Source organism: Pseudoalteromonas sp. S16_S37, assembly GCF_014694405.1.
GTDB lineage: Bacteria > Pseudomonadota > Gammaproteobacteria > Enterobacterales > Alteromonadaceae > Pseudoalteromonas.
The window spans coordinates 1-57,671 of the sequence record NZ_JAAUWV010000013.1 but is presented as its reverse complement, the minus strand read 5'-3'; the positions used below and the strand labels follow the sequence as shown (position 1 = coordinate 57,671).

50 protein-coding genes and 1 rRNA gene (1 of these 51 running past the window's edge) are annotated in these 57,671 nt (G+C 43.7%); 14 read left to right on the top strand and 37 right to left on the bottom strand.

The window, feature by feature from the left end:
• Together HC733_RS08540 and hemN are read left to right on the top strand one after the other, a co-directional pair.
• Positions 1-1,768, top strand: partial view of a methyl-accepting chemotaxis protein gene (locus HC733_RS08540; RefSeq protein ID WP_190364637.1) — the 3' portion only. 263 nt of this gene lie to the left of the window's left edge; 1,768 of the gene's 2,031 nt are visible here — the last part of the coding sequence; its start codon lies off the left edge, out of view; its stop codon occupies positions 1,766-1,768.
• A 119-nt stretch (positions 1,769-1,887) separates the two neighbouring features.
• Positions 1,888-3,258: an oxygen-independent coproporphyrinogen III oxidase gene (gene hemN, locus HC733_RS08535; protein ID WP_190364636.1), complete on the top strand. Its 1,371-nt coding sequence runs from the start codon at positions 1,888-1,890 to the stop codon at positions 3,256-3,258.
• Between the two features lie 17 nt (positions 3,259-3,275).
• On the opposite strand, the gene HC733_RS08530 is transcribed toward hemN, so the two are convergent.
• Complete coding sequence (locus HC733_RS08530; protein ID WP_190364635.1) at positions 3,276-3,728, bottom strand: tellurite resistance TerB family protein; 453 nt, start codon at positions 3,726-3,728, stop codon at positions 3,276-3,278.
• A 63-nt stretch (positions 3,729-3,791) separates the two neighbouring features.
• Here HC733_RS08530 and HC733_RS08525 point away from each other — a divergent pair, with 63 nt between their 5' ends.
• A complete protein-coding gene (locus tag HC733_RS08525; protein WP_190364634.1) occupies positions 3,792-4,169 on the top strand; it encodes a hypothetical protein in 378 nt (125 codons plus the stop codon).
• Positions 4,170-4,204: 35 nt separating this feature from the next.
• Here HC733_RS08525 and HC733_RS08520 read toward each other — a convergent pair whose 3' ends face one another.
• The 8 genes from HC733_RS08520 to HC733_RS08485 all read right to left on the bottom strand — a co-directional run bounded on the left by HC733_RS08520 (position 4,205) and on the right by HC733_RS08485 (position 14,979).
• Positions 4,205-4,621 (bottom strand): globin family protein, encoded by a 417-nt coding sequence (locus HC733_RS08520; protein ID WP_190364633.1) that lies wholly within the window; start codon positions 4,619-4,621, stop codon positions 4,205-4,207.
• 137 nt (positions 4,622-4,758) lie between these two features.
• A complete protein-coding gene (locus tag HC733_RS08515; protein ID WP_190364632.1) occupies positions 4,759-5,352 on the bottom strand; it encodes a hypothetical protein in 594 nt (197 codons plus the stop codon).
• Positions 5,353-5,461: 109 nt separating this feature from the next.
• Entirely contained in the window at positions 5,462-6,061 is a 600-nt protein-coding gene (gene leuD, locus HC733_RS08510; RefSeq protein WP_190364631.1) for a 3-isopropylmalate dehydratase small subunit, read from the bottom strand.
• Positions 6,061-7,461 carry a 3-isopropylmalate dehydratase large subunit gene (leuC, locus tag HC733_RS08505; protein ID WP_190364630.1) on the bottom strand — a complete coding sequence of 467 codons (1,401 nt, stop codon included), beginning with the start codon at positions 7,459-7,461 and terminating at the stop codon, positions 6,061-6,063. Before leuC ends, leuD begins: the two co-directional genes overlap by 1 nt.
• A gap of 55 nt (positions 7,462-7,516) precedes the next feature.
• Positions 7,517-8,593, bottom strand: a complete 1,077-nt coding sequence (gene leuB / locus HC733_RS08500) for a 3-isopropylmalate dehydrogenase (protein WP_190364629.1) — start codon at positions 8,591-8,593, stop codon at positions 7,517-7,519.
• A complete protein-coding gene (gene leuA / locus HC733_RS08495; RefSeq protein WP_190364628.1) occupies positions 8,590-10,137 on the bottom strand; it encodes a 2-isopropylmalate synthase in 1,548 nt (515 codons plus the stop codon). The genes leuB and leuA overlap by 4 nt, the downstream gene beginning before the upstream one ends.
• A gap of 481 nt (positions 10,138-10,618) precedes the next feature.
• Positions 10,619-13,801 (bottom strand): efflux RND transporter permease subunit, encoded by a 3,183-nt coding sequence (locus tag HC733_RS08490; protein WP_190364627.1) that lies wholly within the window; start codon positions 13,799-13,801, stop codon positions 10,619-10,621.
• Positions 13,802-13,803: 2 nt separating this feature from the next.
• Positions 13,804-14,979: an efflux RND transporter periplasmic adaptor subunit gene (locus tag HC733_RS08485; RefSeq protein WP_190364626.1), complete on the bottom strand. Its 1,176-nt coding sequence runs from the start codon at positions 14,977-14,979 to the stop codon at positions 13,804-13,806.
• 122 nt (positions 14,980-15,101) lie between these two features.
• Between HC733_RS08485 and HC733_RS08480 the strand changes: the two genes are divergently transcribed.
• Positions 15,102-16,067 (top strand): LysR family transcriptional regulator, encoded by a 966-nt coding sequence (locus HC733_RS08480; RefSeq protein ID WP_190364625.1) that lies wholly within the window; start codon positions 15,102-15,104, stop codon positions 16,065-16,067.
• 57 nt (positions 16,068-16,124) lie between these two features.
• On the opposite strand, the gene HC733_RS08475 is transcribed toward HC733_RS08480, so the two are convergent.
• From HC733_RS08475 to HC733_RS08425, 11 genes are all read right to left on the bottom strand, one after another.
• Positions 16,125-16,796 (bottom strand): NADPH-dependent F420 reductase, encoded by a 672-nt coding sequence (locus HC733_RS08475; RefSeq protein ID WP_190364624.1) that lies wholly within the window; start codon positions 16,794-16,796, stop codon positions 16,125-16,127.
• Positions 16,793-17,524, bottom strand: coding sequence for a 4'-phosphopantetheinyl transferase family protein (locus HC733_RS08470; protein ID WP_190364623.1), 732 nt, complete (start codon positions 17,522-17,524; stop codon positions 16,793-16,795). Before HC733_RS08470 ends, HC733_RS08475 begins: the two co-directional genes overlap by 4 nt.
• 31 nt (positions 17,525-17,555) lie before the next feature.
• On the bottom strand, positions 17,556-17,873 hold the full coding sequence (locus HC733_RS08465; RefSeq protein WP_190364622.1) for a hypothetical protein: 318 nt from the start codon (positions 17,871-17,873) through the stop codon (positions 17,556-17,558).
• A 72-nt stretch (positions 17,874-17,945) separates the two neighbouring features.
• Complete coding sequence (locus tag HC733_RS08460; protein ID WP_190364621.1) at positions 17,946-18,710, bottom strand: SDR family oxidoreductase; 765 nt, start codon at positions 18,708-18,710, stop codon at positions 17,946-17,948.
• A 28-nt stretch (positions 18,711-18,738) separates the two neighbouring features.
• The gene (locus HC733_RS08455; RefSeq protein ID WP_190364620.1) at positions 18,739-19,509 is read right to left on the bottom strand and encodes an SDR family NAD(P)-dependent oxidoreductase; all 771 of its coding nucleotides are present in this window, start codon (positions 19,507-19,509) and stop codon (positions 18,739-18,741) included.
• A 2-nt stretch (positions 19,510-19,511) separates the two neighbouring features.
• Positions 19,512-20,606 carry an oxidoreductase gene (locus tag HC733_RS08450; protein ID WP_190364619.1) on the bottom strand — a complete coding sequence of 365 codons (1,095 nt, stop codon included), beginning with the start codon at positions 20,604-20,606 and terminating at the stop codon, positions 19,512-19,514.
• A gap of 9 nt (positions 20,607-20,615) precedes the next feature.
• On the bottom strand, positions 20,616-21,716 hold the full coding sequence (locus tag HC733_RS08445) for an AfsA-related hotdog domain-containing protein (RefSeq protein ID WP_190364618.1): 1,101 nt from the start codon (positions 21,714-21,716) through the stop codon (positions 20,616-20,618).
• An 11-nt stretch (positions 21,717-21,727) separates the two neighbouring features.
• Entirely contained in the window at positions 21,728-23,569 is a 1,842-nt protein-coding gene (gene asnB, locus HC733_RS08440) for an asparagine synthase (glutamine-hydrolyzing) (protein WP_190364617.1), read from the bottom strand.
• A 40-nt stretch (positions 23,570-23,609) separates the two neighbouring features.
• Positions 23,610-24,623, bottom strand: coding sequence for a 3-oxoacyl-ACP synthase III family protein (locus HC733_RS08435; RefSeq protein WP_190364616.1), 1,014 nt, complete (start codon positions 24,621-24,623; stop codon positions 23,610-23,612).
• A gap of 1 nt (position 24,624) precedes the next feature.
• The gene (locus tag HC733_RS08430; RefSeq protein WP_190364615.1) at positions 24,625-24,864 is read right to left on the bottom strand and encodes an acyl carrier protein; all 240 of its coding nucleotides are present in this window, start codon (positions 24,862-24,864) and stop codon (positions 24,625-24,627) included.
• Between the two features lie 103 nt (positions 24,865-24,967).
• The gene (locus tag HC733_RS08425) at positions 24,968-26,500 is read right to left on the bottom strand and encodes an MFS transporter (RefSeq protein WP_190364614.1); all 1,533 of its coding nucleotides are present in this window, start codon (positions 26,498-26,500) and stop codon (positions 24,968-24,970) included.
• Between the two features lie 276 nt (positions 26,501-26,776).
• Between HC733_RS08425 and HC733_RS08420 the strand changes: the two genes are divergently transcribed.
• Positions 26,777-27,643 (top strand): LysR family transcriptional regulator, encoded by an 867-nt coding sequence (locus HC733_RS08420; protein ID WP_190364613.1) that lies wholly within the window; start codon positions 26,777-26,779, stop codon positions 27,641-27,643.
• A gap of 54 nt (positions 27,644-27,697) precedes the next feature.
• Here HC733_RS08420 and HC733_RS08415 read toward each other — a convergent pair whose 3' ends face one another.
• From HC733_RS08415 to fabR, 7 genes are all read right to left on the bottom strand, one after another.
• A complete protein-coding gene (locus HC733_RS08415) occupies positions 27,698-28,750 on the bottom strand; it encodes a hypothetical protein (protein ID WP_190364612.1) in 1,053 nt (350 codons plus the stop codon).
• Between the two features lie 64 nt (positions 28,751-28,814).
• Positions 28,815-30,296, bottom strand: coding sequence for an internalin (locus HC733_RS08410; RefSeq protein WP_190364611.1), 1,482 nt, complete (start codon positions 30,294-30,296; stop codon positions 28,815-28,817).
• 10 nt (positions 30,297-30,306) lie between these two features.
• Positions 30,307-31,152 carry a GEVED domain-containing protein gene (locus tag HC733_RS08405; protein WP_190364610.1) on the bottom strand — a complete coding sequence of 282 codons (846 nt, stop codon included), beginning with the start codon at positions 31,150-31,152 and terminating at the stop codon, positions 30,307-30,309.
• Between the two features lie 10 nt (positions 31,153-31,162).
• Positions 31,163-32,398: a hypothetical protein gene (locus HC733_RS08400; RefSeq protein WP_190364609.1), complete on the bottom strand. Its 1,236-nt coding sequence runs from the start codon at positions 32,396-32,398 to the stop codon at positions 31,163-31,165.
• Positions 32,399-32,436: 38 nt separating this feature from the next.
• On the bottom strand, positions 32,437-34,419 hold the full coding sequence (locus tag HC733_RS08395; protein WP_190364608.1) for a Hint domain-containing protein: 1,983 nt from the start codon (positions 34,417-34,419) through the stop codon (positions 32,437-32,439).
• Positions 34,420-34,526: 107 nt separating this feature from the next.
• Positions 34,527-37,802, bottom strand: a complete 3,276-nt coding sequence (locus tag HC733_RS08390) for a M4 family metallopeptidase (RefSeq protein WP_190364607.1) — start codon at positions 37,800-37,802, stop codon at positions 34,527-34,529.
• 388 nt (positions 37,803-38,190) lie between these two features.
• Positions 38,191-38,793 (bottom strand): HTH-type transcriptional repressor FabR, encoded by a 603-nt coding sequence (gene fabR, locus HC733_RS08385; RefSeq protein ID WP_190364606.1) that lies wholly within the window; start codon positions 38,791-38,793, stop codon positions 38,191-38,193.
• Positions 38,794-38,901: 108 nt separating this feature from the next.
• Between fabR and HC733_RS08380 the strand changes: the two genes are divergently transcribed.
• Entirely contained in the window at positions 38,902-40,047 is a 1,146-nt protein-coding gene (locus HC733_RS08380) for an acyl-CoA desaturase (RefSeq protein WP_190364605.1), read from the top strand.
• Positions 40,048-40,083: 36 nt separating this feature from the next.
• Positions 40,084-41,529: a Si-specific NAD(P)(+) transhydrogenase gene (gene sthA, locus HC733_RS08375; protein ID WP_190364604.1), complete on the top strand. Its 1,446-nt coding sequence runs from the start codon at positions 40,084-40,086 to the stop codon at positions 41,527-41,529.
• 27 nt (positions 41,530-41,556) lie between these two features.
• On the opposite strand, the gene HC733_RS08370 is transcribed toward sthA, so the two are convergent.
• A complete protein-coding gene (locus tag HC733_RS08370) occupies positions 41,557-42,795 on the bottom strand; it encodes a hypothetical protein (RefSeq protein WP_238937501.1) in 1,239 nt (412 codons plus the stop codon).
• Positions 42,782-43,420, bottom strand: a complete 639-nt coding sequence (locus HC733_RS08365; protein ID WP_190364602.1) for a methylamine utilization protein — start codon at positions 43,418-43,420, stop codon at positions 42,782-42,784. The genes HC733_RS08370 and HC733_RS08365 overlap by 14 nt, the downstream gene beginning before the upstream one ends.
• 188 nt (positions 43,421-43,608) lie before the next feature.
• Between HC733_RS08365 and HC733_RS08360 the strand changes: the two genes are divergently transcribed.
• Together HC733_RS08360 and HC733_RS08355 are read left to right on the top strand one after the other, a co-directional pair.
• Positions 43,609-45,651 carry a glycoside hydrolase family 97 protein gene (locus HC733_RS08360; RefSeq protein WP_190364601.1) on the top strand — a complete coding sequence of 681 codons (2,043 nt, stop codon included), beginning with the start codon at positions 43,609-43,611 and terminating at the stop codon, positions 45,649-45,651.
• A gap of 234 nt (positions 45,652-45,885) precedes the next feature.
• Positions 45,886-46,557, top strand: a complete 672-nt coding sequence (locus HC733_RS08355) for a DUF1707 SHOCT-like domain-containing protein (protein WP_190364600.1) — start codon at positions 45,886-45,888, stop codon at positions 46,555-46,557.
• Positions 46,558-46,591: 34 nt separating this feature from the next.
• Here the strand turns inward: HC733_RS08355 and HC733_RS08350 are convergent, their stop codons facing one another.
• Both HC733_RS08350 and HC733_RS08345 read right to left on the bottom strand, forming a co-directional pair.
• On the bottom strand, positions 46,592-47,113 hold the full coding sequence (locus HC733_RS08350) for a GNAT family N-acetyltransferase (protein WP_190364599.1): 522 nt from the start codon (positions 47,111-47,113) through the stop codon (positions 46,592-46,594).
• A 26-nt stretch (positions 47,114-47,139) separates the two neighbouring features.
• Positions 47,140-48,312, bottom strand: coding sequence for an MFS transporter (locus HC733_RS08345; RefSeq protein WP_190364598.1), 1,173 nt, complete (start codon positions 48,310-48,312; stop codon positions 47,140-47,142).
• 102 nt (positions 48,313-48,414) lie between these two features.
• Between HC733_RS08345 and HC733_RS08340 the strand changes: the two genes are divergently transcribed.
• A complete protein-coding gene (locus tag HC733_RS08340; RefSeq protein ID WP_190364597.1) occupies positions 48,415-49,305 on the top strand; it encodes a LysR family transcriptional regulator in 891 nt (296 codons plus the stop codon).
• 82 nt (positions 49,306-49,387) lie between these two features.
• On the opposite strand, the gene HC733_RS08335 is transcribed toward HC733_RS08340, so the two are convergent.
• A complete protein-coding gene (locus tag HC733_RS08335) occupies positions 49,388-50,566 on the bottom strand; it encodes an MFS transporter (RefSeq protein WP_190364596.1) in 1,179 nt (392 codons plus the stop codon).
• Between the two features lie 76 nt (positions 50,567-50,642).
• On the opposite strand from HC733_RS08335, the gene HC733_RS08330 reads away from it, so the two are divergent.
• Both HC733_RS08330 and HC733_RS08325 read left to right on the top strand, forming a co-directional pair.
• Positions 50,643-51,449 (top strand): AraC family transcriptional regulator, encoded by an 807-nt coding sequence (locus tag HC733_RS08330; RefSeq protein ID WP_190364595.1) that lies wholly within the window; start codon positions 50,643-50,645, stop codon positions 51,447-51,449.
• Between the two features lie 103 nt (positions 51,450-51,552).
• Complete coding sequence (locus HC733_RS08325) at positions 51,553-52,293, top strand: transporter substrate-binding domain-containing protein (protein ID WP_190364594.1); 741 nt, start codon at positions 51,553-51,555, stop codon at positions 52,291-52,293.
• A 76-nt stretch (positions 52,294-52,369) separates the two neighbouring features.
• Here the strand turns inward: HC733_RS08325 and HC733_RS08320 are convergent, their stop codons facing one another.
• Positions 52,370-53,263: a bifunctional GNAT family N-acetyltransferase/hotdog fold thioesterase gene (locus tag HC733_RS08320; protein WP_190364593.1), complete on the bottom strand. Its 894-nt coding sequence runs from the start codon at positions 53,261-53,263 to the stop codon at positions 52,370-52,372.
• A gap of 158 nt (positions 53,264-53,421) precedes the next feature.
• Between HC733_RS08320 and HC733_RS08315 the strand changes: the two genes are divergently transcribed.
• Complete coding sequence (locus HC733_RS08315; RefSeq protein WP_190364592.1) at positions 53,422-54,111, top strand: spermidine synthase; 690 nt, start codon at positions 53,422-53,424, stop codon at positions 54,109-54,111.
• Here the strand turns inward: HC733_RS08315 and dtd are convergent.
• The 3 genes from dtd to HC733_RS08300 all read right to left on the bottom strand — a co-directional run bounded on the left by dtd (position 54,108) and on the right by HC733_RS08300 (position 56,471).
• Positions 54,108-54,545 carry a D-aminoacyl-tRNA deacylase gene (gene dtd, locus HC733_RS08310; RefSeq protein WP_190364591.1) on the bottom strand — a complete coding sequence of 146 codons (438 nt, stop codon included), beginning with the start codon at positions 54,543-54,545 and terminating at the stop codon, positions 54,108-54,110. The two genes, HC733_RS08315 and dtd, sit on opposite strands and share 4 nt — an antisense overlap.
• A 75-nt stretch (positions 54,546-54,620) precedes the next feature.
• A complete protein-coding gene (locus HC733_RS08305; RefSeq protein ID WP_190364590.1) occupies positions 54,621-55,562 on the bottom strand; it encodes an alpha/beta fold hydrolase in 942 nt (313 codons plus the stop codon).
• 12 nt (positions 55,563-55,574) lie between these two features.
• Positions 55,575-56,471 carry a virulence factor BrkB family protein gene (locus HC733_RS08300; protein ID WP_190364589.1) on the bottom strand — a complete coding sequence of 299 codons (897 nt, stop codon included), beginning with the start codon at positions 56,469-56,471 and terminating at the stop codon, positions 55,575-55,577.
• Positions 56,472-56,556: 85 nt separating this feature from the next.
• Between HC733_RS08300 and HC733_RS08295 the strand changes: the two genes are divergently transcribed.
• A complete protein-coding gene (locus HC733_RS08295) occupies positions 56,557-57,201 on the top strand; it encodes a DUF2959 domain-containing protein (protein ID WP_190364588.1) in 645 nt (214 codons plus the stop codon).
• A 350-nt stretch (positions 57,202-57,551) separates the two neighbouring features.
• Here HC733_RS08295 and rrf read toward each other — a convergent pair.
• Positions 57,552-57,666, bottom strand: a 5S ribosomal RNA gene (gene rrf, locus HC733_RS08290).
• Positions 57,667-57,671 lie beyond the last annotated feature (5 nt).

Below are 57,671 nucleotides of genomic sequence, written 5' to 3'. Positions count from 1 at the left end.
AGCCGACTTATCCACTCTAGATGGTTATGAGAACATCAACAAAGATTTCAATCGCATTAGTAGCACTGACGAAAACGTGTTGTCGGCATTTTTTGGTTCAGCTAAAACGGGTGAGTACTTTAAAGAAAATGAACGCACATCAAAGTTCGCCGATGGAAAACCTTACTACACTTACAAACGTGGTTGGTGGCAAGACGCCCTAAGCAAAAACGGGCTATATGTCGGTACACCCACCGTAGATATTAACACTGGCGCAGTCTCTGCTGTGGTACAACAACCGGTGCATAATAGTCGTGGGGAATTAGTCGGTATTGGTGGTGTTGATTTACAAATTAACCGCATCAGTGCAATGGTTGAAGATATTCGCTTTCATGGTCAAGGCTATGGCTTTTTGCTCGACAGTGATTTAAAAGTTGTTCACCTTTCAAAGCAAACCGGACATGACCTGTCGATCACAGATGAAGGACCCAATGGCAAAGAAGGCTTAGAAGCATTAGAAGGTCGCTTTGCAAATACCCAAGGGTTTAGCGCTCTCAATCAAAAAATTGAGAATAATCAATCAGGCACAGCCGAAGTTACTCTTAAAGGTAAAGATTACTACGTTGTTTTCAATAGCGTTAAGTTAGATACGCCGATTTTAGATTGGCATGTAGGTATTTTAATTCCAACAAGCCTAATTGAAGAGCCTGTACAACAGGCGGTGATGACCACTATCACCTCCGTTATCGTTATTCTTGCTATCGTTGTTGCTATGATTTGGTGGGCAACACATATGATTGCAAAACCCATCACCAAGCTAACCTATATCATGCGTGATATTGCATCGGGTGATGGCGACTTAACTCAGCGCATCGATATAAACAGCCAAGACGAAGTGGGCCAGCTAGCGCATCATATGAATACCTTTATTGATAAGTTGCGCGCGATGATGCTCGATACCGCAGCACAAGCTTCACAACTAGGTAACGCCTCTGCGCAATTAAGCGAAGTGTCATCCAATACCAACCATGAAATTCAGCAAGAGAAAGAGCAAGTCGACAGTGTTAGCGCAGCAGTGACTGAAATGGCCGCGACAGTGACCGAGATCTCACGTAATGCACAAGAAACCAACCAAGCAGCTGAAACCGTACAACGTATGACGCAAGATGGCGCGGCTCGTTCAAATCAAGCACAACAAGTAATGGTTGAGCTATCCGTGCATATCGGCGAAGCTGCTAAAGTTGTGTCAGGCCTTGAACAAGAAACCAGTAACATAGGCGCGGTTATTGATGTGATCAACGGTATTGCTGAGCAAACCAATTTACTGGCACTGAACGCCGCCATTGAGGCTGCACGTGCTGGTGAGCAAGGTAGAGGCTTTGCGGTGGTTGCAGACGAAGTACGCTCTTTGGCAAGTAGAACGCAAGAATCAACCGATGATATTCGTAATATGATCTCTCGCTTGCAACAAATTGCTCAGCAAGCATCCACCATGATGCAACAAGGGCAAGAACAAGCCCAAAGTACCGTAGAGCAAACCCAAGGCGTATTAGACTCGCTTAAAGAAATTGCAGAGTCTGTGGTGACTGTACAAGATCAAAGTCACCAAATCGCCACCTCAACCGAGGAGCAAACGGTGGTTGCGGAAGACATCAACAACAGTCTTAACACCATCAATGATTTGGTGAATAGTACAGCACATCACGCGCAAACGCTGGCGAGTGAAGCCCGCGACTTAAACGATCTAGCCAAAGCGCTTAACCGTACGGTAAATCAATTTAAACTCTAACAATCAAAGAGCCGCTGACATGCGGCTCACCTCTTTTTGCCCTAGATCAATACCTCACTTAGTGAACGCCGATACACTGTCGCCATCAAAATAGTCAGCTAACTGTGCGAGTGCGTATCGTGATTAATCTACCTACATGGGATGATTCCCTAATCAAAAAATATAACGTCTCTGGTCCGAGATATACTTCTTACCCTACCGCTTTATCTTTACAGTCAGGATACGACGACTCCGCGTTGCGTACAGCAGTGAACACCTCTGATAGTGACGTGCTGTCACTTTATGTGCATATCCCATTTTGCCATCAACTATGCTATTACTGTGGTTGTAATAAAATAGTCACTCGCCATCAGCACAAGGCGGATACCTACTTAGATAACCTAGAGCTAGAAATTCAATCTAAAGCGCCGTTATTTAAACACTACATAGTAGAGCAACTTCATTTAGGTGGTGGCACGCCAACGTTTTTAACCACCGAGCAAATGACGCGCCTTATCACCATGCTAGAGCGGCATTTTAAATTTAATAGCCAAGCACAGCGCAGCATAGAAATAGACCCAAGATCACTGGCTGACAACATGTTGGCGCAATTACACATACTCGGCTTTAATCGTGTGTCATTTGGTGTGCAAGATTTTAATGACCAAGTTCAAGAAGCAGTGAATAGACCACAGCATATGGATGATGTGGTTGCCCTACTTAAGCACGCACGCGAGTTGGGATTTAAGTCAATCAATGCAGATATGATCTATGGCCTGCCACATCAAACACCTGAGAGCTTTGCACAGAGTATTGCTAAGCTCATCGAGCTCAGTCCAGATAGAGTGTCAGTATTCAACTATGCACACTTACCCGACAAATTCGCGGCGCAGCGCAAACTAAAAGAAGCGGATATGCCAAGCCCAGAGCAAAAGCTCACAATGTTCAAAAATACGTTAGAGCAAATGACTCAAGCTGGGTATCAATTTATTGGTATGGACCACTTTGCTAAAAAACAAGATGAATTAGCCATAGCCCAGCAACACGGTCAGTTACACCGTAACTTCCAAGGTTACACCACTCATGGCGACTGCGATTTACTGGGCCTAGGTGTATCTTCTATTTCACAAATCGGCAATGCCATTTTACAAAACGAAAAAGAGCTAAAAACATATTACGACGCGGTCAATCAGCACAGCTTTGCGATTAGCAAAGGCATGCAACTCAATGCAGAAGATCAATTACGAGCACAGGTGATCAAACAGCTGATTTGCCATTTTGAATTGGATATCGCCGAATTTGAAGCACGCTACGAAATTAATTTCAAAAGCCACTTTGCCGAGGCGCTAAATGCCCTCACCCCTTTAGCTCAAGATGGGTTAGTTGTGATATCAGAGCATAAAATAGAAGTGACGAGTCGAGGCAACCTGTTCATTCGCATTATCTGTATGTGCTTTGATGAATATTTACAACAACAGCTTAAGACAGCACGTTTTTCACGTGTTATCTGATATCAGCTTTATGATGTTTACTTAGCAGCACATTCTTGTGCAGCTAGTTTTGCGCTAATAAAATCAGGGTGTGCAACATAAAGCAGCCCTGATATTTTGCGAATGATATGATCTTCATGACTGTCTAGGTGACCATCTGCAAACGCAACATGCCAAAGCAGTTCAATAATCTCAATGCGTTCAATGTCAGAGGTGTGTTGATTGATTTGTTTCACAAATGCAAAAAGGTCAATCGCGTGCTCTACTAGTTTTTGTGCTTTATCAATCAGCGCTGTGGTTTGCTCAGGACCAAGCTGACACCGTTGCGTTAGGATTTGGCTGATTTTGTTAAACTCACTGTCTAAGAGTTTGCCATCTGCTCGCATCACTTCAACCAGTAACGCCGCCAACGCGGTATTAAAATCTAGCACATCACGTCCAACCGTTTTGGGGATGTTGCTTTGCAATAGCTTTTTCAGGTGATTTAACAAGTAAACTTCTCCACTGTGTTACACTGATTAATAATGAAATACTTTTGGTGCCAAGGAGTTTATATGCACAATGTATATCAAGGTAGGACCGCCTTAGCAAAGTGCCTCAAGTGGTTCTTTGTTATGCTTCCTCTCGTGGCTGCAACCTTTGTGTCTGCCGAAGATATTAAGTCTGAGAAACGCTATGATTTTGATCACAAGGTGCACTACGAACAAACTAAGTATAATAATGGGCACTATTTATTAAAGATTAAATCCGATAGCTACGCGCATTTTTTGCAACAAAGTGTGTTCTTACTGCGCCACAGCGCTCAGTTGTGCAAAGCGAAAACGCCTCAGCTCACCATACTTAAAGGCATACAGCGCTTTGAAAAATTGCCAACAACGCCAAGGCCATATCAAAGCGATTTACAGGTTGAGCTAAAGTGTATTGGCCAATGAGCAATACACCGTAAGCGTTTTATTCAAAGCAGAAATTACTTTGCAAATGCGTGCGCCTTCATCACATCTGCCACAATATGAATTGTGTCTACCCATGCTTGGCGCAATTCAGCATTCCATTGCTCACCTAAACCCACTTTTAACGTATGTAGTAGCGCATTCCCCACGGGGGTAAAATCTTTCGCCTTTACACCATATCCTACATGGCGCTCTGCCAAACTTTGTAAAACGGGAACCAACTTATCAAGGTCATCTAATCCCGCCACAGCAAGCTTTAATGTTGCCATTAACTTTTGCCCTTGGCTCTTAATGCTATTTTTAAAAAGCGGCCGCAATGACGGGTCGTACTCAAATAACGTGGTGTAAAAAATTTCAGCTGCTTGCTCTGCAATCGGCTCAACTTTAGCAAAGCTTTGTTGTACTAGTTGTTTTTGTCGCGCTGTTATCGCCATAACGATTCCTTTTTCAAGCGCCGAGACAGTCGGCTATTTAATAACCTATTAAAAATAGCCAGCAAAACACCTTAATGCGAATTATAGTTCTGTTGGGCTTTGAATAAATTCCGACCTTAACTCAAAGCACCAACCAGCTAGTCTTTATAGCCCCAAGGTGCCGCAGGTGGTTTAATTGGCTGAGTAAGATCAAAGTTTACTCGAAACTCTCTGCCTTCCCGTACCATGCGATAGCTAAATGACTCATCATAAATAAACATCTGCCAAGTGTTTCCCATTGATTGTGGGATCCCTTGGCGTGCAAAAAGCTCTTTTGAATACTGATCGGCTGGAAAAGATTGTACATTGGCAAACCCAGCATCTAGGGTGTGGCCACCGTACATAGTTGAGGCATCATCGCTGCCATCTTCATGGCGATGATCATGTTTTAAACTTAAGCCACTACCCGTTTTGGTTATGATCCAAGTGCGTGAGGCATCGTCACCAACATGAAAAGGCACCTGAAGTTGGCGCTCATCACATCGGCGAATATGCATAATGAGTTTTTTTCCTGCAAATGAGCTAGGGCCTAGTGCATTATCAACAACAACTTCCCCTTCGAAAGCTTTACCACAATGCGCTGCGATATTATTAAAAAATGCATCATGTGTTGGAATAGAAACCAAAGGCGCAGGACGTGCCAATGCGAGCGAACTGGAAAGCGCCAAAACGCTCAATGCGGTAAATTTCATAGACAGTGTTCCTCAAAGCCAGATACAAAAAACCAAAGGGTAATCGACCCTTTGGCTTGTTGCAATTAATTCGGCTAAAGCGGATTTTCAGCCTAAGTCATCGGTGAGGCTACTGCCAAGGCCTTTGGGATTTCAACTGCTGCTCAAATGCACTGATCTTATTGTTTAACTGCTCTGTTTCACCGATAAAATCTAAACCACTTAACAGCCGCGCTTTGATATCAGCGCGTACATCAAAGTCAATGGCATCAAAATACTGGCTTCTTAATTGCTGCTTCGCTAAGTCCACTTCCACTTGAATATCAGTATGCTGCTGAGTCAATTGAAATAACTGTTCGAGCACCTCAGCTGGTAAAGCAATACACAGCATTTGGTTATTGCCACAGTTGTTGAAAAAGATATCAGCAAAGCTTTGTGCCAAAATGACACTAAAGCCATATTGCTTAAGTGCCCAAGGCGCATGCTCACGGGATGAGCCGCAGCCAAAGTTATCGCGTGTCAATAATATCGACGCACCTTGGTAGCACGCGTTATTGAGCACAAAATCAGGGTTTTGTGAACCATCTTCAAGATAGCGCCAATCATAAAATAATGCTTTATCAAACCCGTCACGGCTCGTTGATGTTAAAAACTGCTTGGGGATGATTTGGTCAGTATCCACGTTGTTTTTATCTAATGGTGCCAACAGCCCTTGATGATAACAACTCATTAGACTTCTCCTCGAATATCAGTAAAGTGACCGGCAATTGCTGCTGCCGCCGCCATTGCGGGGCTAACAAGGTGGGTGCGACCACCGCGACCCTGACGACCTTCAAAATTGCGATTTGACGTTGAAGCACAGCGCTTACCCGCACCCAAACGGTCATCATTCATTGCCAAACACATTGAACAGCCCGGCTCACGCCATTCAAAACCTGCGGCTTTAAAAATATCAGCCAGTCCTTCTTGTTCAGCTTGTTGCTTTACAAGACCAGAGCCCGGCACGATTAAAGCTTCAACGCCTTTGGCCACCTGCTTGCCTTTAACAATATCCGCGGCAGCACGTAAGTCCTCAATACGACTGTTGGTACATGAGCCTATAAATACGGTATCCACCTTAGCATCTGACAGCTTTTGCCCTGCCTGCAAGCCCATGTATTGCAACGCACTGCGAATAGCCTGTGCCTTAATTAGATTTGGCTCCTGGTCAGGGTCCGGCACCAGCTCATCAATGCCAATAACTTGCTCAGGGCTTGTGCCCCAGGTCACTTGCGGCTGGATATCTTGGGCATTTAGCTCAACCACATAATCAAACTGAGCGCCTTCGTCTGTGCACAATGTTCGCCAATAGGCAACGGCAGCATCAAAGTCATCTCCTTTTGGTGCAAAAGGTCGACCTTTTATGTATTCATAAGTCGTTTCATCAGGTGCGATAAGCCCCGCTTTAGCGCCCATTTCAATACTCATATTACACAAAGTCATACGCGCTTCCATCGACAACGCTTCAATAGCAGAGCCACAAAACTCAGCCACATATCCGGTACCGCCAGCGGTGCCCAATTTACCTATGACCGCCATGATTAAATCTTTTGCCGTAACCGTTGGACGCAATAAACCATTGACCTGAATTTTTAACGATTTAGCCTTTTTTTGCTGCAATGTTTGCGTGGCCAATACATGCTCAACTTCTGAGGTGCCAATACCATGCGCCAACGCGCCAAATGCGCCATGAGTCGAGGTATGGCTATCGCCACATACAATCGTTGTGCCTGGTAACGTGATCCCTTGCTCAGGGCCCATTACATGGACGATACCTTGGTTGATAGAGTTTAAGTCGTACAGCACAATCCCAAACTCTTCACAGTTTTTAGCAAGCGCCATTAACTGATTTTTGGATACCTCACTGGCCGCATCCAAAGAACGGCTTTTAGTTGAGACATTATGATCCATCGTTGCGAAGGTTTTCTCTGGGCATCTAACCGTGCGATTTTTTTCTCTCAAGCCAGAAAATGCCTGCGGTGAGGTGACTTCGTGTACTAAATGCCTATCAATGTATAGTAAATCGGTTTGTTCATTAATTTTGGCAACCACATGAGATTGCCATATTTTATCGTATAAGGTTTGTGCCACTTGCTACATCCTCAGCTAAAACAGCAGCCTGACGGAAGGCTGCTGTTAAAATAGGTTAAATTCTTGCAACTATCGCTTGTGCGACATCTTGTGTGGTATAGCCCGCTTGCGGGAAGATATCTGGCGTACCTACCCCTGCGGCTACCGCTTCTGCAACCGCTTTTTCGATACTTCGAGCGGCTTCATCTTGACCTAGCGAATAGCGTAGCATTAAAGCGGCACTTAAAATTTGTGCAATGGGATTAGCAATGCCTTTACCTGCGATATCAGGCGCTGATCCCCCAGCGGGTTCATATAAACCAAATCCAGACTGATTCAAACTGGCCGAAGGAAGTAGACCCATAGAGCCTGTGATCATGGCGCATTCATCCGATAAAATATCGCCAAACAAATTGTCACATAACAGCACATCAAACTGCTGAGGCTGCTTAACAAGCTGCATCGCCGCATTGTCTACGTAGATATAGTCAAGCTTAACCTCTGGGTAGTCTTTACTGACTTCAGTGACAACTTCTCGCCACAATACACTTGATGCCAACACATTTGCTTTGTCAACAGAAGTCACATGGTTATGACGTAATTTGGCCGCTTCAAAGGCAAAGCGTGCAATGCGCTCAATTTCATGACGTGAATAACGCTGAGTATCAAAAGCCGATTCTTCTTGCCCAGCTCCCTCACGCCCTTTTTCACCAAAATAAATACCGCCGGTGAGTTCACGAACACATAAAATATCAAAACCCTTTTCACTGATATCAGCACGAAGAGGAGACGCTGCACTTAAAGCAGGTAGCAACTGCGCTGGGCGCAAGTTACAGAACAAGCCAAAATGCTTGCGAAGGGGTAACAAAGAAGCTCGTTCTGGTTGTTGCTCTGGAGGCAGGTTCTCCCATTTTGGACCACCTACCGAGCCAAATAAAATCGCATCGGCAGCTTCACATGCCGCAAGCGTTGAGGCGGGAAGTGCTTGGCCATGCTGATCAATGGCAGCACCACCAATAGCATATTCTGCACGTGTTATTTTAAAATTAAATTTGTCACTGACAGCGTCTAACACATTCAGTGCCGCCGCCATCACTTCTGGGCCAATGCCATCTCCGGGAAGTACGGCTACTTGGTAACTTGCTTGGCTCATCCTGCTTTCCTTTGTTGTTTTAAACTTGAGACTTTTTGTGCTCTATCGATAAGATTGTAAACGCGGATCATGGCTCGCACCGATGCTTCAACAATATCAGCGGCAAGACCTGCACCGTGATATTGTCGTCCGTTATATTTGGCAATGATGTCAACTTGGCCTAAGGAGCTTGCACCTTGTCCGGTTGCATCTAAGTTGTATTCAATAACCTCAACCGCCATGCCTGTAATTCTTTCAATGGCTAAAAATGATGCTTCAACTGGACCATTACCTGTCGCTGCTTCTTGTTTTGATTGCTCCCCCACGGTCATACCAATGGTCGAGCTGGCCACCGATTGAGAGTTAGAGGTGGAGTTAACAAACTCCAACTTGTAATGGTCATCGTCATCGTTGATCTGATTAAAGTAGATCATCGCCTCTAGGTCGTAGTCGTAAACCGTTCCCTTTTGGTCAGCCAAAGCCAAAAAGCTTTCGTATAGCTTGTCCATATCATAATCAGACTTTTGATAGCCCAATTCCGTTAAACGGTGTTCGATAACATGACGACCAGAGCGTGAGGTCATATTCAATTGGTTGTTTGGCACACCAACACTCTCTGGTGACATGATCTCATAGGTGTTTTGTGCTTTAAGCACGCCATCTTGGTGAATACCAGAGCTGTGGGCAAAGGCATTTTCGCCCACAATCGCTTTGTTCGGTTGTACTGCCATGTTACAAATTTTTGCTACTTGACGAGAAGCGCGATAAATTTCTTCGCTGTGAATATCGGTATACACTTTTAAATGGTCTTGGCGCATTTTCATGATCATCGCCACTTCTTCTAACGAGCAATTTCCTGCGCGCTCACCAATACCATTTACGGTGCATTCAATTTGCCGTGCGCCTGCTTGTACTGCAGCAATAGAGTTAGCCACAGCCAAACCCAAATCATTATGACAATGCACACTAAGACGTGCTTTATCAATGTTAGGCACATTGTTCATCAAATGATGGATCATCGCCGCATATTCGTCTGGCGTGACATAGCCAACCGTATCAGGCAAATTAATGGTCGAAGCACCGGCGTTTATCGCCACCTCGACAATGCGACATAAATCAGCATGGGGCGTGCGCCCTGCATCTTCACAGGAAAACTCAACATCATCTGTGTAATTGCGCGCAAGCTTTATTGATTTAACCGCCATGGCCGTTGCATCATCTAAGCTCATGCGTAATTTATGCTCTAAATGCAATGGACTGGTCGCGATAAAAGTATGAATACGGCTGCGCTGTGCAGGTTTTAACGCTTCACCGCAGGCTTCAATATCTTTACTTACCGCTCGGGCCAACCCACATATGATAGGGTTGGTTACCTCTGTTGCAATTCGCTGCACCGCTCTGAAGTCTGCTGGACTAGACACGGGAAATCCAACTTCCATTACGTCGACATTCAAGCGGCTAATTGCGTGAGCTAACTGAACTTTGTCGTTTTCTGTCAGGCTGGCTTTCAACGCTTGCTCACCATCACGCAATGTCGTATCAAAAATCCACACTTTATCCTGCATAACTTATTCCTCATCCCCAAAAATAAAAAAACCCCGCAAGTGCGGGGTTAAAAGTAGCTGCTCTATTTACGCGCACTACACCCCACTGACAAAATTAATCAGTAAGAGATTAAGCAGTAGTGACAAAAGCGTGATGTTTTTCATAGAGCAAAGTTGTCCTGTTGATGGATTGGCTATGTTGTAACATGGGTCACAAAGCAAGATCAAGCATAAAAAAACCAAACAACAGTATGAAAACGCATTTCAATTAAATAAAAAAACCAATAATACGCAAAATAAGACAGGTAAATACCCAAATTGACGGATTTAATGAATGAAACTTTGTCTGCTTATAACATCGACGATTAGAATAACTTTTTAGCCATTGCGGCAGCTTTCTATGACTGCATTTCTAAATTGATGAGTAATACTGCGACAGTTGGATGATTCTGCCGTCATAAAAAAGAAGCCAGCAATGCTGGCTTCTGCTCTTTACTGAGGTTTATTTTGAGGAGAAAGTTTCTATCTGAGCCGGCATGTCACTATCATGTTCAGGCACAGAGCGTTTTTTACTTACAAGCATATAAAACACCGGTGTAAACAATAAGCCAAATATCGTCACACCCACCATACCCGAAAAGACCGCAACCCCCATTGTCTCGCGCATTTCAGCACCAGCTCCTGACGCCAATACCAAAGGAATAACACCTGCTGTAAAAGCAATGGATGTCATTAAAATAGGTCGTAAGCGCAATTGACAAGCGCGTAAGATAGCATCAAATCCAGATAGCCCATTTGCCTGCTCTTCTTTGGCAAACTCCACCATCAAAATGGCATTTTTTGATGCCAAAGCAACCAAGACTATCAACGCTATTTGCGTGAATATATTGTTGTCACCTGAGGTAAGCCATACGCCGAGTAAGGCAGACAAGATGGTCATCGGCACTATCAAAATAATGGCAAACGGTAGTTTAAAGCTTTCATATTGGGAGGCCAGAACCATAAACACCAGTAGTACCACCAGCGGGAATACGTATACCATGGTATTGCCAGCCAAAATCTGCTGGTAGGTAACATCGGTCCACTCAAATGCCATGCCGTCAGTTAGAGTGTCTGATAAAACGTCCTCCATCGCTTGTTGCGCTTGATCCGACGAATAGCCCATGGCAGTAGTACCATTTATTTCCGCGCTCAAATAGCCATTGTAATGCATAACACGATCTGGACCTGTCGTTGGGCTGACTTTAAGTACTGCACCAAGAGGAAGCATTTGTCCGTAAATGTTTTTCACTTTGTAAGTTAAAATTTGCTCTGGGTCTAAACGAAAAGATGCTTCAGCTTGCGCGGTGACCTGATAGGTGCGACCAAACAAATTAAAATCATTCACATAAAGAGAGCCAAGATATACCTGCAGTGCATCAAAAATCTCATCGAGTGGCACACCTTGAACCAAGGCTTGCTCACGATCTACCTCGATATTCATTTGTGGTACTTGAATGCGGAAGCTCGAATAAAGTCCCATTAGCTCGGGCCGTTGCTGTGCTTTGGCAATCACGTTTTGCAGGTTTTCAAACAGCTTTTCGTAACCTAAGTTGGCTCTGTCCTCAAGCTGTAACTTAAAACCACCTGTGGTGCCTAACCCAGAAATTGGCGGCGGTGGAAACACCGCAATAAACGCTTCATCAATGGCCGCAAATTTTTGGTTCAATTTTGCAGCCAATGCAAAAGCACTTAGCTCTGAAGTTTGGCGATTCTCAAATTTATCGAGGTTCACAAAAATAATGCCGCTATTGGGGCTGTTGGTAAATCCGTTGATAGATAACCCAGGAAAAGAAACAGTGTTAATGATCCCTGTGGTGTTCAGCGCCATATTTTCCATCTCTCGGATCACCGAGTCGGTGCGGTCTAAACTCGCAGCATCAGGTAACTGTGCAATGGCAATAAGGTATTGCTTATCTTGCTGAGGAATGAAGCCACCAGGAATCGCATCAAACAATTTACTGGTAGCAAACAATAATCCACCGTATAAAGCCAACACGATAACCGAGTAACGGATCAACCTTTTGACTAAACCCACATAACCCCTAGCGGCCGAATCAAAAAAACGATTAAACGGAGTAAATAGCACTTTAGAGAATATGCTGTTGATCACGACCGTCAGTTTATCTGGTTTAGCACCATGGGGCTTTAACAGTAGCGCAGCCAAAGCGGGTGATAGAGTCAGTGAATTAAACGCCGAGATCAAGGTTGAGATGGTGATTGTTAACGCAAACTGCTTGTAAAATTGCCCCGATAAACCAGATATAAACGCCGTGGGAATAAACACCGCACACAATACTAACGCGATGGCAATGATAGGCCCAGTTACCTCACGCATGGCTTGTTTAGTAGCTTCATAGGGAGATAAACCATTGGCAATGTTGCGCTCAACATTTTCAACAACAACTATCGCGTCATCCACCACGATGCCAATCGCTAATACTAAGCCAAATAGTGACAAGGTGTTAATAGACACACCCAACCATTGCATGGCGGCGAATGTGCCAACCAAAGACACTGGCACGGCAACTAATGGAATAATAGAAGCACGCCAAGTTTGTAAAAATAGGATAACCACCACGACCACCAGCATGATGGCTTCAAGTAAGGTCGTGATCACCGCATCAATCGAACCACGCACAAAAATAGTCGGGTCGTAGGCGATGTCATAAGTAACTCCTTGTGGAAAGTCTTTAGATAATCGAGCCATCACAGCGCGTACATCGTTCGACAATTCAATAGCATTTGAGCCTGGGCGTTGAAAAATAGGCATTGCCACCGCTTTTTGACCGCTCAATAGTGCGCGTAAAGCATATGAATCTTGGCCAAGCTCAACCCGTCCAATATCCTTTAATTTAGTCACGGCACCAGTGGGAGACACTTTAATAATGATATCGTTAAACTCATTCACTTCGCCGAGTCGCCCTTTAACATTCAGAAGTACTTGGAATTGTTTATCCAAAGGCACAGGTTGCGCACCCAAAGAGCCAGCCGCCACTTGTCGGTTTTGCTTTTTAATCGCACTGATCACATCATTCACTGTCAACTGACGCTCAGCTAATTGCTCAGGGTCTAACCAGACACGTAAAGAGTATTGACCTGCACCAAACAGTTGGATATCACCAACACTACTTAAACGCGCTATCTGATCTTTGACATAAATGTCGGCATAGTTGGATAAGTAACTAATATCGTGTGAACCTGTTGGAGAGATTAAATGCACCACTAGGGCTAGATTCGGCGACGCTTTTTTGGCCACAACCCCTAAACGTTGTACTTCTTGCGGTAAACGAGGTAGCGCACTATTAACGCGGTTTTGTACTTGCACTTGTGCCCTATCTAAATCGGTGCCTAGTGCAAAGGTTACCGTTAGGGTAAGCCGACCATCACTGGTTCCCTGTGAGAACATGTACAACATATTCTCAACCCCATTAATTTCTTGCTCTAAGGGCGTTGCAACCGTTTCAGCTATCACTTGCGGGTTTGCACCAGGGTAGTTCGCAGTGATCACCACCGTTGGTGGCACAACTTCAGGATACTCACTAACAGGTAACTGAAACAAAGAAATAGCGCCCGCGATAAAAATGATCAGCGATAACATGCCCGCAAATATGGGACGACGTATAAAAAAATGCGAAAAGTTCATACTTAGCGCTCCTTGCTATCGGTTTGCTCTTCGCGCATCGCTAACTCAATATTGGAATATGATTGAGGTAATTCAATGTTGATTTCACGCGGCTCTACGCTCATACCAGGACCGACCTTGGCGGGTCCATTCATGACCACCCATTCACCCAACTCCACACCACCCGTTATGGCGCGCAGCTCTCCATAGCGTTTACCCAGCTCAACTTTGCGATATTGCAAGGTATTGTCTTTATCCATTACCAATACAAAGCGATTTTTTAGGTCGGTACCTACCGCCCGATCAGGGACCACGGTTTTTTTATCATTGCGTCCCGTGCTTAAGCTTATTCGTGCAAATGCGCCAGGTAACAGTCTTTTATCATCATTGTTGAATGTGGCCCGCACTCTCAGCGTACCGCTGCGCTCATCAATCGCATTATCAACAAAATCAATCACCCCTTGTTGACTTTGCTGTTGGGTGCCTAGCAATTGTAACTTGACTGGCAACTGAGCAACTTTTGGTATTGCGGCAAAGTGGCTATTCCACGTGCGCTCATCAATGTCAAAGTAAGCATATAGCCTATCAGTTGAGACAATGCTGGTTAACACAGTCTCATTGGCTTTAACAGTATTTCCCTCAGTAAACAAAGCATTAGAGATCTTGCCAGTAATTGGGGAGCGAATTTCTGTAAACTCCACTTTTAGTTCAGCCAATTCAAGCGAGGCTCGTAGCGCAGCTAATTCAGCTTCTCGCTGTGCCGTCACTGACGTCCTGGCTTCAGCTTCTTCTGCTGATATGGCTTTTTGCTTACGCAGTCGCTGAGCTCTAGCCGACTCACTGTGTGCTTGCTGCAAAGCGGCTTGTGCTTTTAAGATCTGCGCTTTCAGTTCACTCACTTGCGCAAGAAAAGTACGCTTATCTAATTTAAATAAAATATCGCCACGCTGTACCAGATCGCCTTCTTTGAATTCAACCGAACTAATCAGTCCCGTTACCCGGGGCCGCAATTCAACCTGCTGTGGAGACTCCAATCGAGTCGTGTAGGTAAACCAATCAACAACCGACAAGGTAGGAACTGATACAATATCAACAGCCGTTTTTGGCACCGATTGCACAACTTCTTCTTGCGCTTGCATACATCCCATTAAACCGAGTGACAGTCCTAACAGGTAATAAAATTTATACTTTTTTAACATAACTAACTCCTTATTCCATTAAGCACTATAGTATTGATTGATATGTATAAAAATGCTCTAATCAACACCTTACTGGTGTTGCTGGTGCACCAAACAAAAAATACAATTAACAAGGCCTTTAAATGGAGTTAACAAATCGCCTGATGCTACTTTTAGAAGTGGTAGAGCTGGGATCTTTTGCCAATGTCGCTGAACATCGAAATGTTGACCGTTCAGTGATCTCTCGACAAATCGCCAAATTAGAAAGTGAATTAGAAGTGAGATTGTTGCATCGTACAACACGCTCGCTGTCACTGACCGCGGCAGGCAATGAAATTGTTGAAAAAGCGCGGGCACTGCGCGAACAATTACATGACACTATTCGGGTGGCGCAAAATTATCATTGCGAGCCTAAAGGCAAATTAAAAATCACCAGTCCACATATTTTTGGTCGGCGCTTTTTACAAAACGTGATCCTCAACTTTCAAGCAAAATACCCAGACATTGAATTTGAATTGAGATTAGAAGATCGCATTGTTGATATGGTCGGCGAAGGATTTGACCTTGGATTTCGTGTTGGTGAACCTAAAGACTCTACCTTGATTGCCAAAAAAATAGCTCGCAACCGCATGTTAATTGTCGCAGCTCCTGATTTTATTCGCCGCCATGGTGAGCCAAAAAGTATTGCCGATCTTGAACGCCTGCCTGCCGTAGTTTATGCCTCAACCGGTCTTATCACGGATAAGATCAAGTATTATGACGATAATCAGCAAGTTGCAACTATTCAACTACGTGCAGCGTATAAAGTGAATGAAGGAGATGTATTGGTTGATACAGCCAAAGCCGGCAACATGGTGGCGGTTGTCGCGGCACATATGATCCAAGACGAAGTGTTAAAAGGCCATTTAGTTCCACTACTCACAGACCTCCATCTCGCTGATTTCGGTGCGTTTTATGCGATGTACACGCATCGTAATAGCCCGGCAAAAATTAAGCTTTTTATCAATGAATTGCAAAATAGCTTAGGTGAAGACAGCCCACTGTGGGAGCAAAATATTCCTCATTTTGCCAACATGTATGGTTATGAGAATAATAGAAGACGCTTTTAGAACAGTTGCGCTACTCCTTTGTAGCGCAACTGATTGAATACGAAAACAAGTCAGATTTTATACATAACGAGTGTGAAGCCAATGGCCATCCGCTACCACGGTATCTTGTGTGGTAGATGCTAGTATTCGCTCTAATTTATCCTTTGGTGCAGCAACACAGTAGGCTGGCCTAAAACGTTCAAAGCGCCAACTTTCTGATAGCTTCCCGCCATCGGCAACATCAAAACCAAAGTCATCAATCAACTTTGCAACCAGCTCCTTAGCTTGAGCATCGTTTGATGCAATGGGGATCGCGCGACGATCTGCCGCCCCCTGTGGCCGCGCATCCCTTTGTAAATCTTGCACTGTGATAGAGTTGAAGGCTTTTACAACCTTTGAGCCCGTTAAGTAACTTGCTAGTAATTCACTTGTCGTTGTATCACTGCTGTTGAGCTCGGTAATATAACCATCTCGGTGTGGAAAATAATTCAGTAAATCGAGTACAACTTTGCCCTCTAGTTGCTCTTTTGGCAGTCGATTATATGCGTAGAGCGGTACTGCAATCACCACCACATCTCCAAACTCAGCGGCTTGCTGCGAAGTGCCTACCTGACAACCAAATCTAGTAGCGACTGCTGCTAAACTCTCAGGTCCTCGTGAATTACTAAGCATGACTTGATGTCCACTACGTAGTGCATGATATGCCAGTGTTTGTGCCATAGCGCCGGCACCAATAAATCCTATCTTCATTCTAGTCTCCATTGATAGTTAGAGTTCCTCACATTTTTTTGCTGATTAATGGGTAACTTCAAAGTGCTAACTGGCAAGGCTAAATAACCGACATAACCGCTGATATCAGGGATCCGAAATAGCTGAAAATAACGCTTAGAAACACAGTTTGATAATAAATCCTGTGCCCATATCTGTCCGTCACTGCCTTGTTCGATACGAATACTTTGTAGCGCTCGATTTAACCCACACCCAATGCACTTAAGCACCGCCTCTTTGGCGACCCAATAGTGCAAAAAGGCACTATTGATATCCACTTGAGACTGCGCCATTTGCTGTTCATGCTCAGAAAATGCAAATTTTTTCAACGCATTAGGTACAACTCGTTGTGCCGATTCAATATCAACACCAATATCACTATGCTGTGAAAAAGCCACACATATGGTGTTTTTTGCATGTGATACGTTAAACCATAATTGGCGAGCTAACGCCGGAAGGTACGGCTTTCCTGATTTGGATAAGCAGATTGGCGTATGCTGCCAATCTGTGCCTAGCATTAAACCAAGCGTATGCCGCACAAATGCACGACTGATGATAAATTGACGTAATTTAGCCTGACTAAGCCGCCGCTTAGCTTGCTGCACTTCAGTTGGTAGAAGTCGCTTTGCTTCTTGTATTAAATCGCCATGAATTGTTTTAACAAACAATGCTAAAGGCTCTTCCATAACACGCAAAACATACTTCTTCATGAGCACGTCCATTTATCATTTCACTAATCAGTTAAGCAACTTCACGACTGACTTGTAGCGCAGCTTCTAACTTATCAACGATGAAGTTATGCATCTTGGAAAATGTTGTAAATGGCGAGTTGTGTGTACTAAGGTCTCGCTCATTGGCCAGTCTAAGTTTCACACCAAAACGATTTGAGATCTGTTTTTCCATATCAGCAATGATGGTAATTAAGCTGAGTGAATCTAATTGACCATCTTCTGCATATAAAATCGTGTCTCCACCTGCTGACATATCTACAGGCTGATCTAAATATAAGTCTTGTTCTTGTATTGCTTCGATTAATAGTGCTTGAATTTCTTTTCTCATTACCTTGTCCTTAATTAAAGTTAAAAGTTTTTGTTGATTAAGCTGAGACTATGCATCACTCAATCTTATTAATTAATAAGCACTCACTAAGTGCTTATTACTTGCCTTTGTCAGCGCTCTGATCTCTACGAACTCGCCGCTGATAAGTTGCTGACAATGCTCAAGGTGTACTATTCGATATACATCCTCAGCACGCTCTGCAGCCGACACCACATAGCCAGGCATTTGAAAACGTTGTTGCAAACGTAAGTGGTCTGGAAACAGCTCTACATTGGGGTGATTCACAATATTGTGCGACAAGCGCGTATCCACGTTACACATGCCAAGCACGGCGAAGAACACATCAGGATATTCCTGAGCATACACACCACATAACGCTTCCAAGGCAGCCTTGGACATACTGTAGGCCAGCATGCCCGCACGATATCGTCGCCCAGCGATTGAACCTGATACCACCACATGCTGTGGTCTGTGTGGCATTGCCAGTAAGGCATCTAATAGCAGCTTGTTTGCTAGCGCATTGACATTGATGACCTTAGTCACTTCATCGTGTGCGACTTTGCTTGCCAACTCTGGGGCGTTACCCGTTATTCCCGCGTTGAGATAAACCGTGTCGAGCGCAGCATCAGTCAAAACCTCTTGATGCGAGTCGATCACCTGTTCTAATTGCGCAAGACAACTCAGATCCGCTTTGATAAATATGAACCCATCATGTTGAGCCAATCGTTCAGGACAATGCCGAGCTAAGCCGATCACCGTATCGCCTTGTTGTAGGTGTAATGTTGCCAACGCAAGTCCAATTCCTTCACTGGCTCCACTAATAAGCACACTCGCCATATCCTAATCTCCTGTTAATACTTGCTATTTAGAATTTACCCGCAATAAAACCACCATCCACAGACAGTAAAGTCCCGGTGGTGTAAGATGCCTCATCGCTGAGTAAGAAGTTAATCGAAGCAGTCACCTCTTCAGGCTCTGCAAAACGACGTAATGCGGTATTGCGATATTTTTCGGCTGTGGCTTCAGGATTTGCACGTAAACGCTCTTGCGTATTCATTCCACCCATAGTTGGTCCTGGACATACAGCGTTAACACGCACCAGCTGTTTACCCTCTTCTGGTACGCCACATTCAATTGCGGCAATTTGTGTCAGCATATTGAGTGCCGCTTTACTCACTGAGTAAGCACTTTGACGTGGTTGACCTAAGATCCCGCCGCATGAAGATACGTTCACAATTGAGCCGCCATCGCCTTTTTGCATCAATTGAATTTGACGAGACATAAAGTGCAAAGGACCTACCAAGTTAATGTCCAAAACACGCTTCCACTCTGCTAAGTCCAATTCACTTACAGACGCACGTTTTGTCGTGATCCCGGCATTATTGACCGCTAAATCTAAGCGACCATGCTCGCGCTCAATCAGTTCAAATAATGCGTTTACTGCGTGCTCATCAGTCACATCTAGCTGTACGTAGCGCGCTTGTGAACCTAACTGCTCTTGTGCTGCTAACCCATCTTCTTGATTACGCCCAGTGAAATAGACAAACGCGCCTTGATCGACAAGTTTCTTCGTTACATTGAAACCGATACCACGCGTACCACCAGATACGACTGCTACTTTGCCTTGATATTGCATAATTAATTTTCCTTATATTTGTTTTGAATATGTTGAGGGCGTAAATAACTCGGATTTACGCAGCAAAAAACTCTGTCCGCCAAGGGCTCTTTTTTGTCTCGCAGACAATACGAATCCCATTGGCAGTGATTTATTTCATGCACTTGCCCCGCAAGTGCTTTGTTTACAAATTGATGATCAGCGATGATTGGCCTACCAAAGCCAATAAAATCAGCATCGCCACTGGCAATGATCTCTTCAGCCACCTCTAAGCTGCCGATGTTGGCTGAAAAACCAATTGGTAGGTTTGTAAATTGCTTTAAATAGCGCCCAGCGTGACGACAAGATGCCAGTGTGTAGTTCGCATCATCGAGAAATTTGGCAAAGGTTTGTGCTACGCCATTGGCTAACGTTATCGCATCCGCCCCCGCGTGCTCGATGGCCACAGCGACCTCATCGAGCTGATCAACTTTCAAACCCTCCGGGCCAAAACCGTCATCCACTTGCAAGCGAACAAAGATCACTACTTCGTCTTGCACCACCGCTTTAACGCGCTTGAGCACTTCGAGCAGCAAACGCGCACGATTCATTGCATTGCCACCCCAGCGGTCCGTTCTTTGATTTAACTTCGGTGATAAAAAGCTACTTAATAGATAACCATTTGCCGCATGTATTTGCAGCGCCGGTGCACCAATCTCTAAGGCTAATGTCGCCGCTTGCACAAAATGCTCGATATACGACTCAATTTGCGCCTCACTTAAGGATGTTGCATCTCCCGAACCATAATGTTGCAACTGGGCACTGAGCAAAAAGTTACGTTGCTTCGCCGCAGTAAAAATTGGCTTTAGATCAAGCGCATGCTGTTGTGAGACAAGCTTTTGACTTCTATCGGTATACTGCGAAGACGCATCAACAGAGGCATTACCTAAAAATCCAAAACCACAGCCACCATCCATAATTGACTCATAGACCTCAAAAAACTCTTGCATAGGTCGGCCTTCGTGATCACACAAGTCAAAACCAACCGATGAAAAGTACATGCGGTTTGCAACTTTACCTTGCTTACCAAGCTGTAATGGCTTGAGTAAATGAGGGTATTTAGAATGATATAGGGTCATGTTTCCTCTCTATGCTGCTTGCTGTGGGTTACTGACAAAACCACGCTTAATGATTTCTTTAAGCGTTTCTCGCTGCTCATGATCCACCTCAAGGAACGACCAAAATGCACTACCATCGTCATGACGCTGCAACTGTACTTGCGTTTGGAAATGCAGTTTGTTGCCATAAATCACATTCAGATACACTGCATCATTGTTATCAGCCTCAAACGGGCTTGTTGTACACGCTGTGATGCCGATTGTTTGCAGCTCTACGAGCACTTGTTTGCCAGCGGTACTGCTGAGCAATGTGGTAATAGGTGCAACAGGGAGTGGCGAGAAACGTTCATCTTCGTTTAGTAATTTGGCATTGCGAGCAAGTACAAAGCGCTTCAAAGAAATAACAGGGGCCAGAGAGTTAATACGCGCAATCAACATACCTTGTTGATAAAACGATGCGCTATACAACACTTCCTTGGGCTTTTGGATATCTCCTGCGGTTAAATCATCAACCACAATCTCCATGGGATACATCAGCTCAGCATAATGATAAAACTTGGCATTCAACTCGCTCAGGCTGACTGTAACCTTGCCCAATTGCTGCTGTGAAAAGCCATATAGCTGATAATAAATTGTCTGTCTTGCCGCCTCTAATAACATAATGCCAGGCACATGTTCATGCGGTTTTCGATAAAAGAAATAGTGCTCTGCTTGGTTCACAAACTTAAAACTGTGAGAGTGGCGAGTCACTTGGTGATGCAAAAGGAACGCCGCAATGGCTTCATCGCTCACATCTAATCGCTCTGCGCTGTCTTGTGGCAAACCCGCTTTGATTGCTTCGATCACTTGATGTGGCACACCGCGCATCAACTCGTTTGCAGCTTGTGTGATCACATCCTTATAAGGCACACCAGCGCGTTCTGACGAGTCTGCTGGTACACGTAAGGTATATTCGTTATCCGCAGACACATCATAAAGGCTATTGAGCATCACGATTGCAGGGTCCGTCGCTGGATGTGTTTGTGCCGAGACAAATCGTGCTGGTAGCAGCTTTCGCGGGCTACTTAGTAATACGTCATCATCTTTATGTTTGTGCAACAGCTTGGGTGTAATAGTCGGTATTATTGACATTGTAAATTTCCTTATACGTTCGTGGTTACGTTGTACTTTTTCAGCCAGCGGTTCATCCATAGCGCCATTTCGATACCGCCTCGGTTATAAGGTTGGCTAATTTCACTCACTCCACGCTCAACCAACATTTTGGCTTTCTTTGTATCGATAAAATCTCTAGCAGGCGCGCTGTTGTCATCCATCACTCCAGCCAGTTCATCTCGTAGCCCTTGTTCATAGGAACTATCTTGTGTTGCTGGGTAAGGCGTTTTAATACGATGCACTATGCTCTCAGGCAGCAAAGGTGCCGTTGCTGCGCGCAATAAGCTTTTTTCTCGACCATCAAACATTTTCATTGACCAAGGTGCATTAAAGACGTAGTCAACTAAGCGGTGGTCACAAAATGGCACTCGCACTTCTAAACCAACCGCCATACTCATACGGTCATTTCTATCTAATAAGGTGGGTAAAAAGCGCGTAAGCGCTAAATAAGACACTTCGCGTAAACGTCTTTCATCGTCCGCTTCTCCTGCTAATACAGGAACTTCTGCTAGCGCTTCCTGATAACGTTGTGCTCGATACTCATCTCTTTCTAAAGTATTAACAAAGTCTTTGTTAAGGAGTTGAACACCGCCAAAGTAGCGTGACGACCCTGCGGTTAGCCAAGGGAACGTATTTGCTGCCAATGCCGCCGGATTTCTAAACCATTGGTAGCCACCAAACACTTCATCTGCGGCCTCACCTGATAGTGCAACCGTTGAGTGTTTTTTGATCCCCTGGAACAACAAATAGAGCGATGGCCACATGTCACCCCAATAAGCGGGAGGCGCATCAACACCATGAAGTACATGATTGCGTACCGAGTGATCTAACATTTGATTGCTGTTAAGTAGCAGTTCGCTGTGTGCCGTATTCACATGCTCAGCCAACGCTCTGGCAAATGGTGCATCGGGAGCACCCCGCACTCCATCGGCAGAAAAGTTATCCATGTTATGAGTGAAGTCGACCGAAAAAGACGGTAAGGTGCCTTTTTTCACATGCTCAGCAGCCAATGCAGTAATAGCCGATGAATCCAAACCACCTGAGAGCAACGAACAAATCGGCACATCTGAGATCATTTGTCTTTTCACCGTGTCAGATAGGATCTCTCGCACCGTTGCTATGGTGACATCCAGTGAGTCATGATGTTCACGCGCTTCCAGCTGCCAATACACTTGCTTTTTTAAACCATGGCGGTTGAAGGTAAGAATATGCCCCGGACGCACTTCAAACATACCATCGTAGGGTGTTAACTCTGGCGTTTTCACCATATCGAGGATTTCACAAAAACCCGTTTTCGATACCTGCGCTTTGACATAAGGGTTTTCAAACAATGCTTTAGGTTCAGAGCCAAACACAATGCCGGTTTCCGTACGGTAATAGTACAGAGGCTTAACACCTAAGCGGTCACGAATAAGCAGTAACTGCTGTTCATGGGTATCCCAAATAGCAATCGCAAACATGCCATTTAAGTGCTCAGCAACGCGCTCTTTCCAATGCAAATAGCCTTTTAACAGCACTTCGGTATCACTGTTAGTTTCAAACGTGTAACCGTAGCCAACTAACTGTGAGCGCAACTCTTTGAAGTTGAAGATTTGACCATTAAAAGCAACAACCGAGTTATGCCCTGCTCTGTCTTTGGCTTCCATTGGCTGGATACCATGCTCAATGTCAATAATAGATAAGCGTCTGTGACCTAGCGCTGCGTATTGATCGTACCAAGTGCCTCGAGCATCTGGACCGCGATGAGATAGCGAGTCCGTCATTCTATCAACAATTTGCGTACGCTCAGCAAAGTGCTTGTTAAAGTCAACCCATCCTGTAATACCACACATTTTTATTTTTCCTTATAAACTCAAAAATCCGCTGTCAACACTATGCCGCTGTGCTAATTTCTACCGGCTCTATCAGTGCCGTATTTGCTAAAGTCACGTGCATTGCATTCCACGCTAACCCCACTCCAAAGCCACATAACACAATGTTGCTTAGCTCACTCGTTGGAATATGGCGTGTCAGTAATAGGGGAATAGATGTTGAATTAGTATTGCCAATACCATTGACATCAATTGGCACTTTGCTTGGCTCAACATCCAATAAATTAATTAAGTAATTCAAAATAAATTCATTGGGTTGATGCAAAGCAAACAAGTCAACTTGGTCTTTATTGACCCCAACTTGATTTAACAAGGCACTGACCACTTCAGGTACGCGTTTCAGCGCGAAGCTCATGACCGCTGCACCATCCATTTTTAACGTGGCAACAGATGCGGTGCTTTGAGGTGCTTTTTCATAATTCATTTTCACACCCAGCATGTCTTTACCTGAGCCATCAGTACCGTTTATGAAACTTACGGTTTCTTCGCCCTGACTAATGAGTGTTGCTGATGCGGCATCGCCAAATAACATCCGCACTTGATAATCAGCATCGTCTACCAAACGTGTATTGACATCACCGGTACACAGCAGCACTTTTTTATAGGCTCCTGAAGAAACTAAAGATGCCGCTTGGATCATGCCGTTCACATAGCCTGCACAGCCATCGTTGATGGTGGCAACGTAACAATTGCTTTTCAGTCCTAGCTCACTATGCACGGCAAACGCCGTACCTGGGCTCCAGCTATCTGGGGTTTGCGTCACAACAATAAGCGCATCAATTTCTTCTAAAGTGACATCCACATTGCGCAGTAATTGTTGTGCGGCAGCACTGATCAAAGCTTGTGTTGATAAGCCATCTGCGGTGCGAATAGCGCTTATCCCAGTACCTCTGGCCACACGCGCCGCCTCTTTTTGACCATATAAGGCTGCAAACTCTTCACTGCCAATTGTGGTAGCAGGTAGAGCTGCGGAAATCGCTTCAATGCGAATACCAGAAATTGTTTTCATTGCCATCTCAGCTTTCCTTCAAATTCTGTAGCAATGACACAAAATCGTTCACCGTTGCTAAATTCGATAAATCGCCAAGCGACACTTGCTTTTCAGTGTATTGCGTTACTAAAGCCACCGCAGAAAGCATGGCAAACGAATCCCAATGGTCACTGCCAGTAAGCGCTGTGTCTGTGTGTACTTCATCACTGTTGATATCTAATATCTCTGCTATCTCATTTTTTAGGTTTTCAAAGCTTAATTTCATAATCCAATTCCTTGTTTTTTAAGCGTGAGAAGCCATCTGCTGTGCTACGCACAGCAGCGCTTCATTGTCTAATTAATAAAATTTATTCGATTGAAAGAGGCGGTTACTCTGCAACCACGCTCATAGATTCACCATCATCTGCTGATTGATTTTTACGTTCACATGCAAGTGCTGCTGCGATACATAAAATCAGTGCGGATATTGCGCCGTAGAGTACGACCCAACTGAAGCCAGAGGTCAGGATCTCACTGGCCATTTGCTGCGAAATCCCCACCGATTCTGCGGCTGAAAGATTTCCTGAAGCAATCGCGTCGGCCAGCGGCATCACTTGCGTGCTATCCAATCCAAGCGTGTCCTGTAATCCCTCGGCAATACCTTTAACAAGTACATAGCCCATAATTGCGATGTTGACGGCCAAAGAGATCATGCGCGCACTAAACTCCATGCCTGATGCCATTCCAGCTCGCTCAGGTGGTAAAGAACCCGTAGCAGTATTAGTTACTGGTGTATTGGTTAAACCAAGGCCAATTCCTGCCAGTACACAGCCAGGTAGTAAGGTCATCCAAGATGTGCTCGCCATACCAATGGCTAACCAAATAGATGCAAAACCCAGTGCGATGGTAAATAAGCCCAGAGGGATCACAAATCCTGGCCCTTTTTTCATTAGCATGCGCTCTGCATAGGGGGGTACTACAATGGTAGGCACGGTCAGAGCAAGTACCGTTAAGCCTGACATCACCCCGCTGTAACCCAACACCGATTGCAAATAGATAGGGAAGTAAATAACAAATGGCCAAAAACTAAAGTTCATACCACTGGCACCAAACAGTGCGCCAGAAAAGTTACGAACTTTAAATGCTTGGAAGTCAAACATAGGACGCTGCACTTTATTTTCGATAATGACAAACAATACAAAGCTAATAATGCTACCTAGCAAGATAGCTAAGCCTGTGTTGCTTGAAATGCTGGTTTCGTGACTTTGGATAATTAAATACACTAAGCCAAATACTGACAGCGACAGGGTGATCATGCCCGCAAAGTCCATCTTTACCGCATGCGGATCGGATGACTCTGTCACCCCTTTCTTAGCAAGTATTAACGTGATAACCGAGATAAGTACATGGATCAAAAACACCCATTCCCAACTCGCGAATTCAAGTATTAAGCCACCAACAATCGGGCCAAAACCTAGACCTAGGCCAAATACTATTCCCCACGTTGCAAATGCCACCCCGCGTTCAGGCCCATTTTGAAATTGATGAGACAACACCGCGACCTGACAAGACAGCATGGCTGCGGCACTTAGCCCTTGTAAGAACCGTGCGGCAATGAGTACTGGCGCACTCGATGCCATGCCACAGATAAACGATGCTACGGCAAACACTAAAATGCCAGCAACAAAAATACGTTTTCGTCCAAAGCGGTCAGCTAAGGCGCCCATCGCCACTAACACTGAACACATTGCCAATGTGTAAGCATTCATAATCCATTGCAACTGCTGAAAGTCTGCTGGTAACAAGTCTTTCAATGTTGGTAATATAGACGGAACACTGGTTATCTCAAGCCCTAGCATTACCGCAGATAAACAGACGGCAGCCAGTGCTATTTTGTTTTTAAAAGATATGGCAGCAAACATTTTGCACTCCATTTCAATCCCCTCACCAGATGAGGGATTTGTTCTAAGTTACAAGTGCAACCAATTTGCGCTGCACTCACAGTGGAGACAAAAAAGTAACACCCGCTTGACATTGGTTAAATACATGATTAACTATTTCTGCCATAACAAAATCGAATAAATAGATATAAGACAATAAGATGCAAAGGATAGGGATGTTTACAAAACCATTAAAGGTAAACAAAAAGCTAACTTAAATTGCGTTAATTTAAACATAGTAGTAAAGGAGTTATGTACATGCTTAGCTTGGATTTGGATTCGATCCGCGCTTTTTTGGCTATCAGTGAATACAAGAGCTTTACCAAAGCCGCCGATGCTTTAGGTACCACTCAAGCAACACTTAGCGTAAAACTGAAACGATTAGAAGAGAAGTTGGACGTTAGGTTACTAGAAAGAACCCCAAGGAAAGTGAGACTATCGAGTGCGGGCGAAGCCTTCTTACCCGAAGCAAGACAGCTTATTGCCGCCAATGATAGGGCCATCGCTAGTTTAGTTTCACCGCAGCGACAATTTAAACTGGGCGTAGGTTGCCACGTATTTGGCCCTGAAATTCAAATGGTACTATCTCGTTTAAGAGACGCAGAACCGACTTTGCAAATTGAGTTATCTGTGGATAGCTCAAGTGTGCTAGTTGAGCATTGTAATTCAGGCGCATTAAACGCAATTATTGTGCGCAGTGATGATGGTCGCTATGAGGGTGATGTGTTATGTCCAGAGCACTTTGGCTGGTATGCAGCAGAGCAATTTGCATACGATGCGCAAGGACCTTTACCTATCGCAAACTTAAAAGACCACTGCGGATTACGAAACGTTGCTGCACAAACCTTAGATAAAGCGCAAATTAAATGGCATGAAGCGTTCGTAGGAAACAATATCACTGCCGTAATAACTGCGATTTCTGCGGGTCTTGCAGTCGGGATTTTTCCACACCGAGCAGCACCTGCGGATCTGATTGAAGTATCGGAGAAACTCAACTTGCCTGAGATCCCTTCTTCATCAGTATTGATCTACTGTGCATATGCGGATAAGCAAACCAGAAATACCATTAAACTTATTGTTGATACCTTTTCCGAATACCATGATTTGTTTAGCGCAACAGCATAGAATTAATTGAGAGGTCCGCCGTTATCTTAGATTGACCTCTCGTTTTGTTGAAAACTAATTACATAGGCTAAGCCAAGGTTGCGCTAAACAAGTTTGGCGTAATTCCTCCATTTGTATAAGCGCTGTTTGCGCGGCATCAAATTCAGCCTGTGCGCTTACTTGCTCATCTGTTGTTGCAACCGCTAAAAACGCCTCAGCCCGTTTTGTACGTCTTATTGCTTCGCCATAGCGCCGCTCTATGACTTGCCATGTTGGGTCGTACTGCCCAGCATCAATCACATTCACATTTTGCGAGATATCAAAGTGCCCAGACTCTTCATACGATTTGGTGATAATACTACGTGGCAACTTTGGCAAAGCCGTTAAGTCATCGCCCAACTGCCCGCCGAATGTATAATCAGCTAAGGCCTGTAAGGTGTTTAAACAAGGAGAGATGTTATTGCCTCGGCAATGTTTAGGGTTCGAGTCCATAAGTTGTTGTAACCTAGGTGGCAAAGTGCCACTTGAGTTAGCGTCGATGGTCAATACTGCATTTTGCGCAAACTTTTCAATCTCTTTAACTTTGGTCTTGGTTTTTTTGAAAAACAGCAATCTAATTTTTATTTTTGTTACGAACTTTTTGTAATCGGCTTCAGAGCGAAAGTGCAAGCGCGTGTTGATAAAAATATCTCGCCCGTAATCAACTTGGTAAACAAATTGATCGCCGCAGTTTGCAGCATTTTTAAGCACTTGGCGGTTTTCTATCGTACTGTGACCTTGCGACAACTTTAAATGCAGTTGCGATGTTAGGCTCAAATTATCGGTTGCATTGGTGTGAGTAATGGAGGTTGATACACTGCCCGCCACGATAAACAAGTTCACCCCGCCATGCACTTCACCAAAAGTGCGTCGTCTGATCTGGGTTTCGTTCAAATGCTGCAAATAATCCAGTTGCCCTGCGCTTTCTTTATGGTATTCAATGGTCCCTGTTAAACACTTCTCTGATGCTTGGTGTAGCTCTGTATCAAACGCTTTACCCAAGTCTTGCTCGCTAAATTGCTCACTATAATATCGCTTCGCCGAGACATTAAACGCCAACAAAAGCATCAACCCTGCTATTAATTTCATGATAGCTCCTTTAGCAGAAGACCAAGATGCACTAGGGGATGCACCTTGGCCAGCTCTGGGGTGTTTACAGCGTATTAAACGCGTTACCGTAAGTACCTAAAGCACCTTCACACAAACGCCAGTTCAAAATACCAATGGCAGGAGCATTGAGGTTAATGAAGGTTGGCGCCCAACGCATATTGCGATATTTCACACTATCTTCTTCACTCACAACACCTGCACGCACGGCTTCTTGGCGCGCCAGTTCACACTGTTTCCAATCTAGACGATCAGATTGCGGTAACTGAAGTTGCGTCACATCATAACTTGCTGGGCATACTTTGCCGCGACGCGCACAATCGTCTTTCATTTTTTGTACTTCGTCTTCACATGCTGTGCCAAATGGGTTGTCGCGACAAAACTGTGCGGCATTGAATAAAAACCACGCATTGTCATAAGCGAGGTTTTGAATCGTCTCCACAGCACTACGCTGAGCTTCAGGTAAATATGCATAGTAGCTAGTCAATAAATTAGAAGCACGTTGCTCATCAAGTACAGCTTGCTTAAAGTCATCTTCTAATTCACTGATCAACCACTTAGTGGCATTGCGAATAGTTTGATAATCGGCCACCAAAGGACGCAACGCTAAAGAGGCACTGTCATAACGTGTGGTGTAATAACGCACGACGTTATAATCGCTCAGTGAATTTAACTGCGAGCCAAAACCCGTTTTAGCGTATTGCACCGCTTCGTAAAACATATCAAAACACGGTTTTGGATTATCCAATGAGCAGGTAATTATATTATTTGGAATAATGCTAAGTAACTGCTTAGGATCGCCGCCATTTTGGATAGCTCTCACCGTAATTTTTACTGAAGACTTAGTATCATCTTGTAGGTATTTTAGTTGTCCACCTACGTTGAATACCCCACCATATAAGTCCACATCAAGATAGCCACCAATTTCCGACTTATCTTTATTGCTGCCGTAATCTATCTTCAGGTTCACCATAATATTGGCACCATATTCGATTGCCGACACAAACTCATCTCCAGCAAGCTGTTGCAATTTAGCCTGATGCTTATTCGCTATTTCCTCACCGGCTTGTGACAGGGTATAACCAATATTGCTGTCTTGCGGTAGGAACAAACGCTTTTTAGGCGTACTGCGAGCGCTAAAAGTGTATGAACTTGAATAAGTGCTAGAGGCCATTTCTTTAGCCAGTGACGCCCCTGCTGATACACGTACCACAGGGAAGTTAACATCTAAGTCAACGCTACCATTGAGTGTGCTGAGCAAATCATCGTAGCTCATATCAATGCCCGTTTTAAACGTCACTTCACTGTTACCGTATGTTTCATCAATCCGCCCAGCAACAGGCTGTACATTCAAAAAGCGCTTGGTTTGGCTGTCATAAGCCGTACCTATGGCAATATGGTCATTGATTAAGCCTGAAATAGACGAACCTGAATTGATAGTTTCTTTTGCAATTGCATCGCTATGCTTTGCCATTACAGAGCTTGTGCACAGCCCCATTAGTAACATTGTTGAATAAATTGGTTTCATTGTTTTGTCCTTAACGAATTGTCACCAGGTAGTCTTCCACCTCACCATACTGAACGCGCTTACATGCGTTATCAGAACCGCCGCCAGCATCGCTGGCTATACGCATCAAGGTGACGCCATCGGGTACCTCAGTCGGTACTTCAAAAGTAAATTGAAAAGGCGCATCCGACGCTGATTTATGAACCATTTCTGATTCACTCATCACCCCATCCTGATCCCAATCTATCCACACTCGCATTGCTACATGCGATGGATACTGTGGCTCTTTATTTCCGGGTGTTACGGACATTTTTACCGCTCTACCAGCAGGTAAACTGATCACTTTACCGGTAATTGCACTATAACTGTGGCTTTGAGATTCATGACTAAACTCCTCGACGGTCACTTTTTCAATCCATTCCCACTCGTTGTCGTAGCTTTGGTTCTCACAATATTGGTTTTTCAATAATGTGGTTTGCAAAGCCACTGGCACATATTCAGGAGGCATGGTGCTACAGGCATCATTCACACTGTTACCCGCGCGCCATTGATACGGATTACTAAAATCGCTATTTGCAAAGGTGAGGTAATTTACTCGACCTTGCGCAACTTTATCCGCTGATAGCCAAAGCGCTCTGAGCTGCTTAAGCTTTTCTTCCTTGCTCACAATTTGCGTGGTGTCATGAGATTGTTCCCAAATCTCAACGAGTAATCCGTCGTAACACTTTTCCAGCCATGCAAAGCGCCCTTGCGCTTGCGCAACCGTTAAAAATTCTCCGACTTCATTGTAATTTGCTTGTTGTTCAAGCTCTGTCGCCGCTTGTACTTGTGTTGCTGCACACATCACAGATGTGGCGATAAATAATGGTTTCATCATGGTCGTTTCCTTACTTCAAAACATCGCTGTAGCTACTGTAGTCGGTGTAATAAACCAAATTCGCAGCTTCATATTCAGTGCAATAATTCCCTTCTGGATTTTGCTCACAGTAATCAACCATATCGGCAAATAAATTGGCGTTATTGCGACTGGCTGATTCGATGTTACTCAGCTGAGTTAATTGCTCGTTGCTAAACTGCGACGCATAGTAACGCTGCAGGTTTTTAGCACGGCGATAGGTCAAGCGCTCGGCGATCCAACGGGCTGTTAGTTCTTTTACTACTAACTTGGTTAAGTAATTTGCCCCTTCATAACCTTGTGCGGGTACTAGCGCTTGCAAAGCAGGGCCTGAGTCTTGATATTCGGCAATGTAGGCTTCGGTCACATTGTAGTCATCAAGTGAATCAAACTGATTAATGTAGTCATTTTTCAAATAATTAATCGCAGATTCAAAGAGCGCAAAGCAAGGCTCTGGGTTGAGTAAAGTACAGCGCATAATGCCGTTAGGTATAATGTTTAATAAGCGATTCGGCTCGCCACCACTTTGATAGCCACTGATGGTGATTTTTACCGATTGACGCTTGGTGTCATCAAGCTTTTGCAGCTGTCCATCCACTTTGACTTTACCAATCCAGTCAACACTTAAGTAACCACCAATTGAGCGCTTGTCTTCTTCATTGCGATAATCAATTTTCATATTGATCACCACGTTTGAGCCATAGGCAAAGCCATGCACAAAACCATCACCTAAGTTCTTTTCACGATTGCCTGGCTGTGCTTGGGCTAAGTCGAGTGCCGCCTGAGTAGGCTCATAACCCACCATACCACTTGGCATCAACATCCGAGATTTAGGTTTCATCGACGAATAAACGGTATAGGTTCCAGTGTATTTATCGGCGCTGATATCTTTGGCATAGTTTGCCCCAGCATCAACCCGCACAGCTGGAAACTTAAATCCTGCATCTACCTTACCGTCAATCAGCTTAAGCGCTTGCTCATAGCCTAAATCAACACCAACACGAAAATCGATTTTGCTGTTGCCCAAATGCTCTGCCTGAACACCTTTAACTGATTGTAGACCAAGATAGTTTTCACCTTTACTGTGATAAGCCGTGCCCAGTGGTACCGCATCAATGCTGCTAGGCTTAATTAAGTTTTGCTTAGCATCATCAGATTCACTCATCGCCAAAGCTGAGGTTGAGCATAGCGCTGCCAATACCACATTTAGTTTTATAAATTTATTCATAATTCACTCCGTGAGATGGCCTTTGCAGGCCATTCCTATTACTTAATGCTATTGAGAAAATCTTTGTGCCAAGGCTCAGGTAAGCGATTCAAAACATCCTGCTGCGTTTCAACTTTATCCTTAAACTCATTGTTACTTTGCATCGCCAGATCCCCAACTTGAACACCATTGGCGAACATGCTGAAGGTTTCACCTTCTAAGTAATTCGGATCGTCTTTACTGCGTGATAAACGTAAGTTGTAAACCTTGTCTTTAAATTTCACTTGCTTGATTTTGCTTACAAACTCAATTCCATCTTGGGTAAGAATACGATCGCCTAACTGCACTTCGTTAGCCCAAATAGACTCGCCCGATTGCATGATCACAGGGTGAGATTCCGTTAACAGTAACTTTTTCCCTGATTTGGTTTTAATTTCAATCATTGGAATTGCTTCAACACCAACTGAAATATCTTTGATCTCAAGCGCTAAACGATTGGCTGGATTGTATTGGCTAGCGCCCATGACTAGGTCGCCCACGGCAAGCTTTTCAATCGGCATTTGTGAGCCATCAGGCAAGGTGATCAAACTACCTTGTGCTAAGCAGCTATACACAATTTGCATTTGTGGGTAGTCGATATCTTCCCATGACCCTAAACCTGCAGAACCAATCACCACGGTTTCAGCGCGCGGTGTTTGGCCTGGGCGCGGTTCGTTATCAACAGCAATGTTCATTATCCAGTTTGCATCTTGATAACGGCCATACAAGGTTGCGTCACCAAACACACCTTGGTTACGGGTGATATTCCAAGATAATTTAGTCTTGGTACGGCGGCCAAATGGGATGTACTCCACTTGGATGTTATCCGCGAAGAAGTTTTGAATATCGTTGTACTGATCACCGGAAATCGACGTGGCGCCGCCGCCCTCTTTGGTTTGAATAAAGATATTAGAGCCAAAGTCGATCACATCAGGCTTTTGTACCTGAGGGCTACTTTTAAGGGTTGTGCTGCCATCACCGTTATCAACCACATCAATGACGCTCCAATCAGGTCGATAGATGCGCGTTACTTTACCCATCATGATGTATTCACCCACAAATGGGATCTTCAATTTTAACTGATCATTAGGCGTACCTGCTGGGTAAATATTCTCGTAGTCACAATCACCATAATTACGGTTTAAACAAACAATTATTTTATTGTCTAGCTGCCCAGCTTCTTTTGAACGTAAGTCTTTAGGATGAGATAAAGTCGACCCAAAGTCGGTGGTTAATGTACCCGCATTTTGCACTGATACCATTGGCGCGCCGCTTTGTACTTCAGGGGTTATCAAGCCCAACTCTCCTAAGATAGTATCTTTTGAATATTCGACTTTGGAGTTTCTATCTTCTACAACTTCGTTACCATTTGCGTCGGTATATACCACAGTCACCCATGCATCTGCGTATATTTGCTCAGCACTTTGTAATTTAGCCACAGCGTCACTTAAACGTGCTGATGAGTAAATTGACTTACGCTTTTTTTCTTCCTCACCATCGCCAAAAAACTCTGCGTAGCGCGGTAGCGTGATCGATTCACCTTTTTCGTTTACTAACGTGATATCGATAAACGTATAGTTGGTTGGTTTTTTTTCACTGTTCAGTGCAGATACCACGAGGTACTGTTCATTGGTACCAGGCAAAGTAGCAACTTCAATACCCATGTGTTTGAAAAACGAGCACAAACTTGAGTTATGCGCATTACAATCATTGGCCGTACTCACGCTTGATATGGCTAAGCTCGGTGCCGCTAGGCTACGTGCATACTGTTTATCAATCACGTTAAACAAATGGGGTCTATTTTGCTTATTAAGCCCATATTTGTTTAAACGCTGCTTTAACGCTTGTATGTTTTGCTTGCTTGTTAAGTCGGACTTTACAAACCCTTGCTTAATTTCAAGTACAGGTGAACTAGCATTAATCTTCACAATATCACTTTGTGCTTGGGCTATTGACGTAGCCGCACCTAATGCCAGCGCGACAGATAAACTGAGTAATTTCATCTTGATTCCCTTTGTTATATTTTACCTTTATTGGTGTTTTTTGAGCACAAGCTCAGGAACCTTGTATCAATTGATACAAGGGCCCTTACTGCTAAAAGAAGTGTTATTTACCAGCCAGTGACTGAGAACTTGATGTCGGAAACTTCACCGTAATGGAAGTTATTGCAGCCGTCTTGCCCTTTACTTGCTTGAGGTTGCTCTTCTAAACGAGCACGGATCACATAGTCTTTGTCTTCCCACCAGCGAACATAAGGTAAGAACAGCGATTGACTGGCTTTAATACGGCAACGACCATTGCTGCACTCTTTGAGGTAGTTACTATTCATGTCGCTAAAGTTTTCTTCACCTAGCTCAAACTTTTTGTCCTCATCTTTATCCAACCAGATGGTGAAACGCAGTTCATTTGCTCGATTGTTCAAAAGACGTTCAGCTGTCGATTCACTGATCTCATTGCTGACAATATCTACGGTAAGCTCTTGTGAGCGAGTAAAGCTAAAGTTAGATTTATGTAGTACGTAGCCCATGCTATTGGTGCCTTGTGCCCCCGTAACCGATAAGCGGTCATTAATTGATGTCCACATCATGATTTGATCGATATAAAACGTATTGGCATTATTTTGATCGCTTATCGCAACCACACACTGCTGAGGCTCAGACAATGAGATGTTTTTACTGAACGTGTCTGTTTCACCGCTGCCATCTTGGTAACTTACCGATAAGGTCACCGTGTAATTGCCTACTACTTTAGGATAATCAATAACGCCAGGGGTTTGTGCTGAGCTAGTGCGGCCATCAAAGCCAAACTGCCATTGATACTTAGGCTGGCGCAACACATTGGCCTGTGAAGTATTGATAAATTCAACGCGATTATCTGCTAGAACTTGATACTCAAAGCCCGCTTTGATTGGTAGTTCAGGTACATCTATGTCTGCTTTTAAATCAATTACCTGAGCTAGTTTGGTATGCCCACACGTGTCGTAGAAGTTATATTCACTGCCGATGGCCATACGCAACATAGTAACGCCTGCTGAGAGTGTCTCAGGCAAAGTAAAATTCACCGTACCATTGCCAACTAGTTGGTTGTTCAAAACCATTTCATCGGCTGAGAATAAACCATTGCGATTACTGTCAACCAACAAAGTGACACGCTTATCGCTCAGTGATGATGGTAACGTTAAGGTCTGTTCGTTATGCCTATTAAATGACACTGCATTGATTAACAAACTTTGATAGCGCTCGCTGCTGAGCGCAAGTGCTGTATCATTAACACTGACATCTGTGGTGTGCACTTGACCTTGATTAAAATATGGCTCGCAGGAAGCACCAACAGCGCGACTATAAAAATGACGGTAGCCCACTTTTTGCTGGCCATTTTTAAGTGTCACCGTGAGCTTAAAGCGCACTAGATCATCCACATTCACTTGGCGTGCGCGTTCAAGGTAATCGTAAATACTGCTTGAGTCCCCTTCTTGCCAGCTTTCCTCGGTACCATCGCCCCAAGCAATATCAAGCCTCGCGATATCGTTTACTGGTACACTAGCAACGCGATAATTCACCGTGTTGTAATTAATGCTGCTGGTAAAATCCAATGTTGATATGTCTGAATTGCGCGCCACAATCCCCACAGAATGTAAGGTTTCATCAATATCAGCTTTTAACTTAGATTCAGTGCCTAAATACGTGAAATTGCCGGCTTGAGAGAGTAAACATTGCCCAGCATCTTCAATGCTGGCGCCTGGGAAAAAACATTCAATGTTGGCGCGTAAAAACAATTTAAATGCGTCGTTGATAGACCAATGGTGAGTCTTTACAAGTTCGTAAAATGCCTTTCTTAACACCCCACCAATGTGATAGGTCGATAATCCTGTTTGATAATCTTTAAAATGATCAATACTGCGACCATCCCATGAAGGCATCTCAAAAAATCGAGCACCTTTGTCTTCGTACATAACATCCCAACCGTACCACCATTTACGGTTTTTCTGATGATTTTGAGCGCTATCACTGATTTGATTTAAATAAGCCGCTGACTGACTATAAGCACCCGATACGTTTGCTTGTAAGTAATCCAATACCGCCACGCTGGCGATATCAGAGAATGCTTCGTTTATTGCACCATCTTGATCGGCCGCACCTAGCTGGCTGTTCCAAAATGTCACAGCATGACTTGCCTCATGTGCTACAACATCCAAAGTAGTGTGAAAATAATGGGTACCACCGTAATTCCCTGTACCGTAATTGACGTGAGTGTCGTCCCAGTTAGCTTGGGTATTACCATAGGTGTTATTACCCACATTCTGTTTAAGCTGCTTTAAGCAAAACCCATTAGGGTCACAATCAGTAGCCTGCTGTGGGTACATTTGCTTAAGCAAAGTATGGTAATACTGCATCACCACTCCAGCATTAAAGTGTGCTTCATTCACCGCTAGATAGCTGTAATAGTCATAGAACTGGTCGTCGATACGCTGCTTATCAAAATGCTCGTTCGTACTGTCGCACTGATAACTTGCTGCGAGAGACTTATCGTTCATGTAATCTATGGTTTTAACATAGGGATTTTCTAGTGTGCAGGTATCATTAAGCTTGCTGACGATAAATGGATAACCCGAGAACGCTTGAAATATTGCCCCATCCTGAACTTGGAACAACAACTCCTGACCTTTTGGAGCGTTTGCATCAAATTGATAATTCAAACAGTTATTCATACTTTGCGGTTGGGGTGAGTAGCAAATTGCACCGAGCTTTTCATTGCCACCAATGCCACCACCTGCGACCAAATCGCTGGTAAATGCATCTAAGTCTTGCTTACGACTGAGAATTTGTAATGTTCTGGCATCGAACACATAGCGATAAACCTGCGTATCAACATACCCTTTGAGCACGATAACAGGGTTCAATTGTCCATTGCGCACTTCATAAGCGCGCGTCAGCTGAGTATCCTGTGCAGTAACATTTTGCTGTTTTGCGATATCTGCTAACACCTGCTCGTCTGATTGTAAGAAACGCTTAGGGGTTACATAGCGTATACTGCCTTTTGCTAGAACTGTTTTGCCTAATCCTTGCTTAACTTCGCCATCATCATTATTTATCAATACAAAGCGCGCCCCTAACACTGGCCATTGACCTAAATAGGTTTGATAGTGGCGATATTCTTTTTGCTTGCCAGTTTGTTTGATTAATCGATAGCTCAATACAGCTTCAACCCCATCAGTCACGCTTTGTACATTGGACTGCTGTACGAAGCCAAGCCCTTGCTGAGCAATCGATTGCTCTAACACTTGCCAAACATGTGCTTGGTTAAGCAAAGTGTGGTTCTGAACAGCCTGAGCAGCAGAGGTTATGCCGAATAACCCAGTGGCAACGAAAACCGAAAACTTGTTCATTTCAATTCCTTGTTGAATTTAGTTACAACACCTTGTTGATCTAAAGGTGGTTAATTACGATATAGAGTAATGCATCAAAATTAACAATTAAATAACAAAAAAGAATGAATGAAATTCACATAACACCTAACTCTTTGATGCAAAAAAAGAACATAAAGTAAACTTTTTTGTAACAAAGCAGGTTAGCTCAGAGGAATAATATATTCCTTTGTAGGATTTTTATGGAATCAGGTACAAATATAGTAAAAATGGTTGATTCTTAGAGAGCGAAACCTAGAAATAAATCGCAACCAGAAGCCATTTAACCGCTAAATGGCAACACTTGAGTAGCTCATTCAATGAAGAAAACAGAATATTAAAGGTAAAGTGAGGTTAAAAAGCTTTAAGACTAAGAGCCGTAATGATTAGCACCGCGAGCAATATAACGTAGCTGCCAAATTAACCTTTCGGTGAGCTCTGCCCGTTGCTGCGCATCTTGATCGAGCGCTTCAGCACCAGCATTAAAAACCAACGTGACCATGGCCTCTGCCTGCATATATGCATGCTGCTTGTCACACGGTGTTTCGCTTTCAAGATAATGCGCGAGCTCAAGAATAAAATGTTTAATTTCTCTGGCAACAGCGGCTCTAAACGCTTTCGAAGTGCCCGAGCGTTCTCTCAGTAGCAGTCTAAACTGATTGCTAGAGGTATCAATGAACTCCATAAAAGTTTCAACGGAGGTAATGATCACACTGCCACCACTGGCAATACGCCTACGAGCTTGGCGCATAAGCTGACGCAGCGTAAGACCAGCTTCATCTACCATGGTCAATCCAAGCTCGTTCATGTCTTTAAAATGACGATAAAATGAGGTTGGGGCAATACCCGCTTCACGCGCGACTTCACGTAGACTTAGGTTAGAGAAGCTGTGTTCTGCACTGAGCTGGTTGAATGCCGCTTCAATCAGTGCTTGCCTTGTTTTTTGTTTTTGTTGTGCGCGAACACCCGACATTCTCTGCTCCAATAGCAATTTTTTTAAAACGATCTCAAGTCTAATACTTGACGGCAACAGAATGAAATATTATTTTAGCGTACAAGTGTACGCTGAAATTAACTAATCATGAAAAAACCACCGATTATATGGACCAATGTAATATTTTTTAGTCTGTCATTCTTGGCAGCTATCACGCTTGTACCATGGTACGGCTTTACCTATGGATACACCACAACTCATTGGCTGGTGTTTGTCTGCTGTATGTTTTACGCGGGCTTATCAATTACCGCAGGTTACCACCGACTTTGGGCACACAAAGCTTATGATGCGCACCCAGCTGTACAATGGGTATTTGCTATTGGTGGCGCTTTTGCGCTGCAAAACAGTGCCCTACACTGGAGTAGCGACCATCGAGTCCACCACGGACAAGTTGACGACCCAGTAAAAGACCCTTACGCCGCAACAAACGGTTTTTGGTACAGTCACATCGGTTGGATGCTGCGCGACTATCAAGGTGATAGCTATGGTAATTACGCCAATGCGCGAGACTTGCAACGTAACAAAATAGTGATGTTTCAGCACCGTCATTATTTAAAGCTCGTTTTACTCACGAATATTGGTATTCCGCTCGTGCTAGGCCTAATGCTTTCTAACACGTGGTTTGAAGTGGTAGGCATGCTGCTTTTGGCTGGGGTGCTAAGGTTGGTACTAAGTCAACATTTCACCTTTTTTATCAACTCATTAGCGCATATTTGGGGTTCTCGTCCCTATACCGAAAAGAATACTGCGCGTGATAACGGCTTTTTAGCACTATTCACTTATGGCGAAGGCTATCATAATTTTCACCATATTTTTGCCAGTGACTATCGCAACGGTATTCGTTGGTACCACTATGATCCAACCAAATGGATTATTCGCGCAATGGCGGCTGTCGGGCTTGCATCTAAGCTCAAGCGCACGCCTATTGAGCGAATAGAAAAAGCCAAAGCAGAAACTTTGCTGTTGAAAACAAAAGTACGTCTTGCAAAATTGCCTTTAGCGCAAGATAAGCTTACATTGTTACATCAAGAGTATGAATTGCTTCTGAAAAAACTTCAGACCTTTTGTAGCGTACAAAAGCAATTAATCGAAGCAAAAAAAGACTCCATGCTAGAGCACTGTGAAAAGTCCGCATTGATGAAACAATATCAAGAATTAGAGGCGGCTTGGCAAACTCAAAAGCAAGCATGGTTAGCATTAAATGCGAGGCTGCTAAAACCGTCTTTTAGCTAAACTATGGCGGCCTCTTAGATAGAATGAGGAGAGGCCGTGGCTAAGCCAAAAAATAAACCAGCACCTGTAGCCAATGCAGGTTCTGAGGTATATCAATACGACGCAATCATCATTGGTACTGGCCCTGGGGGTGAAGGGGCCGCAATGAACTTATCGAAAAGCCACAAAAAAGTTGCCGTCATTGAAAGGCAGCAAGCCGTTGGTGGCGGATGTGTACACTGGGGCACCATTCCCTCTAAGGCATTGCGTCACTCTGTCAGTCGCTTAATCGAGTACAAAGCCAATCCTTTATACCGTTTTACTGAAAAGCCACAACGTCACACCTTTCAAGATATTTTGAATCATGCCAGTACGGTTATTTCAAAGCAGTCTAACCTGCGTAGTAGCTTTTATGAACGTAACCGCATCCATTTGTATCAAGGTAACGCCAGTTTTGTAGATCAACACACGATAAAGGTTGAACATGTCGATGGCTCACAAGAGTTGATCACCGCACAGACCATTGTGATTGCAACAGGCTCACGGCCTTATCGTCCGCCTGAAGTCGATTTTACTCACCCACGAATTTACGACAGCGACACCATTTTGAGCTTGAAGCACAACCCGCAACGCGTGTTGATCTACGGCGCAGGTGTGATTGGCTGTGAATATGCTTCTATCTTTAAAGGCTTAGGCGCAAAAGTAGATTTAGTGAACACCCGTGACCGCCTACTGGCGTTTATGGACGCAGAAATCTCTGATGCGCTCAGTTATCACTTTTGGAATAGCGGTATTGTAATTCGCCACAATGAAGATTTTGCGCGCGTTGAAACCCGAGATGATTGTGTAATTTTACATTTAAAATCAGGTAAACGCGTAAAAGCAGACTGTATTTTATTTGCTAACGGACGTACAGGTAACACTGATGACCTTAATTTAGCGGCGATTGGCTTGAAAGCCGATGGTCGTGGGCAATTAAAAGTAAATGAAAATTATCAGACCGATGTGGAGAATGTTTACGCGGTGGGAGATGTTATTGGTTACCCAAGCTTGGCAAGTGCCGCATTTGATCAAGGCCGAATTGCTGCCGATGCGATTGCCCATGGTGAGTGTGCAGATAAATTAATCATTGATATTCCCGCAGGGATTTACACCATCCCAGAAATGAGCTCGGTCGGTAAAACTGAGCAGCAGCTAACTGCGGCTAAAATCCCTTACGAAGTGGGTCGTGCGCAATTTAAGCATCTAGCTCGCGCCCAGATCACAGGCACAGAAGTTGGCAGCCTTAAATTATTGTTTCATGCAGAAACAAAAGAGCTTCTTGGCGTACATTGTTTTGGCGAACGCGCCTCTGAAATTGTGCATATCGGTCAAGCGATTATGGAGCAAAAAGGACCAGGCAATAACGTTGAGTACTTCGTCAATACGACCTTTAACTACCCGACCATGGCTGAGGCATACCGAGTTGCGGCATTAAATGGGTTAAACCGGTTGTGTGACTAATAAAAAGGCGCCAAATTGGCGCTTTTTTTAAAATTGATATTGCGCGTTTAGGCGCCAAACTTGCTCATCTTGCCCTTTCGCTCTGCCGACAGCTAATCGTGCATCGGCCTCATAATCGATAAGTTGCAGCTCTGCACCTAATTGCCACTGCTCAGACAGTGACTTTTGGACATTTACCGTCACACCCTTTGTAAAACTGGCGTTTTCATCAAATTGCCAATGGTCTTTATCTATTACTTTGGATTGCTCAGCTCTTACGCTCAATCGGTAATCATCAAAGGTGTGGCTCAACATCACAAACCAGCTATAAAAATCATTATCTACGCCGCGCGTTGGCCCCATTGCAGTATTACCTACCATCGCTTGTGCAATCAGTTGAGATTGGGCATTAAACTTTGTTCGCCACGCTAAGCTCCAAAACTTGGTATCCCAAGCGTATTGTTTAGTGACATAGTTTATTGCACTGGGATCACCATTATTATCGTACCAATAAAAGCGCAGAGCATGTTGCTTCAAGTAGCTCCAATGCGCACCTAAATAATAACCAAACCGTCCATCAACTTCAGTGAAGGGTTCTACATACTGTCCTTGGCGACTCAGTTGTGGTGTAGAGAGTGATTTTAATGGCGCAATTCCTATGCGTTCATTAAAAACCGATTGTCGGTCATGTGGTACAAACCCCCGCCACGCAATTAATGTTCCTGCAGGGTCGTTGCCTTTGAACACTGCGCCTATGGCGCTTAAATCATGTTTGGAGCGAAAGCGGCGCGCTGCGCGTTTAAGCTCAAACTCAGCACCAAAGGTGCGAACCTCCTCCCCTAACCACGCGTTTAATCCCGAGAAGTGATAAGTATAGGGAGATGACCAACCAAGTGCGGGGTTTTCTAATGACATACGCGGATAAAACCCACCAACGCGTGCGCTAAACTGATAACCTTGTGCTAAAGGTTGGTATTGCGCATATGCTTCTGTTAGGCCAATTTTATCATTTGGGTCTGGGACATATTGAGCAACCACATGCGCCGACCATGCCGAACTGATATCTACTCGTGAGCTTAATGCCAATCGGCTCACGTTGAGCCGCTGATTATTATCGGAAAATCTCGCAATACCCCACCCATACTGATGCCAAGCAGCAGTATTACTGCTGTTAGTTAAAGAGACACTCATATTCCCTTTAACCTGCGCAGACATATCTTGTGCCGCCACGCACTGGCTAATTATTAGCGACCACACTAATAGGCCTAACGGCTTACTCGTAATCATCCGTCTCATCTGTAATGAACTCCAATTTGTCGAGTAGAGGTTGTTTAATTTGATACTGCACCTGTTGTGATACACCCGTGATAGTCAACGGCTGGCTTTCAGGCATGTTCAAATTTTCAAATCGCTCATGCCAGACATTCAATTGTGTATTACCCAACTGCGCGCTATCGATTGTAAGGGAGACTTTACCTTGTGCATCGCTTATCCCATAAACACCTGAATTAACAACCAAAATATACCCTAGCATCCAGTCATGTATATTACAGCCAAGCTCTACTACACCCGCTTGCGAAAACTGAACAGGCGCAAGAGGTTTATCTCTATAGAGCTTTAATTCAAATGCCTTGGCCTGAGAAAATGAATACACGTGGTGCAAAATGGAATCAAAATTAGGGAACTCAACTTGGCTGTTACTCGGCACTATCAAGGTGTGCGGGGTAAACGCCCTGTCTTTTTGCCCCATGCTATAAATTGTTTGCTGTTGCGATTGGTTTGCTTGCCAAGATTTACCGCTCAGCCAAACAGCCGTTCCTGCCACCGGTTTGCCTTGCTCATCGGTGATTGTTATTTCAAGCGCATTACTTGCAGTGCTTAACAAGCCAAGTAATAAGAGTATTTTATTCATCCAGCGTTCCGTACAAATAATTAGATAATCAGTATAGAGCACGCATGCTCACAATGAAGACTCCCTTAATAGACCCAAGATACGCCTTTGTACATTCAAAATGAATACGTATGCAGATATTTCAGTGTTTGAGGCCATGGGCAGTATGCTAGTAAAACACCATTTATGACAACAAATTAGGGAACATCATGCGCTTAATCAGCACTCTAACACTGTGTAGCAGCTTTTTTTGTTCAGCTATTCAAGCTGCTAGCTACTCAGTAAGCTCTCCCGATGGCACCATCAAGTTTACGGTTGATGATAACCACGCTCAGCCCCAGTATCAGGTTAAGTTTAACAATAAACCTTTGTTAAACGGCTCTAAATTGGGCTTTGAGTTTCAACGTGCAGCGCCGATGAAAGATAACATCGAGATCGCAAAATCCACCACCAGCAGCCATCACAGCAATTGGCAACAGCCTTGGGGTGAAGCGCGTATCATTGAAGATAAGCACAATGAGTTAGAAGTTCAGCTGCGAGATAAAAACAGTAAAGACGTCGCTTATACGCTGCGTGTGAGAGTGTTTAATGACGGCCTTGGCTTTCGCTATGAAGTAAATAAAAACAATGCGTTATACATTACCAAAGAGCTGACAGAATTTAACTTTGCTGATAGCCAAAATAGCACTGCATGGTGGATCCCCGCGCGAGGTTGGAATCGTTATGAATACACTTACAATACCACCAGCTTGCACGACGCTGCGCATGTGCATACACCTTTCACACTAAAAAATGCCGATGGTGTGCATATTAGCGTGCACGAAGCTGCGCTTGTTGATTATGCCGCAATGACTTTAAATCAGCGTCGCCCAGGGACTTTTGTTGCAGATTTAACACCTTGGTCTGACGGCATCAAAGTTAAAACTAACGGGCAATTTAAAACCCCATGGCGCACCTTACAAATTGGCGATAAAGCCACTGACTTACTTAACTCCCACCTAATATTAAACCTCAACGAACCCAATAAATTAGCAGATACATCATGGGTAGAGCCTGGCAAATATTTAGGTATTTGGTGGGGTATGCATATTGGCAAAAACACATGGGGTAGCGGTGAAAAGCATGGTGCCACCACAGAGCACACAAAAGACTATTTAAGTTTTGCCGCAGAGCACGGCTTTGATGGCGTATTGGTTGAAGGCTGGAATATCGGTTGGGATGGCGATTGGTTTTACAATGGAGATGTATTTAGCTTCACACAAGCCTATCCAGATTTTGATATCAAAGCGATTAGTGAACACGGAACAAAGGTTGGTGCCCGTCTGATCGGTCATCACGAAACATCAGGTAATGTCAGTAACTATCGCAAGCAAATGGATGATGCTTTTAAGTTATATCAGCAAGCGGGTGTGCGTCAGGTTAAAACAGGCTATGTTGCTGATGGCGGTAATATCAAGCGGATAGACGAGCGTGGATTACCACGCTTTGAATGGCATGATGGCCAATTTATGGTTAACGAATATCTGGATAACGTTAAACTGGCAGCCAAATATCAGATCAGCATCAATACCCACGAACCAATCAAAGACACGGGATTACGCCGTACCTACCCTAACTGGTTAAGTCGTGAAGGTGCCAGAGGCCAAGAGTTTAATGCCTGGGGCACACCACCCAATCCACCAGAGCACACACCGATGTTAGCGTTTACGCGTATGCTGGCGGGGCCAATGGACTTTACACCTGGCATTTTCGACATGAGTTTCAATGGATTAGGCGATAAAACTAACCGCCCACAAACCACGCTTGCAAAACAGCTGGCTTTGTATGTTGTGTTATACAGCCCAATTCAAATGGCAGCAGATTTACCAGAAAATTATCTTGCTAAAGCCGATGCCTTCCAATTTATCAAAGATGTTCCTACAGACTGGGAGCACAGTATCGCGCTATCGGGTGAAGTTGGCGATTATGTGGTGTTCGCAAGAAAAGAAAGACAAAGAGGCAAGTACTCTGGCAACGACTGGTATTTAGGTGCTATCACCGATGAGCAAGCGCGCTCAATCGACGTGCCGTTACACTTTTTAGACGCAGATAAAAAGTTCGAAGCACAAATCTACCAAGATGGAAAAAATGCCGAGTGGAAGAACAACCCATATGATATACAAATCAGCAAACGAATCGTGACAGCAAAAGACACATTAACGTTAAAGCTGGCCACCAGCGGCGGTACCGCTATTCGCTTTAAAGCGCTGTAATACAATATTCTCTGCTCGATACCTACGGGTATCGAGCATGAGCGTATCACTTCTCGCTTCTACTCTCTCATTTTGTTATAAATACTCATAATTGGTGAAATTACCTACTCTTTCGCCTTAATCACCAATACAAGAACAGTCAAAAAATTCAAGCTATTGATAAATAATAACTAAATTTATGGCCCACTCATTGCTTTAACATTCAAAACAATAAATAAGATAGGGATAATTAAGATGCCAGTACCAGTAAGCGATAGACCCATTGACGCTGTAAGAGAAGAAGTGATTGATCAGTTGATCCTAAATTATAGCCATGGAGAGATCTCTGCCGATGCCTTTGAGCGACGCTTAGATAATGCATATAGCACCAATAATGCTGAGCAACTTCAAGCTTTATCTGCCGATTTACCACTGCAATCCGATCCCCGCTATCACAGTGAAAAACAAGCGAGAATGCAACCAAAATATACCGCCTCAAGCGATCACCCCGACACGCTCGACATCACCTCTATCTTAAGCTCAGATCAACGCAGCGGAGAGTGGATTGTTCCAAAGCATATTAAATTAAATAATTATCTAGGCAGTATAGAATTAGATTTTAGAAACGCTGTGTTTACTCACCCCGAGGTGACAATAGAAGTAAACTGTATCGGCGGCAGTGATGAAATAATTGTCCCAGAAAACATTGATGTTATAACAAGTACCACCAATATCCTCGGGCATGTAAGTAACAACCGTGCCGGGCTTTCATCCAATACCTTTAATACTCAGCGCCCAAAGCTTTATATTCGAGGTAAAGTGATCTTGGGTAGTATTGAAATAAGCGTGAAGAAAACGATGCAAGAGAAAGTTAAACAGTTCGCCCATAGCCTTAAATCGCTGTTTGATGAAGGTAAAAAGCCTTAGCTCGTTACATACGCTTAGCACTGCCCCAAGCTTTTTAATCTCGGCACAAACCATAATAATAGGCATCTGCGCGCTCATTACCCAATCTGAAATGACTGCGCAAGTGCCCTTCTCTTTGCATACCTAACTTTTCCATTAACTTCCAGGACGCGGTATTATCTGTGGCACACAAGGCGGTAATTTTCATCACCGGCAGCTGCTCAAATAGTTTATTGATAAAAGCATCAACTGCCTCAAAGGCATACCCTTGGCCAATAAAGTCTTTATGTAATCGGTAACCTATCTCACCAATTAAGCTTTCTTTATTCACATATTTAAACATCAACTCACCTATCAGCTTGCCTCTGTCGTGCAATGTAATTGCCAGAGCTAGGCGCTGATGTTCTTCAGCCAACCAAGGTTTGCACCCTTCTAATAATCTCGTCTTAGCTTGTTCAAATGTTGCGGGCTCACCAATATAACGAGATGTTTGCGCGCAACTACGGTGTTCATAACTTGCTTGTAAATCCTCTGGTGTGATTAGGCGAATGGCTAACCTTGGTGTACTAAAGTGCATTGGTGACTCCTTTTTTAGTATTTTTATTAAATGTTGCTATTGGCATCTAACTTACCATTTTTCAAAAATAATGTTCCCCACGCCCACCTCAACAACAGTGCGACTCCTAAAATAAGCCAGGCAATATCACTCGGTACACTTATAAAGTAAGCGTTACAGGCAACCGCAAGTAACGTAAATAACAATAATTCGATTGCCCCTATTAAGGCGTTAGCACTTCCTGATTGTTCACGAAAATAAGTGGTCACAAGGCCCATATAAAGAGAAAAATAGCCACCAAAAACCATCATGACTAAACCATATCCGAGCAATGCATTTGCTAGCGTAAAAGGCAAAGCCACAAAACACATTGCACTTATCAGCAATAAAGGCCAAAAAAGCGCCATCACATCACTTATGCGGTAACGATGTTGCAAGTATTTAGTGAGCATAGAGCCAAGTAGTAGCCCGCCCATAGGCAACATCATCATTTGACCAAATTCACTTTGTGTAAGGGCAAACTGAGACTGCAACACAAATGGGTAATAAAGCTGTATGGTGAGGTAAATAAAAGTTGGTCCCCATTTAAAAAGTGCCAGTGCAATAAATTGAGGTGCTAATAGCAGCAACTGATAACGCCTGAACAACTTTTTGGGATGCAATGAAATTGCACCACAGGGCATTACTTGTTTGGGTAACAACCAAAATCCAATCACAGCAACAACCAATACATAGCCTGCGAGTAACCAAGCAACCACTTGCCAACTCGACCAGTCAGCCAAAACGCCCCCTAAACAGGGCGATAAAATCGCGGTACAGCTGGCCACCATCGCCAAGCTATTTAATGCGCTTTGTAGGCACTTACCCTGATAGAGCGCGCCTAGCAAGGTTCGACTTATCAACAATGGGGCAGCAGCACCCAAGCCTTGTAATATTCGACCAATGGCAAACCACTCAACACTGTTTGCCATTGCACACAACATGCATCCTAAGCCAAACAAACACTGCCCAATAAGAAAAACACGCCTATCACCATACTTATCACGCAAGGGGCCAACAACCAACTGAGACAAGCCTAAACAAATGAAGTATCCAGTGATCATCATTTGACCTTGGCTAGCACTGAGCCTTAATTCATTCGCTATCTGTGGTAATACAGGCAAAAATATTTGGCTCGCTAGCTGAGAACAAGACAAAAGCAACATCGCCGTCCATACCATTGATACGCCCACCCAATAAACACTGAGCCGTTAATATAGGCTTTACTTTAGTGATTAAAAAGCATGTAATTGGAACAACATTACATCCCAACAGGAACTAATATGGATTGGCTTACTGCTGCTAAAAGTTTTGTGCTGATAGCGGAGCACGCAAGTTTCACGCAGGCAGCTTTGCAACTTAATATCTCCTCATCCGCTGTCAGTAAGCGCATTGACTGGTTGGAGAAACAGCTAGGCACCAGTTTGTTAATCCGTACTACAAGACAAGTTACCTTAAGTGAATCTGGGCAAATATTTTTACCCAAAGCACAGGCATTATTAGCGCAGTTTGAATCGGTCATGTCGCACACGCAAGAAATGAATCAGGTTCCTATCGGCATACTGAAAATTGCGGCAACTTTAGCTGTTGGTAATAGTGTTTTAATGCCTAGTATTCAGCGCTTTTTGGCAACCTATCCTGAAGTCACCATTCAGCTCAATGTACTTGCACCCGGCGCGCCACCCGATCTACATAATGATCTGGTTATAACCCGTCACTACGATGAATTTGATTCCATTGCACATAAAGGCTGTAGTTTACTGGAGTATCAAATGAGCTTATTTGCTGCACCCAGCTATCTCAAAAAACACAAACCTATTAATCGCTTGGAAGATTTAGCAGGGCATAGAATGTTGCTGAGCAATTATTATCAACAAAAAGGTCATATTGTATTAAACGATGGGAGCAAGTTTAACTTTGCGCATTATAACTTTGTGTCAGATCATCTCGATGTAATGCTAGAGGCCGCAGTACAGGGCATGGGTTTAATGTTCATATCGGCAAGTTATATTCGCAAACAACTGCAAGCGGGTACTTTAATACCCGTTTTGCCTGCTATTCAGTCTGCTAAAAAACAGCTGTGGGCTTACTATCCCAAAAGCGCTTTTACACCGTTAAAAACCCGAATGTTTATTGATCATTTGAAACAACAGTTAGCCACTGAGCAAAAATGAGTGTGCGACTGAAGTATGCAATATGTTCGCTGTAAAGAATAAAACATTCAAACAACCATATTGCACCTTTGAGTCTGTGTAGTTACACCGTAGGTAGCTGAGCTTGACGACGTTGTAAATGCCAGCCAATAAACTGGCTTAATATTAACGAACAAGCTGCTAAGGCAGCGCCAAAGTAAAACACCAACGAATTGTCATAAAGCCACACAATACCAAAGCTTGCTGGAATAATGACAGCTGCAATATGATTGATAGTAAAGCTAACGCCCGCCGTAGAAGCGATATCTTCAGGTCTGGCTATTTTTTGGAAGTATGTTTTAAGCGCAATTGCCATAGCAAAGAATAAATGATCCACCACATACAATACCGCAGCAAAATTGGCTGATTCAACTAACGCATAACCAGTAAATACCAAAATCAGGCCAGTATATTCGATAGTTAATGCTTTCTGTTCGCCTATTTTTCCTATCATTTTACCGATTGCAGGCGCTGCAAAAATATTAACCACATGGTTGAGCATATAAAGCAGCGTAATTTGTGCCACATCAAAGCCAAACTTTTCAACCATTAAGAAGCCAGCAAACACCATAAAAATTTGTCTGCGTGCACCAGAGAAGAACAGCAGTAAATAATACAAACTGTATTCTTTGCGCAGTATTAGCTTTTTGTGTTGCGTGCTTTTTGCTACAAAATGTGGAAATGCACTGATCATAAATAACGTCAGCAGCAAGCCTACGCCACCCAATACAAGATATAACCACTCATAGTTTTTTGTTAAGAACGTCAAACACAGCCAAATGAGTGCAAAGGTAACCAATGAAGCCATAGATTTTATCGACAATAGCTGGCCAAGTTTTTGAGGCGCTTCATCTTTACTAAACCACTGCAAACTCAATGATTGGTTAAGCGTTTCAAAATAGTGAAAGCCAATCGACATCAGCACTGTCGTTGCATACAAGCCATAAATTGTGGGAAATAACCCAGTGATCGCCACACCAATCGACAGCAAACACAAACTGACTAAGGCAAATGTTTGTTCTTTTAAAACCAACAACACAAATACAGCAGTAAAGGCTAAAAAGCCGGGGATCTCTCTTAACGATTGCAGCATTCCCATGTTCGCCCCAGTAAATTGGGCGGCTTCTACGGCAAAGTTATTAAGCAATGCAGTCCACGCTGCAAATGTGACCGCCATTACAATGGTAGCCAATGTTAAAAATCCAAATGGGGTTTTCCATTTTTGAGCAGGTACATCTTCCATTGTCTCTCCTATAAGCACATTGATTGTATTTCTTGCTCATTGTATGCTCAGTTTGAGATGACCAAAATATAACACTATGACAGAAAATTTATCAGATCAGACAACTTCTAGTTGGATCAGCATCAAAACTCGCTTCAATTTAAAAACCCTCGGTAAACCTGTTTACCCCAGAGCGAGCACCATGCCACCGTGGCAACATGTCCAAACTCACCAACATACTTGGGGACAGCTTGCCTACACCAGTAACGGGGTAATGAGCATCAATACACCAGCGGGCAATTTCGTTATCCCACCCGACCAAGCGCTGTGGTTGCCGCCTAATTTGCCTCATGAAACTTTCTGTCGGTATGGTGGACACTTTCGCAGTGTATATATTGATGGAGACTACATAGAGGTGCTGGGTCACCAAGCTAAATTACTGCACGTTGACGAACTGTTGAAAGCGATTATTTTAGAGATCTGTCAATGGGACCCAGACTATACACTTGATGCGAAAAAGCTTCGTTTTATCGATGTCTTTATCGACAGGTTAGAATCCGCTCCAACCAGTGCTTTTTTTATGCCAACCGCACAAGACACGAGGCTTCTTCCTATTATCAGTGAATTACATGCCAATCCAGGCTGTAATAAAACACTACAGCAGTGGGGCGAACAAGTAGGTGCCTCAACGCGAACGCTCAATCGCTTATTTAATAAAAGTTTTGCCATGAATTTTAGTCAGTGGAAGCAAAAGCTGCGAGGCTTAAGAGCGGTAGAAATGATTGAAGCGGGCTACAGCCAACAAGTTATTGCAGAACAGCTGGGGTTTGAATCGAGCTCTGCGTTCAATACCGCCTTTAAAAAAGTATTTAACTGCACGCCTGGGCAATATTTGCGTAAATAGAGAAAAACATCACGGAAATAATACGCTAGCTACCAATTCGCTGTGTCGTATTCTAAAGTTAATGCATAACAAGAATATAGATCTATGATTGTGAGGAGGAGCGATGAAGTTATGCCTATTAGTATTCCTCTTAGTCACAACAAGCGCTTTTGCCAAAACGATTAAGGTTGCAGCTATTGATTGGTGTCCACAAATTTGCCCTGAGCAAAAAGAAAAAGGCTATGTTGTCGACCTTGTAGAAGAGATTTATCGCGATTCGGATTATCAGCTACAAGTTGATTACTTTCCATGGTCAAGAGCAATAAAGTACGTTTTGGCAGGGAAGTATCATGCACTACTTTCACCAGCCAAAGCAGAAGCACCGCAGTTACGCTACCCTGCTTCAGCTGTTGGGCAACAAGAAATGTGTTTTTTCACAACGTTAGAGAATCAATGGCAATACAGAGGTATTGATTCTCTTAGCAAGATGCAAATTGGTATTGCAATCGACACATCAATAGAAGAGCTCAATCACTATGTATCTAGTCATTCAGATCAGTTTGTTTTTCAGCCGTACCATGAAAGATATATAAAACAAAGTGCGCAAATGTTAACTAAAAACCGCATAGATGCTTTTTTATTCACCAAAAATTCTACTTTGTATGAACTAAAACAAGCTAAAATGTGGCACGACTTTAGAATAGCAGGGTGTGTGAGTCGCACAGATATATTTATGGCCTTCACGCCCAACGCAAAAGAGCACAATGCTGTAGATGACATGATGCTCACGTTCGACACTAGGGCCAAACAGCTCAACATTCAACAAATTCTCGAACAATTATTAATAAAGTATAACTTGCAATAATTAGTGGACTTTTTAGGGACTCCAAAGCCCACTGAGAGCTGTTCTTCAGGTGACGATTAGTGATACGCAGCGTTATTTATTTCAAAACAACAAATGAACCTTCAAAAGTCGCAACTAACACATCACCATCATACACTTTTACTGGCACCCGATATTTCGCTTTACCTTCACTCATGAGTACATCTAGATCGCCGTCACAATCAGCGATTGCTACGGTTGCACTGGGTGCGGTAGTGAGTGGTTTTAAATATTTAATGCTGGCATCTGCAAGCACAATGTTGCCTTCAAGGCTGCGCTCTTTTAACGCTAAATAGGTGGCACCCCATCCTGTTAGCGTCGCCATACTATAGATAGAGCCAGCGAACATTGAATTGTGAAGATTTAAGTTTGCTTTTAGGTCAGCACAAGTTGAAAACTGCCAATCTGTGTAGCTTTCAACTTTGATACCCATAGCATCACTAATGGGGATCGATTCTCGCCAAGTATCTTGTAGGACTTGCGTCCAATCAGGGTGGCGAAACCAACCCGGTTCCGTGGGCTTTTGTTTTACCATTTTCCAATGCTGGATATCATTATATGCAAGGTGTGCTTTTTCAACCATTTGATAGCCATGACGCTCGTAAAAAGCAAGTGCTCGCTCACGTGCAAATAACACGAGCTCCTCGGCGTTTTGTCGCCATGCGCTTTTTTCGAGTTCATGTAACAAGCGGCTACCTAAATGTTGCCCTCTATGCGCTTCTGATACAGCCATATAGCGAACTTGTGCTTGCTGCTGATTATTAAAATGCAGACGCGCCACAGCCAATATTTGTCCTTCATTATTTTTGATGCATAGATGCTCAGACTCTTGCTCTAGGTCATCCTGTTCAGATCCTCTAGGCTGACCCCATGGCGCGCGAAGAACCTGCCAACGTAATTGATAATAAGCTTGCCAATCTTCACTACTTTGGGGTGAGCTAACCTTAAACATACATACTCCTGTTATTCATTTTTATTGGCTATGAGCAATAGACCATACAAGAAATAGCAGTATCTGAACATAGTCTATTGGTAGAAGTCGCTTTAAGACTGTAAAAAATTCCGCACAAAATGTGCATTATAAAAAACCTGAGCTATGCTCATGTTACTATGCATAATTTTGTAACTGCCAGCGGCACGATCGCCAACCAGTTTGTGCAGCAAAGCCATCAGTTAGGCCACTTACTTTATTGGCATAAACAAGGTGATGTCAGTATTCAAGTTCGACAAGACAAAACCCTGCGCTGGTTGTTGATCAATAACACCTTACAATCTGTAGTGGAAAGAAACCACCCAGAGAGACTTCTTTTTCCTCATTTACAAGTACTTGAAAGCATATGGAAAGACTTACCTAGCCCCATAAATGTTTTAGAATTAGGGCTAGGTGGCGGTGCGATAAGAGATTATCTGCACGCGGTATATCCCGATTGCAAAGTGTTTTCAGTAGATAATAATCCAGACATCGTTCATTGCTACAAAAAGTACTTTAGTACCGAACAAGGCTGTAGCGTTGCTTGTATGGATGCAGATACTGCATTATCAGGTACTCAACGTTATGACTGGATAATATTAGATTTATTCAGTGAAATGGATGCGCCGATATTTTTATATCAGCACCCTTTTTATCAACTGCTGCGCGCGGCGCTTAATCCTAATGGCTGGCTATTTATTAATTTTCTATGCGAGCACAACTCTCAACGCCAGCATTTAGAACATTTGCTCATCACCAACTTTGGCAAAAAGCCCCACATACAGACCGTAGCAGACTACGCCAACAACATTATTGCCATCAAGCGTTAAACGCTTAAATTAAAGGTCACAGGTCCATCATTGCATAACGTCACTTGCATATCCGCTGCAAACTGCCCAGTAGCGACTTGCAAACCTGACTCTCTAGCTTGCTTAACAAACAACTCATATAAGTGCTTAGCTTGATCAGGCGTTGCCGCAGAAGAAAAGCTTGGCCGCATGCCCTTTTTGGTGTCAGCAGCCAATGTAAATTGAGATACAACCAACAACTGCCCTGAAATATCTTTAAGGCTCAAATTCATTTTGCCCTCTTCATCTGTAAAGATGCGGTAGTTGCTGATTTTATGAAGGAGCTTGGTCACATTATTTGCATCATCATGTTTTTCAACACCCAGCAAAACTAATATGCCTGTGCCAATTTCTCCGACAATATCACCGCCAACTTCTACTTTTGCATATGACACTCTTTGAATTAGACCTTGCACTTACTTCCCCTTTGCGCTCAACTATAAAGTGCTCAACTATAGGGTAATGGTCTTCTGAACGCTAGTTATCATGTACTAAGTGTGTAGCTTACAAGCAAGTAGATCTGCAGCTCTTCTAATAGCTTCATAATAAGCTTCATTCGCACCGCTGTGCCCAAGTCCATCTAGAATGTACAATTGAGCCTTTAATTCATCAGCCAGTTTCTGCACTGGCGCAAACCGACAAACAAGATCATGCCGCCCATGAATAAACCAACAAGGAATGCTTCGCAACGCGTCTGTGGCAGTATCCAAACCGCTCAACTGTGAAAATACTTCGGGACTGAAATAATGACACATTATTTTTGCTTGCTGCGTAACACAACTCGGCTGCTCTAAATGATATCGACTTAACGACGCTGCTAGCGTCACTTGTCTATCCCAGTCGTGCCAATGTTGCGCCGCTTTGTGCTGTAACAATTCATCGTCACCAAATAACGTATGTCTGTAGTAGGCTAAAATATCGTGCTCACTGGTTAACCCTTGGCTAAAAACTCGATAACTCTCGGGATAAAACTGAGCACCCGCACCTTGTGGTGAATACAACCACTTCAAGTCATCAACAGTTGCCAGAAAACTTGCCCAAAGGATTAAGCCTTTCACTCGTTCAGGATGGGTATGGGCGAAGAACAAACTGAGTGTTGCTCCCCAAGAGCCTCCGGCTAATATGGTTTGTTTTATTTCAAGATGGTCCATAAGTTGGACAATGTCTTTTACAAGATGAAGGGGAGTATTGTTTTTCAGCTCAGAGGGCGTAGAACCGCCACACCCTCTTTGGCTAAACAAAATAATGCGATAACGCTTAGGATTGAAATATTGCGTAGACTCACTATTTAAGCCGCAACCTGGACCACCATGATTTACTATTATCGGCAAACCATCGGGTTTACCATATTCCTTAACGTATATTTGATGACCATCCCCCACTGCTAGATGATAGTGACGAAATGCTTTACCGACTATATAACCCTGTGTCATCGCGACACCTCTTTAGCTAGAAGTATTTTGCTCCTCGTCTTGTTCATCAAGTTCTTTGAACCAAGGATCGTGCTCACTTAGGCACACTGTAAACTCAGCCCCCAAGAGCACAACTATCCATGACAAATAAACCCAAACAAACAAAATAGGTACTGTTGCTAACGCCCCATAAATCACTTCATAAGATGGAAAATGGCTGATATAAGCTGCAAACCCTTTTTTTGACAACTCAAATAACATGGCAGCAAATAAAGCACCGGGCACCGCCGCTCGAAAAGATACACGGGTGTTAGGCACTAAAGTATAGAGCATAATAAAGCCAACCATAGAAATCGCGTAAGGTAATAGCTTTAACAAAAACCCACTGAACCCAGGTATTCCCTGATCTGCAAACGAAACAAGTGAAACAATATAAGAGGTTACACCAATACTCGCCCCCAATAGCACAGGCCCGAGTGTTAATACCATCCAATAAATAGCAAAAGAAATCATCAAAGGACGTTTTTTCTCTACTCGCCAAATACGATTCAGTGCAGCATCAACGTTGCGTATGAGCAAAAGAGCAATGCCCGCTAAAAAGCCAATACCCACAGCCGTCATCTGATTAGCATTGCCGGTGAATGCGCTGATATGTGACTTTATACTGTCTGTCGATGTGGGGACAAAGTTATTAAAAATAAAGTTCTCAATCGCGATGCGGGTTTCTTCAAATCCAGGAAAAGCCGAAAATATCGCCACACCAACGGCGATTAAAGGAACCAGAGATAGCAAAGTGACGTATGCCAAATAACCCGCGTTAACAGTGATCTGATCCTCTGCACATCGGGCTAAATAGTAACGCCACCATTTAGGCTGAATTGTTATAACCCGTTTAATTTTGTCTGCCAAAGCTTCAAACTGAAAATTCATAATAGCCTAATACAACGAAACACTTTGCACATCATAGCAATCAGTTACATAATTTACAGCATCATAGATGGTAAATAGGCATAATATGAAACGCTTTACATTGGCTACAACTCTTATCTTAATGCTCAGTGGCTGCCAAACCGCTTACTACTCTGCCATGGAGAAAGTAGGTATACACAAACGCGAAATATTAGTGGACCGTGTTGAAGCAACCAAAGAGTCACAGCAAGAATCACAACAAGAGTTTCAATCTGCTCTTGAGCGCCTCAGTACACTTATCAACTTTGATGGTGGTGAGTTACAGTCAGCATACGAGCAACTCAATGATGACTATGAGTCAAGTTTAGCGTCAGCAGAAGCGGTCAGTGCCAATATCAACAAAGTTGAGGATGTTGCACAAGCTCTTTTTAATGAGTGGCAAGACGAGTTAGCAGAATATTCGAGCGAAAAACTTAAACGAGAAAGTGAAAAAAAGTTAAAGCAGACACAAAGGCAATTTGACCGCTTACTACGCTCAATGCGCAGCAGTGAGAGCAAAATGGAGCCTGTATTGGCTTCGTTGAAAGATAATGTGTTATATCTTAAACATAATCTCAATGCTCAAGCTATCGCCGCTATTAGAGGTGAATTCAAAAATCTGCAAACCGATATTAAATCGCTTATTGACGACATGAACCGCTCCATTGCTGACTCGAATAAATTTATCGAGCAAATGAATGCGAACAAGTAACATTTTAAACGAGCTAAATTTAGCAGCAAAAACACGGCTTACTCGCCGTTTTTTTATGTAATAACAATTCTACAGCGAACGAATTGAGTAGGTATCGTGCAAAAGTTTAACGACAACGAACGCAGTGAGGGCGTTTCCTTTGCGCAAGGTGAGATGAGCCAGTTTAGCTGTTGCTGAGGGACTCGCCTACTTAACTGAGGGAGTATGGCTTAGCAGCTGTGAAGTCGCTCCCTTTACCTTGCGCTAATTCGTCTCTTTATCAATGTGCATCACCTGTGCACTGTACGAGACGATTTAGCACCAAAACAAAAAAGCCCGACTCTTTCGAATCGGGCTTTCTCTTAATAAGGACCTGGCGATGTTCTACTTTCACATGGCAGCTGCCACACTATCATCGACGCTGTTTCGTTTCACTTCTGAGTTCGGCATGGGGTCAGGTGGTTCCAAAACGCTATGTTCACCAGGAAAAT

What these genes read in the sequence shown, in the direction of transcription:
- HC733_RS08465 (WP_190364622.1), bottom strand. Translation starts at nt 17,873, where the DNA reads ATGAGAAAAGAAATTCAAGCACTATTAATCGAAGCAATACAAGAACAA.
- HC733_RS08325 (WP_190364594.1), top strand. Translation starts at nt 51,553, where the DNA reads ATGAAGTTATGCCTATTAGTATTCCTCTTAGTCACAACAAGCGCTTTT.
- HC733_RS08515 (WP_190364632.1), bottom strand. Translation starts at nt 5,352, where the DNA reads ATGAAATTTACCGCATTGAGCGTTTTGGCGCTTTCCAGTTCGCTCGCA.
- HC733_RS08520 (WP_190364633.1), bottom strand. Translation starts at nt 4,621, where the DNA reads ATGGCGATAACAGCGCGACAAAAACAACTAGTACAACAAAGCTTTGCT.
- fabR (WP_190364606.1), bottom strand. Translation starts at nt 38,793, where the DNA reads ATGTCGGGTGTTCGCGCACAACAAAAACAAAAAACAAGGCAAGCACTG.
- HC733_RS08320 (WP_190364593.1), bottom strand. Translation starts at nt 53,263, where the DNA reads ATGTTTAAGGTTAGCTCACCCCAAAGTAGTGAAGATTGGCAAGCTTAT.
- HC733_RS08410 (WP_190364611.1), bottom strand. Translation starts at nt 30,296, where the DNA reads ATGAAACCAATTTATTCAACAATGTTACTAATGGGGCTGTGCACAAGC.
- HC733_RS08350 (WP_190364599.1), bottom strand. Translation starts at nt 47,113, where the DNA reads ATGCACTTTAGTACACCAAGGTTAGCCATTCGCCTAATCACACCAGAG.
- HC733_RS08415 (WP_190364612.1), bottom strand. Translation starts at nt 28,750, where the DNA reads ATGAAATTAATAGCAGGGTTGATGCTTTTGTTGGCGTTTAATGTCTCG.
- HC733_RS08355 (WP_190364600.1), top strand. Translation starts at nt 45,886, where the DNA reads ATGCCAGTACCAGTAAGCGATAGACCCATTGACGCTGTAAGAGAAGAA.
- HC733_RS08380 (WP_190364605.1), top strand. Translation starts at nt 38,902, where the DNA reads ATGAAAAAACCACCGATTATATGGACCAATGTAATATTTTTTAGTCTG.
- HC733_RS08335 (WP_190364596.1), bottom strand. Translation starts at nt 50,566, where the DNA reads ATGGAAGATGTACCTGCTCAAAAATGGAAAACCCCATTTGGATTTTTA.
- HC733_RS08435 (WP_190364616.1), bottom strand. Translation starts at nt 24,623, where the DNA reads ATGGCAATGAAAACAATTTCTGGTATTCGCATTGAAGCGATTTCCGCA.
- HC733_RS08485 (WP_190364626.1), bottom strand. Translation starts at nt 14,979, where the DNA reads ATGTTAAAAAAGTATAAATTTTATTACCTGTTAGGACTGTCACTCGGT.
- HC733_RS08395 (WP_190364608.1), bottom strand. Translation starts at nt 34,419, where the DNA reads ATGAAATTACTCAGTTTATCTGTCGCGCTGGCATTAGGTGCGGCTACG.
- HC733_RS08490 (WP_190364627.1), bottom strand. Translation starts at nt 13,801, where the DNA reads ATGAACTTTTCGCATTTTTTTATACGTCGTCCCATATTTGCGGGCATG.
- HC733_RS08425 (WP_190364614.1), bottom strand. Translation starts at nt 26,500, where the DNA reads ATGTTTGCTGCCATATCTTTTAAAAACAAAATAGCACTGGCTGCCGTC.
- leuB (WP_190364629.1), bottom strand. Translation starts at nt 8,593, where the DNA reads ATGAGCCAAGCAAGTTACCAAGTAGCCGTACTTCCCGGAGATGGCATT.
- leuD (WP_190364631.1), bottom strand. Translation starts at nt 6,061, where the DNA reads ATGAGTTGTTATCATCAAGGGCTGTTGGCACCATTAGATAAAAACAAC.
- HC733_RS08460 (WP_190364621.1), bottom strand. Translation starts at nt 18,710, where the DNA reads ATGGCGAGTGTGCTTATTAGTGGAGCCAGTGAAGGAATTGGACTTGCG.
- leuA (WP_190364628.1), bottom strand. Translation starts at nt 10,137, where the DNA reads ATGCAGGATAAAGTGTGGATTTTTGATACGACATTGCGTGATGGTGAG.
- HC733_RS08365 (WP_190364602.1), bottom strand. Translation starts at nt 43,420, where the DNA reads ATGAATAAAATACTCTTATTACTTGGCTTGTTAAGCACTGCAAGTAAT.
- HC733_RS08420 (WP_190364613.1), top strand. Translation starts at nt 26,777, where the DNA reads ATGCTTAGCTTGGATTTGGATTCGATCCGCGCTTTTTTGGCTATCAGT.
- HC733_RS08525 (WP_190364634.1), top strand. Translation starts at nt 3,792, where the DNA reads ATGCACAATGTATATCAAGGTAGGACCGCCTTAGCAAAGTGCCTCAAG.
- HC733_RS08330 (WP_190364595.1), top strand. Translation starts at nt 50,643, where the DNA reads ATGACAGAAAATTTATCAGATCAGACAACTTCTAGTTGGATCAGCATC.
- HC733_RS08470 (WP_190364623.1), bottom strand. Translation starts at nt 17,524, where the DNA reads ATGAAGAAGTATGTTTTGCGTGTTATGGAAGAGCCTTTAGCATTGTTT.
- HC733_RS08450 (WP_190364619.1), bottom strand. Translation starts at nt 20,606, where the DNA reads ATGACCCTATATCATTCTAAATACCCTCATTTACTCAAGCCATTACAG.
- HC733_RS08345 (WP_190364598.1), bottom strand. Translation starts at nt 48,312, where the DNA reads ATGGTATGGACGGCGATGTTGCTTTTGTCTTGTTCTCAGCTAGCGAGC.
- HC733_RS08315 (WP_190364592.1), top strand. Translation starts at nt 53,422, where the DNA reads ATGCATAATTTTGTAACTGCCAGCGGCACGATCGCCAACCAGTTTGTG.
- HC733_RS08400 (WP_190364609.1), bottom strand. Translation starts at nt 32,398, where the DNA reads ATGAATAAATTTATAAAACTAAATGTGGTATTGGCAGCGCTATGCTCA.
- HC733_RS08390 (WP_190364607.1), bottom strand. Translation starts at nt 37,802, where the DNA reads ATGAACAAGTTTTCGGTTTTCGTTGCCACTGGGTTATTCGGCATAACC.
- HC733_RS08405 (WP_190364610.1), bottom strand. Translation starts at nt 31,152, where the DNA reads ATGATGAAACCATTATTTATCGCCACATCTGTGATGTGTGCAGCAACA.
- HC733_RS08360 (WP_190364601.1), top strand. Translation starts at nt 43,609, where the DNA reads ATGCGCTTAATCAGCACTCTAACACTGTGTAGCAGCTTTTTTTGTTCA.
- HC733_RS08340 (WP_190364597.1), top strand. Translation starts at nt 48,415, where the DNA reads ATGGATTGGCTTACTGCTGCTAAAAGTTTTGTGCTGATAGCGGAGCAC.
- asnB (WP_190364617.1), bottom strand. Translation starts at nt 23,569, where the DNA reads ATGTGTGGTATTACAGGATGGGTTGACTTTAACAAGCACTTTGCTGAG.
- HC733_RS08430 (WP_190364615.1), bottom strand. Translation starts at nt 24,864, where the DNA reads ATGAAATTAAGCTTTGAAAACCTAAAAAATGAGATAGCAGAGATATTA.
- HC733_RS08300 (WP_190364589.1), bottom strand. Translation starts at nt 56,471, where the DNA reads ATGAATTTTCAGTTTGAAGCTTTGGCAGACAAAATTAAACGGGTTATA.
- HC733_RS08305 (WP_190364590.1), bottom strand. Translation starts at nt 55,562, where the DNA reads ATGACACAGGGTTATATAGTCGGTAAAGCATTTCGTCACTATCATCTA.
- HC733_RS08455 (WP_190364620.1), bottom strand. Translation starts at nt 19,509, where the DNA reads ATGCAATATCAAGGCAAAGTAGCAGTCGTATCTGGTGGTACGCGTGGT.
- HC733_RS08475 (WP_190364624.1), bottom strand. Translation starts at nt 16,796, where the DNA reads ATGAAGATAGGATTTATTGGTGCCGGCGCTATGGCACAAACACTGGCA.
- HC733_RS08445 (WP_190364618.1), bottom strand. Translation starts at nt 21,716, where the DNA reads ATGTCAATAATACCGACTATTACACCCAAGCTGTTGCACAAACATAAA.
- HC733_RS08370 (WP_238937501.1), bottom strand. Translation starts at nt 42,795, where the DNA reads ATGATTACGAGTAAGCCGTTAGGCCTATTAGTGTGGTCGCTAATAATT.
- HC733_RS08295 (WP_190364588.1), top strand. Translation starts at nt 56,557, where the DNA reads ATGAAACGCTTTACATTGGCTACAACTCTTATCTTAATGCTCAGTGGC.
- HC733_RS08480 (WP_190364625.1), top strand. Translation starts at nt 15,102, where the DNA reads ATGGAGTTAACAAATCGCCTGATGCTACTTTTAGAAGTGGTAGAGCTG.